The sequence below is a fragment of the Saliphagus sp. GCM10025317 genome (assembly GCF_042663665.1).
GTDB lineage: Archaea > Halobacteriota > Halobacteria > Halobacteriales > Natrialbaceae > Natronosalvus.
Genome location: NZ_JBHTAQ010000006.1, coordinates 1 through 56,073 on the forward strand (window position 1 = coordinate 1; position 56,073 = coordinate 56,073).

Sequence of the window (56,073 nt, forward strand, 5' to 3'; positions counted from 1 at the left end):
CTCGGGTCGCGACGGGTTCGACGCCCGCGACGACGTCGCCGTTCTCCGGACGTTCTCGAAGGCGTACGGCCTGGCGGGCTTGCGACTCGGATACGCAATCGTTCCGTACGCGTGGGCTGACGCCTACGCCCGCGTCAACACCCCGTTCGCCGCGAGCGAACTCGCCTGCCGGGCCGGCCTGGCCGCCATCGAGGATGACGAACACGTCGAGCGGACGGTCGAGACCGTCGCCGAGGCTCGAGCGACCATGCGCGAGGAAATCGACGCCCACGTCTGGCCGAGCGACGGGAATTTCGTGCTCGTCGACGTCGGGCAGGCGACGCCGGTCGCCGAGGCGATGCAGGAGCGGGGCGTGATCGTCCGCGACTGTACGAGTTTCGGGTTGCCGGAGTGCGTTCGCATCACCTGCGGTACGCCGTCCGAAACCGAACGGGCCGTCGAGACGCTCAACGAGGTGCTCGAGGACCGAGGGCACCAGCGCGAACTCGGCGCTGACGGCGGAATCCCAACCGAGGTGAACGGCGCGTGAGAGTCGCAGTTACCGGCACCCCGGGAACGGGGAAGACGACGGCAACGACGATCCTCGAGGATCGATTCGGTGATCGCCACGAGCACCAACTCGGCGATCGCCACGAGGACCGACTCGAGGACTACGACGTGATCCACCTCAACGACCTGCTCGAACGCGAGGGGCTGTACACGGCCGTCGACGAAGAGCGCGACAGCAAGGTCGCCGACCTGGATGCCCTCGAGGAGCGACTCGCGGAGCGAGACGACGTCCTGATCGAGTCGCACCTCGCCCATCACCTGCCGGCCGATCGCGTCGCCGTCTTGCGGTGTGAGCCGACAGTGCTCGAGGACAGATTGAGAGAGCGCGGTGAGAGTGCGGCTAAGGCTCGCGAGAACGCAGAGAGCGAGGCGCTCGACGTCATCCTCTCGGAGGCCGTCGACCGCCACGGACTCGAGTCCGTGTACGAAATCGACACCACGGACCGCGAGCCCGCCGCGGTGGCCGACGAACTCGAGGCCGTCGTCCGGGGCACACGAGCGCCGAGTGTCGGCGAGGTCGACTTCGTGGGGTACCTGACATGACCCTCGATAAGTTCCGACCGTACATCTCGAGGTTCCTGGATCCATTCGTCCGTGGGTTCGACCGGGTCGGAATGAGTCCCGACGGCGTGAGCGTTATCGCCGGGTTCGTGGCGATTGCCGCGGGCCTCGTGTTTTACCTCGGTGGCGTCGCCCACCCCGTCTGGTACGCCGTCGGCGCGGCCCTCGTTTTCCTGAACGGCTGGTTCGACATCATCGACGGCGCACTCGCTCGAGCCCAGGGCGTCTCCTCCCCCGCGGGGGACCTGCTCGATCACGTCCTGGACCGGTACGCCGACATCGTGATCATCGGTGGACTCGCCGCCGGCGTCGGCGACTACTGGCTGGGCTTCCTGGCGGTTACGGGCGTCGTCATGACCTCCTACCTCGGCACCCAGGCCCAGGCGGTGGGCCTCGACCGGGTCTACGGCGGGCTCGTCGGCCGTGCCGACCGGCTGGCGATCATCGGAATCGTCGGCTTCCTCGCCTATCCTCTCGAGTCGTTCGACGCCGGTGGCCTCTCGCTCGTCGGCTGGCTGCTCGTCTTCCTCGCCGTCGTCGGCCACCTGACGGCCTTCCAGCGGTTCTTCTACTCCTGGAGCGCGCTCGAGTAGCGTCTGACAAGGTCCGACCCCTCGTCCGGGGCGGGTATCGAGTTCGATACGACCCGTCCGGATCGCTGGCGCCGTACCCTTTATCACGCGTGGTGCGTTAGACCCGACCATGGTTCAGTGCGAGATGTGTGGCGCCGAGACGTCGTCCCCGAAGACCATCAAAGTCGAAGGCGCGAAGCTGGACGTGTGTTCGAACTGTACCGACTTCGGCACCGAGGTGAAGACCGCCTCATCCTCGAGCACGTCGACGAAGTACTCGACGGGCTCTGGATCGGGATCCGGGTCGGGGTCCAGCGACACGTCCTCGAGCGGCGGTCGCTCCTCGGGGTCCGGTGGCTCGCGTCGCCGAGACATGTTCGACGAGATGGACGAGATTGTCACCGACTACGACGACCGCATCCGGCGGGCGAGAGAGAAGAAGGACCTCAGCCAGTCCGACCTCGCGAACGAACTCAACGAGAAAGCGAGTCTGATCCGCAAACTCGAGCGCGGGGATACCCTGCCCAGCGACCGGGTCCAGAGCAAACTCGAGCGATTCCTGAGATCAGCCTCACCGGCGGATCCGGGTCGAGCGAGGACAGCGACTGGGAGGGTGGCTCCTCGAGCGGGAGTTACACGCTTGGTGACGTCGTCAAGCGAAAGGATTGATCGAGCGCCGACCAACATTTTCCCGATCGCCGGTGTTGTTCACTGCGACCCGGTGTCCACTCGAGGGTCGAGCAGCGAGTACGCGAGGTCCTGAACGACGTTGCCGACGACGCCGAAGGCGACGATGACGACCGTCACGCCCATCATGACGGGAAGGTCGCGCGTCCAGACGGCGTTGTAGAAGAGCGAGCCGATCCCGCCGATGCCGAACACGGCCTCGATGATGATCACCGAAATCGCGAGCAATGCGAGCGTCTCCGCGAACACGAGCGAGAGCAACGGGATCGCCGCGTTTCGCAACACGTGTCTGGCGACGTCGAGCCGCCCACCGCCTTTCGCGCGAACGAGTTTGGTGAGGTCCGCGGTGTAGTACTGGCGAGCGTACGCTCGAGCGTAACTGACGATGGCAGCGAGCAGGGTCGTCGTAACCAGGACGACCGGGAGGACCCGCCCGTAGAGAAACGGCAACTCGGTCACCGTGATGTAGTTGAATTCGCTGCCCCAACTGAAGGCGGCAGCGGCAGTCGCGGACGCGCTCAGGATGAGGAAGCCGGCCCAGAAGTTCGGGATCGCGAACAGCAGATACACGATACCCATGGTTCCGTCGCCGCGAATCGAGCGCACGTTCATCGCGGCGTAGGCGCCGACGGTCAGCCCGAGCGTCGTCGCCAGCACGATCGCCGGGACGACGTACAGCGCCGTCTCGAGGGTGGCCTCGCGGACCAGCGGAAACACTGCCTCGCCGCTCTGGAAGGAATCGCCCCACTCCAGGGTGATCATGTTCCTCATCCAGTCGACGTACTGCTCGGTGAGCGGTCGGTCGAGCCCTCGGTCCGCGAGGTACGATTGGCGAATGGACTCGAGTTTGTCGGGATCGGCACCGCCGTAGGCCGCGAGCGCGAGTTGCCTGTCGAGCACCCAGTCTTCGGTCGCGGCGAACAGCGCGAACATCACCGTGAGCACGGCCCAGGCGGCGATCGCTCCCAGTGCCAGACGCCGAGCCAGAATTCGCACCACTCTCACTGGCGGTCACCTGCGAGTGGACCAGACGTGATGACGGAGTCGCGAATCACGAGTACTGCACACATGCCAGCCAGGGAAATATGAGTGTTGCGGTCGTGATGGAACAGAAACACTTATTCGCGGAGGCGACAGGTTCCTGCACGACTCGCAATGACGGAACCGGGATCGAACGCATCCGCCAGAGACGAACCGTCGGGGCAGACGGACGTCGCGGCGCTCGAGCGAATCGACTGGAATCGGGTCGACTCGTCGAAGCGCCGGTTTTCGCCCGAACGAATCGCGCTTGTAATCGGCGTCCTTACCGTCGGGCTGGCGTACCTCTACTACCGCTGGAGAGACAGCATCTATCTCGTCGCTCGATGGTACGTCGGCCCCGAAGATTGGCTGCTACTGCTCGCCCTGGCCGTGATCGTCGCCTACGGCGCCGTTCCGATGGTCCTCGATCCGTCCCGCGGCGGCGACTCCTCGCTCGACTTCGACGACGGTGGGCAACCGTCGCGACCCTCACAGTTCTCGTGATCGTCACTCTTACCGCGCTCTACACGATGATAACGGGGTTCCAGCCCCGGCTGACGTTATACTCGGGGACGGCCGGAACCGACAAACTCCAGCCGCCGGTCGGCTTCAGCGGTTCCTACCTGGAAACGGGAAAAGACTGCGTGGGCATGGTTACCGGGGACACGATATACGAACAGCAGTGTCACGGGAGCTGGGAGTACGTGCTCGGAACCGACCGCTGGGGGTACGAAATGGTCGACCTCCTCGTGGTCGGCGCTCGACCTGTGGCCTACGCCGTGCTCGTCACGGCCGGCATTATCGTGCCGCTGGCGACGATCGTCGGTCTCCTCGCGGGGTACTACGGCGGTTCCGTCGACGACCTCCTGATGAGCTACGTCGACGTCCAGCTCAGCATCCCAGCGATCGTCATCTACATGATCGCGTACCTGTTCATCGGGGACTCGTTTTTCGTCCTCCTCGCCGCGTTCGGCCTGCTATCCTGGGGCGGGATCGCCCGTATCGTCCGGAGCGAGACGCTACAACGACGCGAGGAAGGGTACGTCCTCGCCGCTCGAGTGCTCGGGGCCTCGAGGCCGTACGTCCTGCGACGACACGTCCTGCCGAACATTACCAATAGCGTGATCCCGGCGGCGTTCCACCTGATGGCCGTGCTCGTCCTGACAGAGGCGGCGCTCGCGTTCCTCGGGTTCCACGCCACGTTCCAGTCGTGGGGCATGACGATGGGCGAGGGGCTGTTCAGGGCGTCCCCGCTCGACGCGTGGTGGGTCTCGACGTTCCCCGCCATCGCCCTGGGACTGACGGTCGCGGCGTTCAAGGTGGCCGGCGACGGACTGCGAGACGCGCTCGATCCACGGGGGACTCATGACTGACACAGATCCACTGCTCTCCGTCGACGACCTGCACGCTCACATCGCGACCGCCGACGGTCCCATTCGGGCCGTCGACGGGGTGAGCTTCGACGTCCAGCCCGGCGAAACCGTCTGCCTCGTCGGCGAGAGCGGGAGCGGGAAGACGCTGACCTGTGATTCGATCACTGGTCTGGTCTCGAGTTCGCAGGTCGACGTCTCCGGATCCGTGACGTTCGAGGGCGAGGAGTTGCTCTCGGCCGACGAAAGCCGACTTCGATCGATTCGCGGCAACCGTATCGCCTATCTCTTTCAGAACGCCCAGAACGCGCTGGATCCGGTGTACACCGTTGGCGATCAGCTCGTCGAGGCGATCACGTTCCACCGAGACGTCAGCGACGAGATCGCGCGAGAGCGAGCGATCGACCTGCTGCAGACCGTCGGCCTCTCGCGACCGGCGGAGCGACTCGACGCGTATCCCCACGAATTCTCCGACGGCATGCGCCAGCGCGTCCTGATCGCCATCGCCCTGGCCACCGAGCCCGACCTGCTCATCGCCGACGAACCGACGTCCGCACTGGACGTCACGATTCAGTCCCGAATCATCGACCTGATCGACGACCTCCGACGAGAGCGAGCGCTGACGATGTTGCTCGTCACCCACGATCTCAGGGTCGTGGCCTCGCTGGCCGACCGCGTCGTCGTCATGTACGCCGGGAACGCCGTCGAGCGCGGGCCGGTCGAGGCCGTCCTCGAGCGACCGGGACACCCCTACACGCAGTCGTTGTTCCGGAATTTCGTGGGGCAGGGTAGGGCGGACGGGCCGGACCGCCGTACTGATACTGTCGGAGGTGACGAACCGGCTCCGCCGGACGGCTGTCGCTTCCGTCGGGAGTGCCCACACGCCGTCGAGGCGTGTCGCGCCGACGAACCGCCGTTCGAACCGGTCGCCGGCGTCGAAGACCACCGTGCGGCGTGCATCTACCACGGCAACCGACAAGATGCGAGAACGGTCCTCGACACTGTTCCCGATTTCGGCGCTAGCGGGGAAGGGGTGACCGAGGATGACTGAGGCGGATCCGTTGCTTTCGGTCAGGAACCTCGAGAAGCACTACCCGATCACCAAGGGGCTCCTTCGGCGCGAGGTCGGGACCGTTCGGGCCGTCGACGGCGTGAGCTTCGACGTCCAGCCCGGCGAGGCGTTCGGGCTCGTCGGCGAATCCGGCTGCGGGAAATCCACGACCGCGCTGTCGGTACTCCGTCTCGAGGAGCCGACCGGTGGCGAGGTCCGGTTCGACGGCGACGACGTTCGCGCGTACGACGACGACGAACTGCGTCGCTTTCGCCGACGCGCACAGCTCGTGCTCCAGGACCCGGACTCGGCGCTCAACCCGCGTCGGACAGTCGGCGAGTCAGTCGAAGAGCCCCTCCGCATCCACGGCTTGCACGGTTCCCAGCGGCGCCGACACGTCGTCGAGGACACGCTCGAGCGCGTCGGGCTCTCCGCCGCCGCGGCCGACCAGTACCCACACGAGTTCTCCGGCGGGGAAAAACAGCGCATCGCCATCGCCCGCGCGCTGGTGTTGAACCCGGATCTGCTCGTCGCCGACGAGCCGGTGAGCGCGCTCGACGGCCGAACCAAGGCCGACGTCCTCGAGTTGCTGGGACGTCTCCAGCGGGAGTTCGACGTCGCGATCGTCTTCATCAGTCACGACGTCGAGCTCGTGCGTCGGTTCTGCGACCGGGCGGCGGTAATGTACCTCGGCGAAATCGTCGAGTCCGGGGCGGTCGACGACGTCTTCGAGGACCCTCGCCACCCGTACACGCAACTGCTCGTGTCGTCGATTCCCAGCCTCAACCCGAACGCGTCGCGCTCCAGCGTCGAGTCCCTGACCGACGACCTCCCCGACGCGTCCGACCCGCCGTCCGGCTGTCGGTTCCATCCCCGGTGTCCGGCGATCATCCCGCCTGCCGACGCAACGATCCCTCGTGACCAGTGGCGAGGACTCGTGCGGTTCCGCTTTCGGCTCGAGAACGACTGGACGACCGCGGACGACGTGCGGGCCGCCGTCGCCGGGCCCGAGTCGGACGGTACAAACGGTCCTGCGACCATCGAGTCTGTCCCCGCCACCGACGACGCCGTTCGATCGAGGTTCGATCTGCCCGCGGAACTCGCGGATCCGGACCTCGAGGCGGCGCTCACGGCGACCGTCGAATCCATCGACGACGGCGACCTCGTAATGGCTCGAGACCACCTCGCGGCACCGACCGAAACCGTCTGTGAGCGCGAGTCGCCGACGCTCGAGACCCGCACAGAGGGCCGACCGGTCGCCTGCCACCGGTACGATCCGTCGGTACCCGGCGAGCCCGAGACGGACCTCGAGACGACGACCACTCGGTAACTATTTTGGTCGCGAGGGCCTCCTCTCGAGCATGTTCGTTCTGATCAACCTCAAGACGTATCCGTGTGACTCCGTCGCCGTCGCCGAAGCCGCGCGTGACGTCGACGAGACGACCGACGCTCGCATCGCCGTCGCCCCGCAGGCGACCCACCTCGAGCGAGTCGCCGAGACGGGCGTCGAAACCTGGGCCCAGCACGTCGATCCGATCGACTACGGGAGCAACACTGGGCACACGCTCGCGGAGGCGGTCGCGGATGCGGGCGCAGTGGGCACGTTGATCAACCACTCCGAGCGCCGCCTGAAACTCGCCGACGTCGACGGCGCGATCCGGGCGGCCGAACGTGCCGGCCTCGAGACGGTCGTCTGTGCGAACAACCCGGCCCAGATCGGGGCGGCCGCGGCGCTCGGCCCCGACGCCGTCGCCGTCGAACCGCCGGAACTGATCGGCACCGGGACGCCGGTCAGCCAGGCCGATCCGGACGTCGTGGAGGACGCCGTCGACGCCGCCGCTCGGGTCGACGAGGACGTCACCGTGCTCTGTGGCGCGGGGATCAGTACCGGCGAGGACGTCGTCGCCGCAGCCGACCTCGGCTCGAATGGCGTCTTGCTCGCCAGCGGCGTCGCCAAAGCCGACGACCCCGCGGCGGCGCTCGCGGATCTGGTCGAGCCGCTGTGAGCGGGGATGGAAGCGAAATGGGGACGAGGATGAAGACGACAACGAGACCAGGGACGAGAACGAGAACGGAAATACGGACGAGAGCCAAAGTGACAGCACCGCCAGAGCCCGATACCTTTTCCCCACCGAACGTGAACTCGAGGCATCACCGATGAGCGACGATGACCGGAACTCACACTCTCACTCGCCCGCGAACGCAAACGCGAACTCGAATCCCGACGACACGTCCGACGCGCACCCACTCGAGGTTACCCTCGAGAACCGCCTAATGGGCCAGGGCGTCTACGTCAATTCGCTCGAGCGAACCGACGACCGAACGCGACTCGAGTACGAAATGGTGCACGACGTACCGGGCGTGACCACCCACGAGGTCAGTACCGTCGTTCGAATCGTCCTGACGGTCGCGGAGGAGCGCGAGTGGGAGCCAGGAACGCTCGAGGCAATCTCTCGATCCACCGACGGGGACCGGCGCGGGACGTGGCGAGTCGAACGCGAGTGGTTCGATCAGCTGGGGACGAACTCTTCGAACTCGAATTTTCGGACCTCGTTCTCGATACAATTACTCACGCCGGGGATAAGAAGTAGTTACATTCATTACGGATTGCTGTCTTCGGTTCCGTAGAGCTACTGATGACCGGAGAGCAGGTGTTCGTCTCCCACGCACCCGTCGACCTCGACCTCGTGCAGGAACTGTTCTCGACGGTCAAGAACTTCCCGTTCGGCGTCCACATCGCCCTCGAGGAGATCGAATCCGGTCGAACGCGCAAGCGACTCGAGGGCCGACTCGCCAACAGCGACGTCGTCGTCGCCGTACTCACTGAGGCGTCGGCGACCAGCAACTGGGTCAACCAGGAGATCGGCTACGCGCTCGCGAAGGGCATTCCGGTTCTCCCGCTGTACGACGAGGAGGCGTTCCGCGGCGGGTTCATCGCCGACGTCGAAGGAGTCGCCATCGATCGTGAGAACCTCTCGTTCACGATCTTCAACCTGCTCTGCCGGCTTCGGAGCGAACTCTCTCCGCTCGGAGCACTGTCAGTCCCCAACTGGTACGTCCGATTCCCGTGTACTGTTCCGGACTGTGGCCACCCGGTCACGCTAGACATCACGCAGGGCCAGACGAAACTCTGGAAACTCTCGGAACACGGTCAGTTACTCGAGGCCACCTGCGAGGTCTGCGACGCCGCCTACGCCTTCGATCCGGCGACGATCGGGTTCGTCAGGCGTATGGACGGCCTCGAACGCACAGCGTGACAGTCACTTCAGCCGGTCGTAAGCCTCTTTGACGAGTTTGAACGCCGACTCGCTGCCGCTCTTCTTGTCCGGGTGGGCGTGTTTGATCTGGGTCAAGAATGCCTCGCGAAGCTCCTGACTCGTCGCGTCGTCGTCGACACGAAGGATCTCCCGCGCCTCAGACTCGCGCATCTCGACGCTGCTGACGACCCTTTTCTCCTCGGCCAGCGCCTTGCAGTCCGGACACATCTCCTCGGTCCGGCCGTCGATCGTCGTCACGTGATAGAGCTCTTCGTCGACGTACTCGTGACACTGGCTACAGAGCGTTCGACGGGTCGCGAGGTGGGTCGTCTCCGTCGCTTCGTCGGCGGGTGCGGCCCCATTGCCGTCCTCCGCCTCGGAACTTTCCGCCGTAAAGCTTCCCGACCTGGAGCTTCCCGCATCCCCGTGACCGGGAACCTCCTCGAGACAGTCGGGACAGCACGTGATCACCGTTCCGTCGGGTAAAACGACGTCCTCGAGATCGTTTCGCGAAACGCTCGAGTGGCAGCCATCGCACGTCCCGCGCGGTCGGTCGATCGACTCGAGTTTCCGGGCGGCCTCGCGGGCGTGGGGCGCACACGTCGGGCAGCACGCCAGCCGTTCTCCGTCCGGCATCGTCACGGTGGTCAGGTTCTCGAGCGCGACGGCCCGTCCACACCCATCACACCGTTCACGGCGTTGGTCGACCACAGCCATCTGTCACATCGTTTGTATTCGAACTATATTATTGTAGTCATCTCCTGAATCGCACGACGGACGGTTCGAGAGCGACGGGCGTTACCGAGCGAACCCAGCGATAGCGACGCCAGGTCCAGAAACCGTGACACCAATACGGGCTCCGCTCGGACCGATGAACATGGGAGCGCTACCTACCGTCTTCGATACCGATCGTCCTGGACAGCGAGCTATCGCGCTAGTCGGGGCGGTCGACCTCGCCCTCATCACGGCGATCATGATGACCGGCCGACGCCAGCACGGCCTGCCGATCGCAAGCGAACCGGGAGCCGCCCTCGAGACCGCCTTGCCGTTTCTCGTCGGCTGGACGGTCGTCGCCCTCCTGGCTGGCGCGTACGCTCGACGTGCGATCGCGTCGACGAAGACCGCCGCCGTGGTCACCACCGTCGCGTGGCTCGGCGGGGCGAACGTCGGCCTCATTCTTCGCTCGTCGCCGTTCTTCGACGGCAATGCGCTGTGGGCGTTCAACGTCGTCATCACCGCCATTGGGCTGCTCGTGCTCGGAATCTGGCGCATCGGGCTCTCGGTGGGGCTCCGTAATGCGGGCTGGCTCGAGTGACCCCCGGTCAGAAACGAGGGCCTCGAGTGCAGGTCGACCCGGATCAAATCGTTTGTCGAAGCGATCGACGATTTAAAACCGGCCGTTCACGGCTCGAGTGTGCACTGAGCTCGATAATATCGGTTTTGAGAGGGGATTTCGACCCAGGCCACTTTTGCCGATTGGAACCACTCGATAAGTTACGAGGATAATCCCCCCTCTATCTGAATCAGGGACAAATTCAATATCGGCTAATTATGGGAAACGCTTATATGCCTATTCCTCATAGAATGTAATAGATTATGGCTGGCTATTATGACATTGTTCTCGGACTTATCCCGGTCGCACTGCTCGGTATCACCGCTGCCCTGACCGTCGTCGGCGTCTCGTTGACGGCTGCGGTCCCGATTAGCGCTACCGTCGCAATCGGCGTCATCGGTCACGCGATGTTCGTCAACGGTCCCGTCGATTCCGTCGAGGACGCCCCAGCCACGCGCCCCAGAGTCAACTCCGAGTAACCCCAGCCACGCGGTTTTTATCTCTCAGTCTCCTCGTGGGAGTATGACCGACGTCCTGTTTCTCACCAGCGAAGAGACGGTCGGCCTCGCCTCGCCCGCAGACTACGTTACTGCCGTTCGAGACGGCTACCGCCAGCGCGGCGCCGGCGCATCCGCCAAACCCCGAACCAAACTCTTTCGCGCCGACCCAGGTGGGCTCCTGACGACCTACTCCGCCGTCCTTCCGGAAACCGGCGCGATGGGAGGCTACATGTACAGCGCCGGGTTCGGATCGGGCGACGCCTGGTTCGTCACGCCGCTGTTCGACGCCGACAGCGGTGAACCGATCGCCCTGCTCGACGGCGCCCACATGAACCCCTTCAAGACCGGCGCCGCCGGCGCGGTCGCCGTCGACGAACTCGCTCGCCAGGACGCCACCACGCTCGCCGTGATCGGCACTGGCCCGCAGGCACGCGGACAGGTCCACACGACGGCGACCGTTCGCGATTTCGAGACTGTTCGCGTCTTCTCGCCGACGGCGTCCAATCGGGAGGCGTTCGCTGCCGAGTTCGACGACAAGCTCGCCGCCAGCGTCACGGCCGTCGACTCGAGCGCCGCCGCCGTCGAGGGTGCCGACGTCGTGATCACCGCGACGACGGCGAGCGAACCCGTCTTCGACGGCTCGCTGCTCGAGCCCGGAACCCACGTTACGGCGATGGGGCAGTATCACCCGAAGAAGCGCGAACTCGACGTGGAGACGATCGAACGGGCCACCTACGTTCCCGACCTTCGGGACCGGGCGACCTACGACGCAGGCTCGTTTCTCGCGGCGCTCGAGGCGGCGCGATAGCCGAAGATCACGTTCACGCCGAACTGGGCGACATCGTGGTTGGCGAGGCGTCTGGGCGAACGAGTGACGACGAGATCACGGTGTTCGACAGTGGAGGGACCGGGATCGAAACCGTCGCGGCCGCGGCGATGCTGTACGAACGGGCGACGGAGGAGGGACTTGGGTCGACCATTTCGTTCGCACCCGCGAGCGAAGCGCTGACTGGGCGACGTTCCTGAAACAAACGGCGAGAGAGCGGTCGAGCGAACGACCGGTTACTCGTCACTCGCTCTCGACGGCTACCTCGTGGACGACGACCGTCAGATGATTGAGTTTCGGTGGCAGGTGCTCCGGTGGGATCGCGATCGTCGGTTCGACGGTCGAAAGCGACCGATCGTACGTCAACTCCGCGTTCTGGGCGATCGACATTGGCCCCGAAATGATCGATCCCGTGAAGTCGACGCTCCCCGTTCCGATGCAGACGTCGGCCCAGTCGGCCTCGGGCGAGCAGTCGGCGTTGTTCAGGTACTCGTCAACGAGTTCGTTCGTCCCCTCGGCCGGTTCGTCCCGTGGCGCGTAGATGGTTCCCGTGAACGTCCCCTGGCCGATCGCGAACTTCATCTCCGAGGTTCCGTAGAGCTGGAAGCGCTGGGGATCGTCGGATTCGACGGTGACGCCGCCACTACCGCCTCCCATGGCTACGTCGCCGGTCGTGTAGACCCTCGCAACGTGATCCGTTCCCGCACCGTCGACGACCTCGATTTTCGCGTTGTCGAGTCCGATGTTCCCGTCGACGAGGACCGTCACGTCCCCCTCGCTCAGATCGACCTCGAGGTCGTCGTCTCGAAGCAACTCGTCCGCGTAGTAGGTCCCGTTCTCGAGGGTCGATCCGTCGATCGATCGGGCGTCCTCCGCCGACGTCTCGAACAGGTACGCGATGTCGTCGTCGAGCGGCCGAAGGTCCACTTCTTCGCCGCCCGTACAGTTGGCAGGCGCCTCGCAAGAGATACTCACGTTTCCGGTCGCCGAGATAGAGCCGTTCACGGAGGGGTTCCCGCCGTTATCGAGCACGTCCCCGACGGCGGTGACCGCTCCGTCGTAGGACCCGTCGGGATCGGGTTGTCCGAGGAGGACGGCGACGGTCTGGTTCGCGTGGTCGACCGTCACGTACTGGTCGCCAACCTGTCGCTCGTAGTGGGCCGCCCAGCCAGCGTAGTACGGGCTCTCGATCGTGATCGTGACGAACCGGCCCGCGACGCTCGGGATATCGTGGCTCGGCCGATCGCTCCGCACTTTCGAGAGACGAACCCGGTCGTTCGACACCGATTCGACGCCTTCGAGTCGCGTGATCGGCAGCCGGAAGGCGTCCTGGCGATACTCGGCCTGTGGCGCGGAGACGATTCTCGCCTGGGCGCCCGTGCCGCGGAAGACGCCACCGCCCTCGTAGGCGACGACCGTCTCGCCGTCGCGATACTCGATCGCCCGAATGGGTTCGTCGATAATGGGGTCCTCGAGTCCGGACGCGGTCACCGTAATGTGGCCCGATTCCACGAGCGAGACGCCGCCATTGGCGTCTGCCAGGCCGAGCGCGACCGACCGCGTGTCGTCGCTCGAGGCGGCGACCGTGTTCAGTTCCGAGCCGAGGTTGACGAACGACTGTTCGACGCGTTCGTCCTCGAGCTGGTCCGACGACGTCGTGAGGGCCCCGGTTCCCACGAGGACGATGCCGATGCTGGCGACGGCGACCATGCCGATGATGATCGTCAGGGCGAGTACCGGCGTTAGCCCTCGGTCGGCGCGGTCGATCATCGCGTGCCTCGCGATAGAACGCTACGTTGATCGCGGTTTCGCCGTCCCCACGGACCGCCCGGCGTGCTCCCTCCCTCCCCCGGGCTGATGGAGCAATTGAGTCATACACGCATTCATGACCGTCACCGATAATGATGTTTCCCATACGTTCCAGTTCCTGGACATAAATGTTGTGGGTGTCCTCGAGCATAGTGTATCCGCGTTCTCGAAATCAATTATCGTCTCATCGCTCTATCCGAGCCTCGAGGTCAGTGTCCGACCAGGTTCGTCGGGCCACGAATCGAAACGGTTAGGAACGCATTCGACGACCGACGGGACGTGGCTCGAGGTGAGACGGGAAGCGGCGACCGTTCACGTCGACTGGCGGGAGCGATGGTACTCGTCGTCGCCGGCGGACTCGCCTTGTTCGCCCCGACCGTCCGCCTCCTGCTGGCCGGCCTCGTCCTGCTGGCCGGCCCGGTGTCGATTTACGGGGGCCTCCTCGCGTTCCTCAGAGGGAATCTCGGAATGCGCAGTGCGTTTCGACTCGTCCTTGGGCTAGCGGTCGGGACGCTCGCTCCGATGTTACTCGTCCTGGCGCTGATCGCGTCGGGGACCTTCGCGTTAGTCGTGGGTGTTCTCGGTGGCTCGTGTAGCGTGCTGGCGCTCGTGTTCGCGTCGACCGCGTTCAGTCGCGAACGAACGCCGGCCGAGCGGTACGTCCCGCCGACCGACGGCTGACGGCTGACGTCGACCAGGGCGGATACGATCGACTCAACCAACCACGCAGAACAGTCGAGCGCTCGAGTGCTCGAACGGTCGAGAATATCGAACGCCGTCTACTCGAGTTGGATCGCAGAGAGTGACCGTACCGGGCCAGCTGTGCGAGAGCGGTCGTCTTCGGTCGTAACGACGAAGTCGACGTCCGTATCGACGTCGTCGACCGGAGGCTCTGAATCCGAATCCGAATCCGAATCGGAGAGCACGGTGACCGCATCCACGAGCAGCGGCGCGACGACGCCCCCGACGACCGCTCGCGGATCCGAAAGAGGCGCCCGCAGCGCCACCCGATCGCCAGTCTCGAGCCCCCACTCGTCGACGACATCGGTAGCCGTCTCGAGTACCGTCAGATGACTGTACCTGCGCCGGCCGTCGACGAGCAACGGCGTCCCGGGATCGATCTCGAGCGGCGGAAACGATGGGTTCTCGCTCCAGAGACCACTCTCGAGGTGACGGACTCCTGGATCGTCGGGGCGCTCGCCGTAACCGACTCGCTGAGCACCTTCGGGGAGGGCGTATTCCCCGAGGTCGCTAACCGGCGCGACGAGCGTTCGCAGATCCTCGCTCCCTCCCAGGTCGTGGGGCGGATCGAACCTGGTCCGGGACTCGAGCAGCGCTGTCCCGAAAAACGAGAGTAGCGCGAGCGGACCCGATCCGACGACGCCGACGGTGACGCCCCGGCGAACGCCCGTGTGGCGCAGAAAGTTCCCGGCCTTCCACGCCGAGGTACGAAGCCAGTGGGCGTCGTACGTTCGACCGGTTGCGTCCTCGAGTGCCGGCCGCTCGCTCCGTCGTTCGCGTTCGAAACACGCAGCCAGCGTTTCCATACCCGACCTACTCACCGCGATTACAAAAGCGCCGTCACTTTCGCGTGGGTTCGGGGGAAGGGATGTAGGAATTAGAGACGAGAAGTGAGAGACTCGAGAAACGAGAACTTAGAAACTCCGCTTGATCTTCTCGAAGAAGCCCTCGCTCACCTCGATTTCCTCACCGCCAGCCTCGGCGAACGCCTCGAGCGCCTCTCGCTGCTCGTCGTTGAGCGACTCCGGCGTGACGATCTGCACGCGGACGTAGAGGTCCCCCTGGCCGTACCGCCGCAGGCGCGGCATCCCCTTGCCCTCGAGGCGGAACGTCTCCCCGCTCTGGGTTCCCTTCGGCACCTCGAATTCAACTGATCCCTCGAGCGTCGGCACCTGCACGCTGTTGCCGAAGGTGGCCTGCGGGAACGAGATCGGCAACTGGTAGTGGAGGTCGTCGCCCTCGCGTTCGAACTCGGGGTGGTCGGCGATCGAGATGTCGATCAACAAGTCGCCGTGGGGCCCCCCGTTCGGACTCGGGGCGCCCTCGCCCTCCATCCGGAGGGTCTGGCCGTCGTCGATGCCCGCTGGAATTTCGACGGACAGCGAGGCCTCGTTGCGAACGTACCCCTCGCCGCGACAGTCGTCGCAGGTTTCGGAGTACAGCGTCCCCTCGCCCTCACACCGGGGACAGGTCGTCGTCTGCTGGACCCGGCCGAGCGGCGTCTGTTGGACCTGGGTTACCTGCCCGCGACCCTGACACTCCGGACAGGTCGACGCCTCGGCCTCGGGCGGATGGCCCTCGCCGTCGCAGGTCTCACACGCCTCGGGGCGCTCGACCGTGAACTGCTTTTGGACGCCCTCGAACGCCTGCTCGAGGTCGATCTCGAGGCCCGTTCGGAGGTCTCGGCCCTTGCGGGGCCGGTTGCGACCGCGGCCGCGGCCACCGCCGCCGAAAACCTGCTCGAAGATGTCGCCGAGGCCGCCGCCCATGCCACCCATACCGCCCATGCCGCCGAACGGATCGCCGCCCATGCCGCCTGGGCCACCACCGCCGGCATCGAACCCGTGTTTCTCAGCCTGTTCGTACCGATCGTGGCCCATCCGGTCGTAGGCCTGGCGCTTCTCCTCGTCGGTGAGCACCTTCTTCGCCTTCTGGATCTTTTTGAACTTCTCTTCGGCGTCCGGATCGTCGCTGACGTCCGGATGGTACTCCGTGGCCTTCTTCCGGTACGCCTTTTTGATTTCCTCGGCGGAGGCGTCCTGGCTCACGCCGAGCACGTCGTAGAAGTCCTCGCTCATTCGTTATCCACTGGTATACCGTTGAGACACTTGAAACGACCGTTCTGCGTTCACTGCTCGAGCGAGGATAGAGTCGTGAAAGCGAGACAGCGAAAATCAGCTGATCGCTGACGGTCGGTTCAGATTAGCTTTCTGCGTTCCTCCTCGCTTTCGTCGGTTTTGTCGACATCGTCAGAGGCAATCTGACGAAACGACGAAACCGCCTCAGTCTTCGTCCTCTTCGTCGACGTCTTCGAAGTCGGCATCGACGAACTCTTCGCCCTCGTCGTCGCCAGCCGCACCGCCGGGGCCGGGGTTCGGGCCGCCACCCATGCCCGCGCCGGCTCCAGCGGCGCCCGCACCGCCTGCGCCACCAGCGCCGCCGGCACCCGCCGCAGCCGCCTCCTGGTAGATCTGCTTGCCGATCTCCTGAAGCTCCGTGCTCAGGTCCTCGGTCGCCGATTCGATCGCCTCGGCGTCGGCGTCCGAATCGTCGATCGTCTCCTCGAGATCGTCGACCGCGGCCTCGATGCTCTCGCGGAGGTCGTCGTCGACGTCGTCGTTCTCCTCGAGGAGCGTTTCGGCTCGCTGGATCGTCGCCTCGGCCGTGTTTCGAGCCTCGATACGGTCGCGACGCTGCTTGTCCTCCTCGGCGTGTTCCTCGGCCTCGCGCTGCATGCGCTCGATCTCGGCGTCCGACAGTCCGGCACCGCCCTCGATGGTGATCTCCTCGCTGGTGCCGGTTCCCTTGTCCTCTGCGCTCACGTTGACGATGCCGTTCTCGTCGATGGAGAACGTGACCTCGATCTGGGGCGTTCCCGCGGGCGCGGGCGGAATACCGGTCAGGTGGAACTCGCCGAGCATCTCGTTCTTGTTCGCGAGTTCGCGCTCACCCTGGAAGACCGGACCTGGACGGACGTCTGGTTGTCCGCCGCGGTCGTGAAGATCTTCGACTCCTCGGTCGGAATCGTCGTGTTCTTCTCGATGAGGCGCTCGAAGAGGCCGCCCTTGACCTCGATTCCCAGGCTCAGGGGGGTGACGTCGAGCAGGACGATGTCGTCGACCTCGCCGCCCAGCACGCCACCCTGGATCGCTGCGCCCAGCGCGACGGCCTCGTCGGGGTTGACGTTCTTCTGGGGCGCCTCGCCGATCAACTCCTCGACCTGTTCGCTGACCTGAGGCATCCGAGTCGAACCGCCGACGAGAATGACCTCGTCGATGTCCTCTTTCTCGTATCCCGCGTCCTCGAGGGCCTGTTCGGTCGGTTCGACCGTGCGCTCGATCAGATCCGAGGTGAGCGATTCGAACTTCGCGCGTGTGAGGGACTTCTCGAGGTGGATGGGGCCGTCGTCGGTGGCCGTGATGAACGGCAGGTTGATCTCGGTCTCCTTGCGCGAGGAGAGTTCGATTTTGGCCTCCTCAGCGGCGTCCTTGAGCCGTTGGAGGGCCTGTCGGTCCTCGCGGAGGTCCATACCGTGTTCGTCCTCGAACTCCTCGGCCAGCCAGTCGATGATCGCGTGGTCCCAGTCGTCGCCACCGAGGTCGTTGTCCCCGTTGGTCGCGACGACCTCGTAGACGCCGCCACCCAGGTCGAGGATGGAGACGTCGAAGGTACCGCCACCGAGGTCGTAGACGAGAACCGTCTGGTCGGAGTCGTCGTCGAGACCGTAGGCCATCGACGCGGCCGTTGGCTCGTTGATGATGCGCTCGACGTCGAAACCGGCAATTTCGCCGGCGTCTTTGGTCGCCTGGCGCTGGGTGTCAGAGAAGTACGCCGGGACCGTAATGACGGCCTTCTCGACGTCGTCACCGAGGTACTCCTCGGCGTCGCGCTTGATCTTCTGGAGGATCATCGCCGAGATCTGCTGGGGCGTGTACTCCTCGCCCTCGATCTCCACGGTGTAGTCCTCCTCGCCCATGTGGCGCTTGATCGACGCGATGGTCTTCTCCGGGTTCTGGATCGCCTGGTTCTTCGCCGGTTTGCCGACGAGGCGCTCGTCGTCATCGGTGAACGCAACGACGGAGGGCGTCGTTCGGTCGCCCTCCGCGTTGACGATAATCTCCGGATCGCCGCCTTCCATCACCGCGAAGGCGCTGTTCGTCGTCCCGAGGTCGATTCCGAGAATCTTGTTACTCGCCATCTGGTCCCCATTTGTGCGCACTTTGGTTTAAAGGTTACTACACGACTCGAGGTGGCGAATATAATCCACGTTTAGCGGCGTGCTCGCCGGATTGCGGTGGCCTACGAGTGATAGACGGTCGGTGGGACGATGTCGACTCGTTCTCGAGAAGACGGTATTCCTATCGAAGTGATGGTACTCGTCGAACGACCGTTATCAAGGTCTGTAATGCGGATTAAACAGGTTCGTTCGCCTCGAGAGAACAACGTCGAGAACAGTCCGATCTTCGTAGAATTCCATTCAGGGGCATCGAGTATTTCGATGCTAATCGGACGCAGAGACGACTTACATTAGCTCAAGAGTTCTTTCATGTACGGCTTAATTAATAGCTATTCATTCACACACCGTTGAATATCACAACAAATGCCCAATTATTGGACGAGAAAGTTTATGTATCATTGGTAAAGTCCCCTGACTGTATGGCACGCGACACTCCGGTCGACTCGAGTAGCGATCAGCTACCTAAACGTAATCAACGCCAAACGACTGATGGAATCCTCCATCGGCGTTCGTATCTCAAACTCGCTGGCTCGGCCGTTGGCCTAGTCGCCGGGGCAGGAACGGCGGCGGCCGCCACTGACGCCGAAGCCGACGTCAACATCGTCGATGCTGGTGCGGATAATTCCGGGAACACGTCGATCAACGACGTTCTCGAGTCCGTTCATGAGAATGGTACGACGATTTACTTTCCACCAGGAGAGTATCGTCTCGATTCCTTCCGGAACGGGGCGGACAACTGGACGTGGGTTGGCGAGGACGCAACGTTCGTCGTTCCATCCCACGTCACCGAGGGGTACCTCCACCTGACGGGCAACGGCTGGACCATCGACGGCATCGACATCGACTTGTCCGCCGATGGCGCGGCCCCAGTCAACTTCCTTCACGGCGGCGACTGGACGTTCAGGAACGTCGAGTTCGTCGGGCGGATGAGCGACCCCTCGAGTCGCGCCAACTCGGCTCCTCTACATGGACGCCGAACGCAGCACCCAGGGGCTCGTTGAAAACGTCCGCGCGATGGACGGCTCTGCGGCCGTCGACGACTCGTCGAATCGCGGCGGACTACAAATCGTCGGCTCCGAGGGTGACCTGACGCTGCGAAACGTAGCGGTCTCGGGCTTCGCGAACAACTCGATGTACTTCCACAACATGCCCGGTCACCTGTTGATCGACAACTGCTACCTCGAGGACACGAACACGGGTATCAGAATCGGTGGGAACACGACGGTTCGAGATACCGTGTTCAACCAGTCGCAAGCCCCACCGGCACGATGGTCTGGTGCGAGCGCGGCGCGCGGTATCTGGATCAACTCGAATAGCTCGACTTCGGGTGACATCACCATCGAAGGCTGTGAGTTCGTGATGAGCGATCCGAGTGGTGCCCACGCGATTTATACGTCGAATTCCCACGAGGGAATCGAGATCCGCGATTGCGTGATTCGCCAGGATAGCAACTTTTACGCTGTTCAGCTCGCCGAGGGCGGCTCAGGACAGACAGTCATCGAGAACGTCTCAATCACCGGCGACTCCTCGAAGGCGGGCATCTACCTCAGCGGTCGGAGCGGTGCTCGACTGCGCAATCTTTGTCTTCAGAAAGCCGGAGACGGCATCCGCGTTCGGAACTCGAGCGACGTTCAGATCGAGAACTCGACGATCAACGTCACCGGAACGTCCATCAGTGGAAGCCCGGCCACGAGCGGCATCTCGAATAACGGGACGTGTCCGGTCCCGGACGGCGACGGGGCACCGGAGGAGACGAACGACGAAAATCCTGGGAACGACGACGAACAAGAAGAGACGACGGAACCCGACGGAACGCCGATCCGTCTCGAGGGCGAAGCTGAGTACCGAATCGCCGTCAGCGGTGACATCCAACCGGCACCCGAGATCGCCCAGTGGGTAACCGAGGGCGAACAGTACGGGGACAGCGAGGTCGACTGGTACCTCACCGGCTCGTGGACGGAGTGGTACTTCACCGGCGAGATCGAGGCGTTCGAACTCGAGAACGTCGAGGAGCTCACCGTCTACCTCGACGGAGAGGAGGTGAACCCGGACGATCTCGGGGCGTCCAACGACACCGGATCGGCGGAGAAGACTATTCGACTCGAGGGCGAGTGCGACTACCGGATCACTGTCAGCGGTGACATCCGTCCGGACGAGTCGATCGCCCATTACGTGACTGAAGGCGAGCAGTATGGCGACGGCGAGGTCGACTGGTACCTTACCGGCTCGTGGACGGAATGGCACTACACGGGCGAGATCGAGACCTTCGAAGTCGACTCGACGGACGACCTCTGCGTGTACGTCAACGGCATCAGAGTCAACACGAACCGGTTGTAGTCATCGATAATCGCGGTCATTTCTCGTTTTCTCCAGTTAAACTCTCCCGAGGTCGAATTCTCCCGGTTCCTCGAGAGAACCAGAAACGGTGTACCGACGGTAGGATCCGGATACCGGCTAGTAAAACCGCTTTAGCCCTCGAACGTCACTGACGGCCTCAGTGGGTTCACCTAGTACTGACACTACGGCAGGCTGTAAGTTCAGATATCGGGATAGTCTTTCGGTATTCTGGTGCCTGCAGTGACGGTTTCGCCGTCGTAGCCAGGAATCGAGAGGTGGTTGCCGTTTCGTTCGATCGTGAAGTGCAGGTGAGGACCGGTCGAATTACCGGTGTCGCCCATGCCACCAATCTTCTGACCACGCGCGACGCTCTCTCCTTGCACCACGTCGAAGCTGTTCAAGTGGCAGTACATCGTCTGGTAGCCATTTCCGTGCCCCAGTTTGAGGTAATAGCCACAGCCATCCGCCTGGTAACTTCGGACGTCCACGACGCCGCTGTGGGCCGCGTAAATCGGTTCGCCGATGTTGCCGTTAGCGCCGAAATCCACTGCGTAGTGACCAGGACGAGCGCCGTACGGAGACGTAATGTATCCGGTAATCGGCCAGTCGAAGTCCGATTCCGAACCACCGCCGGAGGTGGACTGGAGGTACCGTTCGACCGACCAGCCCCACACGTTCCGGTCGAGCCAGTGGACTCCCCACCACCGGTAGCCGTCCTTGTCGATCGGTCCGTTCATAATCTCGCCGACCTCGCCGTTGTTCAGTGTGGCGACGATTGGTGAGTCGGTGCCGGGTTGTTCCCGAGTGTTCAGTGCGCTCGCGGTAACTTCGACGCGCTCGCCGTCGCTAAACGCGCTCGCCGAACCGCTCAGGGCCGCGGTTCCGGTGATTCCGGTCGCGGCAATTCCGATCGATTTGACGACTGAACGCCTGCTGAATTTTCGCGACATAGCCAGACACAAAATATAGTCGTGCATGTTTAATAGTTACTGTTTTTGACACCTCTATTATATAAATTTCTAATTAATAGACATTCAACTATTGATAGATTCGCGCTGTGTCTTCAGTGATACTGTGAAAACACGTCGCACCTCGAGGATTTCATCAGGCCCGAATTTCCTCTGTGGCTCAGAACGTCTCTCTTCCGCAGGGTAGCGCTTGAATCGGAGTCCGATACGCTAGCGCAGAAAGCGGTCCGGGCACGATTTGAACACACGGTCGTTCCGCTTCGCTTCACTCCCTGCGTTCAAATCCCGCCGGATCCAGTACCTGTCGCTCACGGGTTTGTTCGCGACAGGATAGCGGGCCGGGCGCGATTTGAACACGCGACCGTCTGATTAAGAGTCAGACGCTCTGCCTAACTGAGCTACCGGCCCTGTACATTCGAGTTTTTGCCCGCCGCTCAAATAGGTTTCCTTTAGGAAGCAATGTGGCACGCACGGACACGCCATCGGCCGGACAGTGCAACGACAACCGTAACCGTCTTCGGGAACGTTAAGTACAGTCGGTTCAACCGGACTGTCACATGAGTACGGGGGTTACAATTTCGTCGATTTCGGACTACGCGATCCTCGGGTGCGGGAGCGTCGGCTACGCCGTCGCCGAGGAACTCGCCGAGCAGGGAAAAGACGTCCTGATCATCGACCGCGACGAAAACCGCGTCGAGTCCCTCCGTGACCAGGACCTCGACGCCAGAACCGCCGACATTCGCGAGGTCGAGGCTGCCAACCTCGTCGCCGACCGCTCGGTCGTCCTCATCCTCGCCTCCGACGTCGAGGCCAACAAACAGGCCGTCGAGCACATTCGCAACGTCAACGGCGACCAGTTCATCGTCGCGCGCGCGAGTGATCCCGTCTCCGGCGACGAACTCGCCGACCTCGGGGCCGACATCGTCATCAACCCCTCGACAGTTATCGCCGACTCCGCGCTGCGGGCCCTCGAGTCCGGCGAACTCGAGCACAACGCCGCGACCCTCGCGGGCCTGCTCGAGGAGACGACGGGACGGCTGGCGATCCTCACCCAGCCCAGTCCCGACCCCGATTCGATCGCCAGCGGAGCGGCGTTGCAGGCGATCGCGGCCCACCTCGGCATCGAATCCGACATCATCTATCTCGGAGATATCGGCCACCAGGAGAACCGGGCGTTCGTCAACTTACTCGGCATCGACCTTCTGCAGTGGGACGACGTCGAGGACCAGTCGGTCTACGACACCGTCGCGCTCGTCGACCACACGAGCACCGAGGACCTCACGCTCGAGGTCGACGTGCTAATCGACCACGCCGAGCCCGAGGAGGGTCTCGAGCCCTTCTTTACCGACATTCGACCCAACATGTCCTCGACCTCGACGATCATGACGAAGTACATCCAGGAGTTCGACATGAACGTCTCCGAGGAAGTGGCGACGGCGCTGCTCTACGGCATCCGCGCCGAAACCCTCGACTTCAAGCGCGACACGACGCCGGCCGATCTGACTGCTGCCGCATACCTCTATCCCTTCGCGAACCACGACACGCTCGAGCAAGTCGAGTCGCCCTCGATGTCGCCCGAGACGCTCGACGTGCTGGCCGAGGCCATCGCGAATCGGGACGTCCAGGGGAGCCACCTCGTCTCGAACGCTGGCTTCGTCCGCGACCGGGAGGCGCTGATGCAGGCCGCGAGCCACCTCCTGAACCTGGAAGGCGTGACGACGACGGCCGTCTTCGGGGTGGCGGAGGAGACCATCTTCCTCGCCGCTCGCTCGAAGGACATCCGAATGAACATCGGGAGCGTGCTGGCCGACGCCTACGGCGAGATTGGCGAGACGGCGGGCCACTCGACGCAAGCCAGCGCGGAGATTCCCCTCGGGATCTTCACGGGAATCGAAATCTCCGACGACACGCGCGAGACGCTCCTGACGCTGACCGAGGAGGCCGTGAAGCGAACACTGTTCGACGCGATGGGCGTCGAGGGCGAAGGTAACGGGAGCTGGACGGCCCGTTCTCGTCGGGAGAGATAGAAGCGAGTTTGTGAACCGCGTCCGTGTCCGTATCCGTATCCGCGTACCGCCAGCCTACGCGACCAGTTCGTCTTCTTCCTCGTCCGGTTCCTTGACGCGTTCGACGACGTCGGTCACGAGGATGATGTCGCCGACGGATCGTACCCACCGGTACGGCAGAATGACGCCGCGAGCGGTGGTGACTTCGTCGCCGAAGAGTTCGTAGTTGAGTCCCCCCAGTGCCAGTCCGGTGACGGCTTCGCCGCCGACGTTCAGTCGCAGGTCCTCGACTTCGCCGACGAAGACGCCGTTGTTCGAGTAGACCTCGCGTCCGACGAGCGAGGTAATCTCCTGTGGAGTGTCGTCCATGTATCCACCCATGCACGGCGGACTCTTAATTCTTAGTCAGACAGTCCGGCGTTCGAGTGGGTGTTCGTCGGTCACTCGATCACTCGAGCTCCCGAGTTCGCGCGGCCGGTCGAGGATGACCCGGCAGCCGTTCCCGAACGATTTTGTCGGCGGCCACGAACGAGTGCCCATGAACGACGTTTTCGAGCGGGTTCGTCCCGTCGCCAGAACCTACTTCGACGACGCGGTGACGCCGGCCCACGACTGGCACCACGTCAGGCGCGTCGAAACGAATGCGCGCCGCCTCGCTGCCGAACGGACGGACGTCGACCAGGACGTACTGCTGTTGGCTGCGGTTCTCCACGACATCGGCCGACCGAAGGAAGATGCGGGCGCCATCGACGACCACGCCGAGTGGGGCGCCCGCGAGGCCCGGACGATTCTCGAGTCGGTCGACCACCCTCCAGAGTCGATCGACGCCGTCGCTCACTGCATCCGCGCGCACCGCTTCTCGAACGACGTCGACCCCCGGACGGCCGAGGCACGCCTCCTCTCGGACGCCGACAACCTGGACGCGCTCGGAGCCATCGGCCTCGCGCGCACGTTCTCCTACGGGGGCGAACTCGGAACGACGATTTACGATCCCGGCCTCCCGCCGGCCAAGGACGACACGCGCGCCGGCGCGACCAGCGTCAATCACGTTCACAAGAAGTTGCTTCGATTACCCGAGCGAATGTACACGCCAGAGGGGCGGGCCGTCGCCGAGGAGCGCGCTCAGGTCGTCGAATCGTTCCTCGAAACGCTCGAGCGCGAGGTGAGCGGCGAGGACGAGGTGAGTGGTGAGCCGAGCAACCACGACTCGAGCAGCGAGCCACTGGCGCAAGACTCGAGCGAGGAGCAAGGGGACGGAGCGTGAGTCGATGACCGTCCACGACCTCTCGTACCCACTCGAGACCGGCATGCCCGTCTACCCCGGTTCGCCGCCGGTCGCGGTCGAACCCGCGACGACCGTCGCGGACGACGGCTACGCGACCACGGACCTCTCGTTCGATTCTCACACGGGGACGCACGTTGACGCGCCCGCACACATGCGGGCGGACGGCACGACGCTCGATCACTTCGACGTGGAACGGTTCCGATTTCGGGCCGTTCTCGCGGATTGCCGCCCGCTCGAGCCTCGAGAACCGATCGGGGCGGGCGACCTCGAGCGGACGGTGGCTGAAAGTATGAACGTAGACGGAGACCCCGACCTCCTCATCTGCCGAACTGGCTGGGAAACCCACTGGGGAATCGATCGAGCGTTCGACCATCCCTACCTGACCGCGTCGGCCGCCGACTGGCTAGCCGAGCGCAAACTCGACCTCGGCATCGACGCGATGAACGTCGACCCGACGCCAGGAAGCGACCCCGCCCCGGACGAACCGGACGGCTACCCATTCCACCGTACAATGTTCGCCGACGACCGGGTTCTCCTCGAGAACCTTCGGGGCTCGAGGCGCTCCCCACCGGCGAGGCGTTCACCGTCCACGCGTACCCGCTCGCGGTCGCGAACGCCGACGGCGCCCCCGTTCGGGCGGTCGCCGTGCTCGAGTAAGACGGGAGAAAGCGAGATGGGCGAGGGTGAGATAATTGAGAGCGAGACGACCGAGAGCGAGCCGTCGTCTCAGAACGCTTTTCCCCGATCGGTCCTTGCTCGAGGTGATGGCAGATCCCGCCCAGTTCCTGGTCGCCCTCGTCGGCGCCGTTCTCGTCGCCGTCGCCACCATCGTCGTCTACCGGGACGCCGACCGCCTCGAGTTCGAGCGCCCGTGGCTGTGGGCCGCCGTCGTCGCCGCCCCGATGCTCCTCGCGCTGTCGCTCCACATCGTGATCGGGACCGTCCCGATCCCAGGCCTGCTCGTGCTCGTGGTCGCGGGGCTCGCCTTCTACGCGTTCGAACGCGACGACGCGGTCCACGGCGACGATACTGCCGATCCACACGTCCTCCCTGGCGGGTCCGATGCAGGTGATGGGACTCCACCAGGCGAATCCGATGCGGAGACCGGCGAAGGCGAAGGCGATCGGTGACCGACGATTCAGATACCGGCGAACGCGACGACGATCGGTAACCTGATGTCAGAACGACCGAAATCCCGCCACACCTTTTGCCGGCCAGCACGTACGGCGTCCATGGAACGAGCGACCCTCGGCGGCGGCTGTTTCTGGTGTATCGAGGCGGCGTACAAGGAACTCGAAGGCATCGCGTCGGTCACGTCGGGCTATGCGGGCGGCCACGTCGAGGACCCGAGCTACGAGGCCGTCTGCAGGGGCGAGACCGGCCACGCGGAAGTCGTCCAGCTCGAGTACGACCCCGACGTGATCGGGTACGACGAGATACTCGAGGTCTTCTTCACCGTCCACGATCCGACACAGGTGAACCGACAGGGACCGGACGTCGGCACCCAGTACCGATCGGCAATCTTCACCCACGACGACGAGCAACGCGAACTCGCGACGGCGTTTATCGAGGAACTCGAGGCGGAGGGCGTCTACGACGACGAAATCGCGACCGAGATCGAACAGCTCGAGGCGTTCTACGAGGCCGAGGCGTACCACCAGGATTACTTCGAGAAGAATCCCACGGATGCCTACTGTCGGATGCACGCCGCGCCCAAAATCGACAAGGTTCGCGAGAAATTCACCGAGCGTGTAGCCGAATCGACGCAGTAGGAGTGGCAGACGGAACCGTTTCGAACCTGGCAACTCCCGAGAGTTATTACTCCCTCGCCACGAACCACGAGACGAACTGATGCATGGACGAGTTACTTGCAGCACGAAACGCCCTCCTCGAAGCCCTCCTCGAAACGCCACGGACGAAACCCGAACTCGTCGACGAGCTGTCCACGTCCCGGTCGACGATCGACCGCGGGATCGCGTCGTTGCTCGAGACCGGGTGTATCGAACGACGCGACTCGGCGTACCTCGCGACCGAGACTGGCCGACTCGCCTGTCGCGCTCGACGAGACTATCTCGCCGACCTGGAGCAGATCGAACGGGCCGAACCGATCCTGACGGAACTCCCCCTCGAGTCGATCGACCTATTGTTCCTTCGCGAGGCATCGATCGACGTGCCGAGTCCGCAGGCGCCGTGGACGGCCCTCGAGACGAGCATGCGTCACATCCGTGATGCGTCGGCGGTGTACGGTACGGCCCCAGTGGTCTTCGACCTCTACTTCGACGAGTTCCTGGAATCGATTGAGAACGGCGGGTTACGCGCGGAATTGATCCTCGACCGGAACCTGTTTTCCTCGCTCGAGGACGACCAGCACGACCGGCTTCGGGAGATTATCGAAGCGGACTGCGGTCGGCTGTACACGACTGCGCTCGAGACGTCGTACGCTATCTGGATCGCCGAAGGGGAGACCGTCGTCGCCGGACTAACGGTGTACTCCGAAAACGGGCTCGCGGGCGTCCTCCGAACCGACGACCCCGAGAGCGTCGACTGGGTTCGCGAACAGTACCGCGAACGCCGAGCCGAGTCCGAACTCGTCTGGAACCCCGACTGAGGTCGGTCGACGCGGGGAGACAGCGTTCGATGGCACAAACGGTTAGGTCGTGACGGCCCGAGATGACCCATGGACGGACCAGAGGTAAACGGCGGCGAGCGTGAGGGCGACAGCAATGGTGAGAGTCAGGGCGACAGCGATGGCGGGCCGGAAGCCGGGACCGACGTCGACAACGCACTGGAGGCAAGGGCTGACATCGAGAACGAGTCCGACGTCTTCGAGAACACCCCTGGTGGCGGAACCACGCCCACCGCTCGACCGATCACGCCCGATGCCCCCTCGGAGTTCGGCCTGGTGCAGGTGTGGTGGGGCGACGGCAAGGGAAAGACCACGGCCGCGATGGGACTGGGGCTGCGGGCCGCGGGAAACGGCTTTCGGGTCCACATGCTCCAGTTCATGAAAGGCGGCGCCTCGAGCGTCGAGGCCGTTCGCGGCGAGTACAACGCCATCGAGTCGCTTCCCGGGTTCAGCTACGAGAACCTCGGCCACTACGGCTGGCACGGGATGGCCGACGGCAGCGACGACGTCGACCACGAGCGCGAGGCCAGATCCGGACTCGAGCGTGCTCGCGACCTGGTGGCGGCGGCGAACGAAGCCGACCTGACGACGCCGTTTCCGCTCGACTCCGATCCCGACGACGGCGTCCACATGCTCGTTCTCGACGAGATTCTCTACGCGGTCGAGAGCGAGCTCATCGAGCCCGAATCCGTGGTCGAACTTCTCGAAACTAAACCGGACTCGCTCGAGGTCGTGCTTACGGGCGGACACACCGAACCGGCGTACCTCCTCGAGCACGCCGACCTCGTGACGGAGGTCGCCAAGCGTCGTCATCCCTTCGACGACGGCCAGCGGGCGCGGCGCGGGACGGAGTACTGACGCTGGACTGTGTGCTGACTGTCCGAAAACGACCCGTCGTGCTGTCACTCCTCGACAAAACGGACAGTACAGTTATGGGGAACGCCCGATGAATCCTCCACAGCAATGGTCGCGCTCCGCGTCACCGGACTCGAGAAGTCGTTCGGGTCGGTGACCGCACTCTCGGAAATGAGTTTCGCCGTCGAGTCGGGCGAACTCTTCGGCTTTCTCGGCCCTAACGGCGCCGGCAAGACGACGACGATCGGCATCCTCACGGGCCGACTCGCGCCCGACGCGGGCGAGGTGTCCGTCCTGGGGACCGATCCCACGAGCGAGCCGGTCGAGACGCGCCGACGCGTCGGAATCCTCCCCGAGCAACAGTCGCCGCCGAGCTTCCTGACGCCGCGCGAGTACTTCGAGTTCGTGGGCTCGATCCGCGGACTCGAGCCCGACACCGTTTCCGCCCGCGTCGACACCTGGGCCGACCGCCTCGGCTTCGCGAGCAAACTCGAGACGCTGCACACCGACCTCTCGCGAGGCCAGCAACAGAAGGTCATGATCACGCAGGCGTTCCTCCACGAACCCGACCTCGTCTTCATCGACGAACCGCTCGTCAACCTCGACCCACTCGTCCAGGAGCGGGTGAAAGCGTTCCTGCTCGAGTACGTCGACCGCGGACACACGATTTTCGTGTCGACGCACAACGTCGACGTCGCAGAGGCCATCTGCACCCGCGTCGGGTTCGTTGCCGACGGGACCTGCCGGATCGTCGAGACGACCCCCGACGGTGGCGGACTTCGCGAGCAATTCCTCGCGTACGTCGAGACGACCGATTCCGAGGACGTACCGACGCTCGAGGGTGAGGACTCGACCCCGGCGCCGCGACAGTAGCCCCGCTGACCCACGAACCCACGTACTACCGTACTCACGAACTACCGATCCCATGTCCACGTCCCACGATTGGCTCGTCTTCCGCGCGCTCGCCCTCGAGGAGTGGCGACTCCACGCCCGACTGTTCGGCGGCCGACGGTTCTACGCCTTTCCGCTCGTCGTCGCGACTCTCGTCGTCGCTGGCGGGTTCGCCCTGCGCGAGACGGGCTACGCGACCGATTCGATTCTGGCCGGCGTCCACGTCGCCGCCCTCGCGTTCGGCCTCTACAGCGGCACCGCCGCCTTCGCCGGCTCGGACATGCTCGAGAACGTCTTCGGCGACCTCTCCTTGCTCCTCTCGAGTGCGGACACCCTGCCGCTGTCCCGACGACGGTTGCTCGCACACTTCCTGCTGAAGGACGCCCTCTTCTACGGGGTGACGATGATTCTGCCGCTCTCGCTGGTGGTCGTACCGCTCGAGGGGCTCTCGGTTTCGACGCCAGGGAACGTCATCGGGCTCTGGCTCTCGCTGTGGCTCGTCTTCGCTGCCGGAATGACGGCGACGCTCGCCCTCATCGCTCTCCGAACCCGAGGACTCTCGACCCGGGGCGGACTGCTCGGCGTCCTCGCAGTCGGCGGCGCGTGGTTGGTCGCGGGCCGCCCGCGCCCCTCCGTCTCCGTGACCGACCTCGTCCTGACCGGGGTGCCGCTCTGGCTGACTGCCTCCCTCGTCGCCGTGCTCGTCGTGACCGCCGCACTCTCCGTGCGAGTCTACGATCCCGCGTACGCGCGCCCGACGCGGACGTACCGCCAGCGCTTTCGGAGCCTCGAGTCGTTGCCCGGAAGCGACCCCCTCGTCGCGAAGACGCTGCTGGACCTGGCGCGCTCGAGCGGCGGCATCTGGAAGCCGCTCGTGTCGGTGGGAATCCTCCTCGGCCTCGTCGTCGTGCTCGTCGGGGTCGTTCGAGACGGTGTCGGGATCGAACCCGCGCTCGGCCCGTTCTTCGGGAGCGTGCTCGGCCTGTCGGCCTTCACGACCTACAACTGGCTGACCCAGTTCGACGCGGTCGAGTCCTACGCGGCCTACCCCGTCTCGGTTACGGCTGTCTTTCGGGCGAAGCGAGTCGCCTTCTACCTCGTCGGCCTCCCGACCATGACGCTCGCCTACCTCGTTGCACTCGCCTGGGCTCGACCGCCGCTTCTCGACGCTGCCGTCGGGTTCGTGCTCCTCGTCGGCCTTGCGCTGTACTACTACGGATTGACCGCCTTCGTCGCCGGCTTCGACCCCAACGAGTTCCTCTTCGACGCGGTCCGGTTCGGCGCGTTCACCCTCGGCGTCGCCATCGCCCTGGTGCCGACGCTCGTCGTCGGCTTCGTCGCCGTGCCACTTACTACCGCCGTCGCGGCCGTACTGACTGCGATCGGCTGTATCGCCGGGGCGCTCGGGTGGTGGCTCGCCGTCCGTTCGGAACCGCGGTGGACGCGTCGGTACCGCCGCGGGTGACGATGACCCAAACCGACGGAGCAAAGACCGTCGAATCGAAAGGACCGTCGAATGCCCGCTCGCGTCCTCCAGTACTCCGACGTCGAAAACGCCTGCGACGAGCCCGCACGGATCGGACGGCTCGCAGCCGCCCTCCAGCGGTACCGGGACGAGGACACGGTGGTCGTTGGCACCGGTGACAACACGGCACCCGGCGTGTTGCCGCTCGTGATGGAGGGGAGACAGGCCCTGGAATTTTACGACGCCGTTGACCCCGACCTCGAGACCTTCGGCAACCACGACTTCGATTTCGGCGTCGATGCGACTCGCGAAATAGTCCGCCACTCCCCGCAGACTTGGCTGACCGCGAACGTGCGGCGCAACGGCGGCCCGTTCGGGTCGGACGTTGGCGTCCGGCCGTGGACCGTGCTCGAGCGAGACGGGACGCGGATCGGTTTCACGGGAGTCACGACGCCGCGGACGGTGTCGCTGAACCCGATGGCGACGGACATCGACGTTCGCGACCCCGTCGAGACGGCGCGGGCGGCGATCGACGACCTTCGCGACGAGGGTCGACTACGTCGTCGTCTGCTCACACCTCGGGCGAGGCGACGACGCCCTCGCTCGGCAGGTCGACGCCGACGTCGTCCTCGGGGGCACGTTCCGAGCGCCCGGAACGAGGTCGTCGAGGGGACGCTACTCACGCGACCCGGCGACGGCGGGACGGCGATCGTGGACCTTACGTTCGAGCGCGACGGGCCGACTGCAACGATTCGGCAGACGACCGAACTCGAGCCCCACGAGGACGTGGTCCGGTCGTTCGAAGCCCTCCAGGCCGAGACGGGACTCGACGAAGTAATCGCCCGCGTCGACGAACCGCTCGATCGGTCCGAGACGACGCTCTTTGGCGGCGAGGCCAGGCTCGGGAACTTCGTCACCGACGCCTACCGCTGGAAGACCGGGGCCGACGTCGCTATCCAGAACAGCGGCGGGCTCAGGACCGGGACGACGCTCTCGGGTGACGTCACGGTCGCCGACGTGATCAGCCTCGTCCCGTTCGAGGAACCCGTCGCCGTCGCCGAGGTCAGCGGTTCGACGCTCGAGGCCATTTTCGAGGGTGGCGCCGGACTCGACCTGGGCTTCGCCGAACCGGACTGGTGGCACGCCCAGGTGAGCGGCGCCGTCCTCGAGTGGAACCCGACGGATCACCGCGTCGTCGTCGACAGCGTCGGCGGAGAACCGCTCGATCCCGACCAGTGTTACCGCGTAGCAACCTCCGATTACCTCTTTCACACCGACGACGAGTTTCCCGCGCTCGACCCGGCGGATCGCGTCAAGCGAACCGAGGTTTGCCAGTACGACGTGCTGGTCGAATACGCCAGACGGCACGGCATCGACCCCGCTATCGAGGGGCGCGTGCGTCGACTCGAATCACGACTCGAGTCGAGCGAACGCACCGAGTGAAACGTTTACCACTACGGACCGCGTTTCCTCTCGTGATGACTCTGGTCGTGGTCCCCGTTCGGTACCCATTAACGAACAATTCTCGCCGCACGCTCGAGGAGGCCATCGAGGTCGCCCGCGAGCGGAACGCGGCTCTCTCGGTGTTGCACGTCAATCTCTATCAGAACGGCAAGACGGTGACGCGGTCGGATCTGAAATCGGCTGTCGAACGCCAGTTCGGTCGTCTGGAGAACACTCGATACGTCGTTCGATCGGGATTTCTCGTCGAAGAGACGATTCTCGACGAAGTCGCCGGCGAAGAGGCGGACGTCGTCGTCGTGGGCACCAAACAGGTGAGCCGCTGGCGACGCATCATCGGACGGGTGATGGACAACCCTAACATCGAGCGGTACCTCAAGAACCACCTCGAGTGCGAAGTGATCACGGTCGGCCAGGCCATCGCGTAGGCTGAGTCAGGGACCCTTTTGTGGCGAGACTGCCCCGCTCGTTGTAACCCGGGCTGGACGGCTACTGGTCGAGATCGGAGTCCGTGTCTCGAACGGGTCGATCGTGGGCTATTCGTTCCCGTCTCCATCCCCGTCGGCAACCTGTTCGTGTTTTCGGCTCGTCGGCCGGGGCTCGAGTTCGCGGTCGACCTGCGCGACCCGGGCAGTACCACTGGTTTCGTCGAAGACGTGGTGGGTGTGCGGGTAGGCGAACTCGACTCCTCCGCGCTGAACCGGTCGCGGATTGCTCGATTGACCGCCGAGCGGACGACCGTGATCTTGTACGGGTGGTTCACCCAGAACCGGACCTGTAGGGTGACGCCGCTGTCGCCATACTGGAGGACGTCACACGTCGGCGAGGCGGCGTACCGGGCGCTCCCGATGCGAATGTCCGGGCCGCCGGCGATCACGTTGTCGACGCCTCGCGTTGCTCGTTCGGAGACGCGTATAGCCGTCTCGAGGTCGCTCTCGTAGGTAATCTCGAACGAGACGGACAACCGTGTCCGTTCATCCTCCGCGGAGAAGTTGACGACGTCCCGGGCGTTGATCTCCGAGTTCGGGATGACGATGAACGTGTTCTCGAGCGTGAATATCTTCGTGTAGCGGATCGTGATGTCTTCGACGAACCCCCGGTGGCCGCTGTCGGTGACTTCGATCATGTCGCCGATTTCGTAGGGCTGGTCTGAGAGGACGAACAGGCCGTTGATCAGGCTGCCGACCAGGGGCGCGAGCACGATACCCACCATGGCCGAGATGACCGTCACCGGAAGCAGGATTTCGACGCCGGTCAGACCGAGGATGTTGGCCGCAATCAGGACCGTGAATGCGATGACCGTGATTCGAACGGCCCGAAGGACCGTTCGCGTCACCGACGGCCGTTCGATTTTTGGGCGATCGTCCGGCCAGTGAGACGAACGACGACCTTCGAGAGGTACCAGCCGACGAGCAGCACGAAAACGGCGAACGCCAGGTCGACGACCCCGGGTGGAATCCAGTCGGGAGCGAGTGACCGGAGCCCCTCCTCGACGGCCGTCTCGTTGCCACCCGTGGCGTTCTGCAGCATACCCTCACTGTCAGGGGCGTCGTGGTTAAGCGTTCTGAAGGGTTCGACACTGGGTACTCTGTTCTGGAATCAGGTGCTACTCGAAACATAAAAAATGTTTTAGCGGTCGCGTTCGATGACCGCGTATGGCCACTGACGAACTGCGTTCGACGGTCGAACGCGTGGGCGATCGATTCAATCTCGGCGAGTACGAGATCGACGCCTACCTGACCGTCCTCGCACACGGACAGCTCACGGCGAGCGAAATCGCCGATCGAACCGACATCCCACAGCCGCGCGTCTACGACACCGTCCGCAGTCTGAGCGACCGCGGCCTGGTCGAACTCCGCGAATCCCGCCCGATGAAGATCGTCGCGATCGACCCCGGCGACGCCTTCGACGACGTCCAGGACGCCCTCGAGGAGATGGTCGACGAACTCGAGGCCCGGTACACCGCTCCGGCGCGAGAGACCGAGGCCGTCTCCCTCGTGAAATCGCGATCGACGATCCTGCGCTACCTCGAGGAGATCATCGAGCAGGCCGAGTACGAACTGGCGCTCTCGTTGACCCCCGACCTGCTGATCCGCTTCGAGGACCAGCCCGGACGGCGACGAGCGCCGACGTCAGCGTCGACCTGATCGTGACGCCCGCCGTGGAGGCGCCCCTTCCCGCGGAGTTCGACTACGAGGCCGTGGCGACGACGGCCCGTGCCCGCCGCGGGATCACGACTCCGGTCATCGCCGTCGCCGACGGCAACTACTCGATGTACGCGACCCAGGACGCCCTCCGGGACGACCAGGACCGCTACGGTGTCATCTTCAACCGCTCCGCGCTCGGCTTCCTGGTGTCGGGCTTCTTCGGCACCGTGCTCTGGACGACCGCCGAGCAAATCCTGGGTGAGAACAGCGAAGGTCGTCCCTATCCCCGGAAGTACGCCTCCATCCGCCGCTGCGTCAAGGACCTCATCGAGGACGGCGGCGAGTTCTACGCTACTATCGAGGGGCGTGACGTCGAGCGCGGGGGTTCGCGAGTCGTTCGTGGCCAGGTCGTCGACGTCTCCTTCGAGGTGAGCGAGGAGGTCGCCAGCCTGACCCTCGAGACCGACGACGGCTCCGTGAGCGTCGGCGGTCGGGTCGCCGCGATCGAGGACATCGAGGCTCACGAGATTCACATCGGTCGCCAGGAACCGCCGACGCTCGAGTAGTGTGAGTCGGTGGGTGCGTGACGCGGTGGGCGTGTCCAATCGAGCGTCGAGTCGGACTCGAGGAGCGAGTCGGTACCCGAACCGCGAACGCCGCCCTCGACGACCGAATGATAAAGGTTCTTGATGGGATTCCCCGACTAACGGGTATGGACCCACGCGTCCGCGAACACGCCGAAATCATCGTCGACCACTCCGTCGACGTACAGAAAGGCGACAACGTCAGAATCAGCGCACCGCCGATCGCCCAGGACCTCGTCGTCGCGATCCACGAACTGCTCGGCGAACGCGGTGCCCACCCATTGCTCAGCGCGTCGAACAGCGCCGCCAGCCGCGCCTACCGGCGAGCCGTCGATCCGGAGGACCTCGAGTGTCCCAGCCACGTCCTCGCGGCCGCCGAGGAGACGGACGTCTTCATCTCGATCCGGGCCTCGGAGAACACCTACGAGACGAGCGACGTTGACCCCGAAGTCACCGCAGCGTTCGGCCAGGCTTACAAACCCATCCAGGACGAGGTCATGGGCAAGCGCTGGGTTGGGACCCAGTACCCCGCGCCGGGGAACGCCCAGGACGCGGAGATGAGCACCGAGGCCTACGAGGAGTTCGTCTGGGGCGCGATCACCAGAGACTGGGACGCCCAGCGGGAGTTCCAGCAACAGCTGGTCGAGATCCTCGATCCCGCCGACGAGGTTCACATCGTGAGCGGCGACACGACGGACGTGACGATGTCGATTGCGGGGAACCCGACGCTCAACGACTACGCGGAGAAGAACCTCCCCGGCGGCGAGGTGTTTACCGCACCCGTCCCCGACAGCGTCGAGGGCGAGGTCCTCTTCGACAAGCCGCTGATGGCCCAGGGCCGGGAGATCACGGACGTGTACCTCGAGTTCGAGAACGGCGAGGTCGTCTCCCATGCGGCCGAGAAGAACGAGGAGGTGCTCTCGACGGTGCTCGAGACGGACGACGGCGCCCGTCGACTTGGCGAACTCGGCATCGGGATGAACCGCGACATCACCGAGTTCACCTACAACATGCTGTTCGACGAGAAGATGGGCGACACGGTTCACATGGCGGTCGGTCGCGCCTACGACGAGACGGTCGGTGAAGGCAACGAGCGAAACGACAGTTCCGTCCATATGGACATGATCGTCGACATGAGCGAGGATTCGTTCATCGAAGTGGACGGCGAGGTCGTGCAGCGGGACGGAGCGTTCGTGTTCGAGGACGGCTTCGAGGGCTGAACAGCCGCTTTTTGGTCCAGCTTTTGCGAGCAAGTCGCGGAGCGACGAGCGAGGCAAAAGGTGGGCGCAGGTCGTGCAGCGGGACGGAGCGTTCGTGTTCGAGGACGGCTTCGAGGGCTGAGCGCGTACATCTCGTCATCCATTCTCAATGTCGTACGTCGACTATCTCTTCGCTCGAGACACGGGCTACTTCGTGTGTGAACCGAACGGCTTGGCCCGTATCGGACAAATCAACCGGACAGACGCTCGTCTCACTGATCTACAGTTACGAGGTCGTGTAACGAGGAGTTGCACTGTTGCTCGCGGTCGTCGAGATCGACCGTTTCCCAGTGGGGAATGCCATTGCCATCGGGCCCGATCCAGTACGCGATCTGGTAGGCGGATTCCCCGGACTCTTCTTCAGAATCGATCGTCACCCACTCCGTGTGATGGTCCATGCGCATATGAACGCGGAAGTGGCCTGGATCGTCTGGCCAACTCCGTGGGATCCATTGGTATTGAAGCGACTCGCCCATTCGACTGCCATCGATGCTGTACGAGTCAGCATACACCTCGTCGCCCTCGTAGTCGACACGGAGATGAACGGTGTGTGGCGTATTACTTGCACTCACGACCTCGATGCAGTTGAGAACCGAGTTCTCGCTCCGTAAAACTGCCGAGGCACATCCAGCTAGAGAGATTGTCACCGACGAGGAGACGCCCGCGAGAAGTGCACGCCGTGAAACCATATTTTCCAGAAAGGTCGCCATACTATGTATTTTACGAATAATGATGTGGCGAACGATACGAACGATCTGTATCGATCGTTACTCGCCGTAAAATGCCACGTTCTACGGTAGTCAATGCACCCCGTCCAGTGTGCGTGGATGACGCCACAATGGCCGAAACAGATAGTTACAGTCGACGCATGAACTCGGGCAAGACCCCGCGCTCGTCGGAGTCACCGCCCGTGGGCGCGGGTCCGGCACCCAGATGACCACTGCTCGAGTCCTCGCTCGAGACGTCTGGTCCGGACTCCGTTCCGTCCTCCGTGCCCTTCTCACCTTCGTCAGTCGCGGCCACGGCCTCCTCGAACTCGTCGGGCGAGCCCGGCCCGAAGTAGTAGGGTTCGGTGGGCTCGAGGGTCGCCATCAACTGGAGGTTCACGTAGCCAGCGAGGACGAGCGCCAGTGGAAAGACGACATCGGGGAGCAATATGACCAGGAAGACCGACAGCGGCGAGTAGACGAAGAAGGCGGCGACCCGAAACCAGTTCGCGACGTAGGCGTCGACCACGTAGGCGTAGAGGCCGTACGCGCCGATTACGACGCCGATGTCGAGGTAGAGTCCGACCGGCATCCAGACCCCGCCTGCGATGACCGAGTGGGTGTAGAGAGCGATCGCTCCCGTCAGTACCGTCGCCCGATTGACGTAGGTCTCGTCGAGAGCCATCCCGAAGACGAGGATACCGAGCTGTAACAGTGGCGCGGCGATCCACCACGGCAGCGATTCGAAGATGAGTCCAGAATACACGTGGGTCTCCCTGTCGTCGTCCGAAGAGAACCTCGGAGACCCCTAAAACGTTCGCGCCGTTTCGAGCGTCGATACGAGTCTCGAGTCTCAATCTTCAGGCTCAAATCTCGAGTTTCGAGTTCGAGGAGCTTATATCAGAAGTTCGACTTTTCCCGCAACAATAATGCTGTCGTAGCAGTGAGATGGAAGGTATGGCAAAAGATACCGTCCGATATCCCGACGACGTCGTCGAAGCCATCGACAACCTCGTCGACGACGGTATGTTCGAGAGCAAATCGGAGTTCTACCGGTTCTCCGCGGAGTACGTGCTGACCATGATCAACCCGGACCACAAGGTCGAGACGTTCAACTTCGACGAGATCAAGAGCGAGTTAAACATCGACCGACCGGCTCGAGCCGAGGAGGTGGGCGCAGACGGCGGGACGTTCTTCCTCGACGCGCTTATCACCGTCCGAAAGTACGGACTTCGCGGGAACTACGAGGACGCCGAGGACTTCATCGACATGCACTACGAACCGACCGACCAGGAGTGTCTGGTTCTCGAGGAGGTGCTCGGCACCTACCGCGAACGGTCGGGCTGAGACCCGGAAGGACAGCCATTTACCCGCCGATTCCGTAGCGGGCGGTATGCAAGCGGTGGCTACCGACGATGGGGACACGGTCTACGTCGAAACGACCGACGGCGACCGCGGATCCAAGGACCGTTCCTGGTCGCCTACGAGAGCCGCGAGCGGAGGCGTCGCTACGGCTGGTTCTGTTCGAATTGCGAATCGATCGACAACGCGATGGACCCGATGGGACGCATCCTGTGTAACCGGTGTGGCAACCTCCGGAAACCGACCGAGTGGGACGCCGCCCACGAGTAATTACCAGAAGCAGCTGAAGGTAGCGACGTCCTTCGAGATGTCCATTGCCTGTCGCCGTGCAAACGTTTATCATGGTGTCCGATGTAGTTCTACTCGAATGGGTCCTGTTAACATGCGACTCGTCGAGCAGGCCAGGTCGATCTTTGCTGAACTCGGCTACACGGTCGAGGGCAACGGACCGGATTTCCGAGCAGAACGGGCGTGGAAAGTCGTTCACGTCAACGCCGTCTCCGACGTTGAACAGCTTCCCCGATGCTCGGGACAATTTCACTGTTTCGTCACCGAACCCGGTGACGTAGACGACCTCGAGGACCGACTCGAGAGCCTGGATCCGGGCTACGAGTGGGCCATCATCGCCGCCGACGGCGAGGATTATCAGGTCGAACGCGCACCGCCAGGACCGACAGTCACTGTCTAACGACAGTCCCCGCACCCACTTATCGATTATCGGAGGGCCTCACGACACGCAGCGACGCCGCCGTCCGGCTCGACGTCCGCACCGAAATCGTCGAGCACGTCGGCCAGCGCCGCGACGAGGAGCGTAACGTTCTCCGGACTCGCGGAGTGGCCCATACAGCCGATGCGGAAGATTTCGCCAGCGAGGTCGCCCAGGCCGCCCGCAATCTCGAGGTCGTAGCGCTCGAGGAGTTCGTCGCAGACTTCGCCGTCGTCGACGCCGTCAGGAACCCGGACGGCGTTGAGGCTCGGGAGCCAGTACTCGTCGTCCGGATTCATCTCGAGGCCCATCCCCTCGGCGCCGGCCTTGAGCGCGCCCGCGAGTCGTCGGTGGCGTGCCCAGCGATTCTCGATGCCCTCCTCTGCGACCAAGCGGAGGGCCTCCCGGATCGAGTAGACGTTCGTGATCGGCGCCGTGTGGTGGTACGCTCGTTCGTCGCCCCAGTAGCCCTCGAGTAAGGAGAGGTCGAGGTACCACGACCGGGATGGCTCCTCGCGCGAGAGGACCTTTTCCATCGCCTCGTCGGAGAGGGTAAGCGGACTGGCCCCTGGCGGACAGGAGAGACACTTCTGCGGGCCGGAGTAGGCCACGTCGATGTCCCACTCGTCGACCCGGAGTTCGACGCCGCCCAGCGAGGTGACGGTGTCGGCGATCACGAGCGCGTCGTGGTCGTGGGCCGCGGCGGTGAGTTCGGGGACGTTCGGCTGGCGGACGCCCGTGCTCGTCTCGGCGTGGACGAATCCGAACACGTCGGGATCGTGTTCCGCGAGCGCGTCCGAGACCGCCGCTGGATCGAGCGGTTCGCCCCACGGCGCGTCGACCTCGACGACCTCGCCGCCCGCACGGCGAGCCATCGACGCCATGCGCCCGCCGAAGTAGCCGTTGGTCGGGACGAGCATCGTGTCTCCCGGCTCGACGACGTTGCCGATCGCGGCCTCCATCGAGGCCGAGCCGGTCCCCGAGACGGGGATCGTCCACTGGTTGTCCGTCTGGAAGGCGTATCGGAGTAGTTCCTGCACCTCGTTCATGATCTCGATGAACGACGGATCGAGGTGCCCGACGAGGGCGTACTCATCGCCCGGAGTACGCGCGGGTGCACGTCGCTCGGCCCTGGTCCCATCAGGGTTCGCGTCGGCGGCGTCAGTTCGCCGACGTCCGGTGCGCTCGAGTCGTCGCTAGCTGGTGGCATGGCATAGTGTGGTGTGGGAACCACCAAAAGCGTTCACTCCCCGGCGAATCTGTGTCTGGAGGGCGAGGGCGTCTCAGCGTTCCCGGAGTACGTCTTGGCTCGAGTAAAACCCCGTGCCAGTGGTGGCCATGTGGGGGCATCACCAGGCGACGTCGAATCCGTGCCCTTAAGTACGTGACCGAAAGAGAATACAATCCGTAAGCAAAACTGATGCACCTCCCGGCGCAAGCGAGGGAGGGAAGGGTCGATGCCACCAGCCGTCTACTGGTGGCAGATGAAGACCGTATGTACGTGTAGTCCAGGCGTCCACTGGACCCGTTCCCGGGTCACAACCGCTGCATTCTGTGCAGCACCGATCCGAAAGAACGTGGCTACTGTGCCAACTGGTGGATCGCTCGGCTCGAGAGCCGATGACGGACGTGCCAAGCTGCGATAAGCCCAAGGGACCCGCACGGAGGGGAAGAACTTGGGATCTCCGAATAGGAATCCTCTTGCAATTGCTTAGCGCAATGGGGAACGTCGAGAATTGAAACATCTTAGTATCGACAGGAAAAGAAAGCAAACCGCGATGTCGTTAGTAACGGCGAGTGAACCCGACACAGTCCAAACCGAAGCCCTCACGGGCAATGTGGTGTTCGGACTGACCTGCAACATCCGACCATCGACGAGAAATCCCTTGGAATAGGGTACGAAACAGGGTGACAGTCCCGTACCGTCGATCAGTACGATGGGAGTCAGCCCAGAGTAGCGGGGGTTGGAAATCCCTCGTGAATCCCGCGGGCATTGACCGCGAAGACTAAACACTCCTCGAGACCGATAGCGAACAAGTAGCGTGAGCGAACGCTGAAAAGCACCCCAAAAAGGGAGGTGCAATAGGGCGTGAACTCAGTTGGCGATAGAGCGACGGGGCATACAAGGTCCCTCTCACAATGAACCAGGTGCGAACCTGTAGTAAGCCGAGAGGGAAGCCGGTGTTCCGTCGTACGTTTTGAAAAACGAACCAGAGAGTGTGCCTGTCTGACGAGTCTAACCCGAGTATCGGGGAAGGCAGAGGAAACCGATATGACCGCAGTCTTACGACCAGGGTCACCGTGTTCAAGCGCGGGGAGTCAGGCGGGCACGACCCGAAACCGGATGATCTAGGCATGGGCAGGGTGAAGCGTGGCGAAAGCCACGTGGAGGCCCGCTAGCGTTGGTGTCCTACAATACCCTCGCGTGACCTATGTCTAGGGGTGAAAGGCCCATCGAATCCGGAAACAGCTGGTTCCAACCGAAACATGTCGAAGCATGACCTCCGCCGAGGTAGTTCGTGGGGTAGAGCGACGGATTGGGGGACCGGACTCCGAGAGGAGTTCGCCCCCCTGTCCAACTCCGAACCTACGAACGCCGTCGACGCGGGGAGTCCGGTGCGCGGGGTAAGCCTGTGTACCGTGAGGGAGACAACCCAGAGCGGGTTAAGGTCCCCAAGTATGGACTAAGTGCGATCGAAGGTGGTCGCAAGCCCTAGACAGCCGGGAGGTGAGCTTAGAAGCAGCTACCCTCTAAGAAAAGCGTAACAGCTTACCGGCCGAGGTTTGCGGCGCCGAAAATGATCGGGGCTCAAGTCCATCACCGAGACCCAGCGACGTGCGTCACAGCACGATTCCGTAGGTTGGCGTACTGTTCGGGTGGAAGCACGGAAGAGATTTCGTGTGGACCGTGCAGTAACGAAAATTCTGGTCATAGTAGCAGCGTTAGTCGGGTGAGAACCCCGACGGCCGAACGAGTAAGGGTTCCTCAGCAATGCTAATCAGCTGAGGGTTAGCCGGTCCTAAGTCAGCCCGCAATTCGAAGCTGACAAAAGGGAAATAGGTTAATATTCCTATGCCAGTGTGCACTCAAAGCCGACGCTTTGGGGCCGCCTCTCCCGGGCTTTCGCCCGGGTGAACAGTCCAAGACCGTGGAAGCCGTAATGGCACGAAGCGGTCGAATGGCTGGATAACGCAAGAGAGGTCAACCCAGAGCCCGTGAAAAGGCAAGCACACTGTCCGTACCGAGATCCGACACAGGTACTCGTGGCGGCGAAAGCCAAGGTCTGTCGGGAGCAACCGACGTTAGGGAATTCGGCAAGTTAGTCCCGTACGTTCGCAATAAGGGATGCCTGCCACGGAAAGTGGCAGGTCGCAGTGACTCGGGCGCTCCAACTGTCTAGTAACAACACAGGTGACCGCAAATCCGTAAGGACTCGTACGGTCACTGAATCCTGCCCAGTGCAGGTATCTGAACACCCCGTACAAGGGGACGAAGGACCTGTTAACGGCGGGGGTAACTATGACCCTCTTAAGGTAGCGTAGTACCTTGCCGCTTTAGTAGCGGCTTGCATGAATGGATCAATGAGAGCGCCACTGTCCCAACGTTGGGCCCGGTGAACTGTACATTCCAGTGCGGAGTCTGGAGACCCCCAAGGGGAAGCGAAGACCCTATAGAGCTTTACTGCAGGCTGTCACTGAGACGTGGTCGCCATTGTGCAGCATAGGTAGGAGCCGTTACACAGGTACCCGCGCTGCGGGCCACCGAGGCATCACTGAAATACTACCCGATGGTGACTGCGACTCTCACTCCTGGCGGAGGACACTGGTAGCCGGGCAGTTTGACTGGGGCGGTACGCGCTTGAAAAGATATCGAGCGCGCCCCAAGGTTTCCTCACTCGGGTCGGAGACCCGAGAAAGAGCGCAAGAGCATACGGAAGCCTGACAGTGTCCGGCACAACAACGGACGCTGACGCGAAAGCGTGGTCAGCGAACCAATTAGCCCGCCCAATGCGGGCAATTGCTGACAGAAAAGCTACCTTAGGGATAACAGAGTCGTCACCCGCAAGAGCACATATCGACCGGGTGGCTTGCTACCTCGATGTCGGTTCCCTCCATCCTGCCTGTGCAGAAGCAGGCAAGGGTGAGGTTGTTCGCCTATTAAAGGAGGTCGTGAGCTGGGTTTAGACCGTCGTGAGACAGGTCGGCTGCTATCTATTGGGGGTGCTACGGTATCTGACGGGAACGTTCGTATAGTACGAGAGGAACTCCGAATGGGTGCCACTCGTGTACCGGCTGTCCGAGAGGGCACGTGCCGGGCAGCGACGCACCACGGGGTAAGAGCTGAACGCATCTAAGCTCGAAACCCACCCGAAAAAGAGATGCCACCGAGATCACTCGTAGAAGACGAGTTCGATAGACTCGGGGTGTACGCACCGAGGCAACGAGGTGTTGAGCCCGCGAGCACTAACAGATCAAGCCACCATTCATTTCGCATGGATCAACCCGTAAGAACGGGTCCAGGCGCTAATTGGACTACACGTACAACACGGTCACAACCGACCAGAGAACCTTAGACACCGTAACCGACCCTGGTACTGTCGCGGTTCGACTCCGCGAGTCGGCATTACGGCGGCCAGAGCGGCGGGGCACCACCCGTACCCATCCCGAACACGGCAGTTAAGCCCGCCCGCGTTTCGGCCAGTACTGGCGTGGGAGACCCGCTGGGAACCCCGGCTCGCCGCCGACCCACTCATACACTATTCAACCCTCACGAGCGACTGCGCTCGTGGGGGTTTTCGTCTTTACAGCGGGCAAATCGTACCGCTACGCTTAAACGAACGCGGTGGCTACATCCGAGCGCGCCAAGGTGGCAGAGTTCGGCCGAACGCAGTTGCCTGCAGAGCAACCCATCGCCGGTTCAAATCCGGCCCTTGGCTCTTTCACGTTTTGTACCCTGATCCGGTCCCTTTAGACCGCTTCATCTCCTCCCTTCGAGCGCGTCGGTTTCAATTCCTGGAGCCACCTTCAAATCGTCGAGTACCAGTCAATCGCGGTCGATCTCGACCAGGCTCGGCTCGAGCGAATGCGATCCCTGGCTCCACTCTTTCGAGAACTTAGTAACCGTTATACGACGCGCGGACAACGCCTCATACATGCAATTACGCGCAGGGATCGTCTACGCCGTCCTGTTTATGGTGGTCGCTGCGGGCGCGTACGCCGTTATCGCGACCGCGGAATCACCGCAGGTGACGATCGACGAAGCCGATGCGGACTACCAACTCGAGCAGGGTGACGAGATAACGATCGAGGATCGGACGTACAACGTGTCCGAGCTGGACGGGGCTGCTGGAACGGGGACGTTGGAATACGTCAACGATTCCGTTCCAACTGACGTGGCGTGGTCCGGTGCGAGCGCTGCAAATGGTGACGCCTGGGACGATGGCGATACGGTTCAGTTCGAGGAAGAGGGGACGGAGTATTCCGTCTACATTTACGCGCCGCCAGGAGAGGGTGACGGAAACGAGAGTGCCGACGGTGGTGACGGAAACGAAAGCGAGGCCCAACCGGAGACGTTCTTGCTGATCGAATCGGTCGATTCCGAGGAGTACACGTTCCTCGAGCGACCCGACGGCGTCTACGTGATCGTCGAAGAGGACGGCCAAGAGGTCGTTCGCCACGTTACGGAGGTTGACGATATCGACACCCAGGAGTACGCGGTTGGAGATGAGGTGACCTTCTACGAATCCGAGATGGAAGAACAGGTTGACGCTGAGGTGACGACAATCGAGACGGACGAGGTGACCGTCGAGTACACCGGTGAGGATGTCACGGAGGTATCGCTCTCCCACAACGAGGAAGTGATGATCGAGCAGACGCCCTACGGCGTTCACTTCCCAAGCGAGGACGTCGTTTACCTGACCGAGGACGTCGAGAGTTTCCAGGCTCAACACCAGGCAGTCGATGAGCACAACGAGCGAATCCACGGGTTCTGGTGGGCGATCGGACTGTCGGTGATCGCGATCGTGTTGCTGGCCGGGTTGGCGTTCATGCCGCTGCGAGGCTGAGGGCTCGAACTTATAGACGACCACGGTTCGCGTGCCGTTTCGTCAGTGTGGTTGGTATCGGTGTGTTTTCGGTTATCGGTTTTCGGTTTGCGGTGTCTGTAGTCTTTGGCCGTTCTCGAGTGGCAACTGCGGCTCGTTCGGTGCGGTTCGATGCGGTCCGATGCGGTTCAGTGTGGTTCGGTGCGGTTCGACACTCGAGGAACGCTCGTGTCGCTGACGTGGATTGATCTGAACTCGCTGCTCACGAACGTGTTCGCGGCAGGAAAGCGAGACGGGTGCGATTGTGAACCACGCCCAGAAATGCTCGCTTCGCTGTGCCTTTCTGGTCTCTTTCAGATCGCTGTATGATCGCGTTGCTCCTCGCGGTTCTGCTCGGAGCAAGGGGCCAGGCGCGATTTGAACACACGGTCGATCGCTTCCTCGTTCACTTCGTTCGCGAGACTGCGCTCTCCTGCGTTCAAATCGCAGGGCCGTTTTGCCACTCACGAATGTGCTCGTGGCAAAAGCGGGCCGGGCGCGATTTGAACACGCGACCGTCTGGTTAAAAGCCAGACGCTCTGCCGAACTGAGCTACCGGCCCCGTACTCTCCTCTTTCGGGGACGCGTGGTTAAACGTTTCTTTCTCCCACGGTATTATATCGGGGTCCGACGTGGTCTCGCACATGAATTTCCGCATCTGGGACGACGACCTTCGGGAGTTCGTCGACACGTGCTGTTCGTTCGAGACGACTGCAGGAAACGAGAAGCCGGCCCAGGTGTGGCTGCGCGAGGAACTCGAGGCGGCGGGCTTTCGGACCTACACCTGGGAGGCTGACCCGGCCGTTCTAGCCGAGCATCCGTCGTTCCCGGACGACCCTGACGACATCGAGACGGCGGATCGGCCGAGCGTTGCCGGAGTTTTCGAGTTCGGAGATCCTGACGCGGGGCCGACGCTGGTGTTGAACGGGCATGTCGACGTCGTCCCTACGGGGTCGGGGTGGGAGGGTGATCCGTTCGAGCCCCGGTGGCGCGACGGTCGCCTGACGGCCAGGGGTGCGGCGGACATGAAGTCGGGGCTGGGGGTGTGCGTGTTTGCGGCGCGTCACCTGGCAGAGGTCGCTACGAATACTGACCACGACCCCAACCTGAACGGTCGGATCGTCGTCGAGAGCGTCGCCGGCGAGGAGGAGGGCGGGATCGGTGCAGCCACGGCAGCACTCGAAAATCCCTATCCGTTCGAGCGAGACGCGGCGATTGTCGCGGAACCGACGGAGTTGCGTCCGGTGGCGGCGGTCGAGGGAAGCCTGATGATCCGGATCGGCCTCGAGGGCCGGTCGGCACACGCGGCGACGCGGTGGCGGGGAGCGTCGGTGTTGCCGGCGTTCGAGCGCGTTCGCGAGGAGTGCGAGGCGTTCGAACGGGAACGAAGCGAGGCCATCTCCCATCCGTTGTACGACGAGTTCCCGATTCCGTGGCCGATCTGTATCGGGCGAGTCGAGGCGGGGCGGTGGGCGTCCTCGGTCCCGGACGAACTGACGGCGGAGGTTCGGGTCGGCGTCGCCCCCGGGGAGACGGTGACGGACGTCGAACACGCGCTCCGAAGCCGCCTCGAGTCGCTGTCGGACAATCCGTCCTGGCCGGCGGGGGTCAGCGGGCCAACGATCGAACGGTTCTCGGTACAGTTCGAACCGGCTGAAATCGCGGCGGACGAACCGGTGGTTTCGGCGCTCCAGAACGCGATGGCGGCGCGCGGATTCGACGCCGAGGCAATCGAACCGCGCGGGGCGACCTACGGGGCCGACAATCGACACTACGTCGAGGCGGGGATTCCGACAGTCCTGTTCGGGCCGGGGAGCATCAACCAGGCACACTTCCCGGAGGAGACGATTGAGTGGGACGAGGTGCTCGAGGCAGGGGCGGTGCTGGCAGAGACGGCGCGGGCGTACCTGTCGCAGTGATGGGATTGTGACGCTTTCCCGATGCTACTCGAGTGCGTTCTCGAGTGCGTCCGCAACGATCGTTCCTGGATCGACGCCCTCGAGTGAGGCTCGTCGCCGGAGGTCGCGGTAGGCCGACGCCGGGAGGGTGAGTTCGAGGCGGCCGAGGGTGACGTCGCAGTCGTCGAGTGCGCGCTCGATCGAGGCCCCGTCGTTGACCTGACTGGCGACCTGGCGGACGTCGCGGACGGTGAGGTCGCCGTCGAGGACGGCCCAGGCGAGCAAGAGTCGATCCTCGCCGCCGACGCGGGCGATGTGTTTGGCGGCGGAGGGGGCGATTTCGCCGAGGGCGACCTGTCGACGAACCGATCGGGGGAGGTCGTGGACGCGGGCCCACTTGCGGATGAACGAAACCGTGACCGTCTCGTCGCCCTTGAGGTGGGCGCTCGCTCGCTCGGCGGCGGTTTTGTACGATCCCTCGCCGCGAACGAGCGCGGCACAGGCTGCGGCGCCGCGGAGCATGTAGAGGTGGTCCTCGTCGACGGACCCGGTGGCGAACTGGGCGACGGTTTCGGCCGCGAGTGCGAGACTGTCCGGGTCGTCGGGGTCGAACTGGACGGCCCGGCGAGCGTGGGTTCCCGTGATCGATTCGTCGCCCCGGATGACCGGTGCGCCGACTGGCGATTTTCGATCCGTCGGGATCGGAGGCTCGTTCCCGGGGTCGCCGTCTCGAGTTCGGCGGTCTCCGGTGTGGTCGTCGGTCATGTACCGCTGATAGGGGCGACGTGCCTAAAAAGCGTTTCAGACGGTCCGCTGTGGTTCGTCGAGGGGTGCATCTGGGGCCTCCTCGCTACTCTTCGCGTCGCTCGGCGAGGTGCTCCCAGATTTCCGTACAGCCAGCGCCGACGTCGACGTCCTCGAGGTGGGCCGTGTCGTCCTCACCGGGAGTAGCCTCCGGGGTGGCTCGGTCGCTGACGTCTCCTTCGTTGCCGTTGCTGTCGTCGGATTCGTCCAGCTGGCGTCCGTCGGGTGACGCATTCGTCATCGTGTGTCCTCCGTTGGATCGTCGTTCGGTACCGATCGCGACGCGCCGGATCCGATAGGAGGGAGGTGCAATTCCGGAGCCACGTCGGCGGAGACGTGCTGGCGACTCCGTACCCTGCGTTCGGAGGGCTGGCGGCGTGATGAGCGGTCGTGTGACCGTGACGGATCGTCGGGCATACTCCTCCGTATGGTCGGCCATCGCTTAAGTACGGCTTCGGGTGCAAGCGATACCCCGGCTCCCGTTCTCGGGTAACGATTGCTGGTATCTCTGACGGGCTGAAACGAAAGACGGCGACGCATGCTGGCGATTCCCGTCGAATTCGCCGTCACGACAACGGCGAAGCATTGCACGGGCCGATGGACGAAGGTGGCTGCCACCCGAAGCGAGGGCATGGTCATCTCGTTGCGTACCCTCGACGACGGGGCGTGGATCAGCGTCAACGACTCCCGAACGGTCGGCGCGAGCGACGTCTGGACCCTCGCTCGCGGTCGATTCTGTCGGTGCGAACCGGCGTACGTTCTCCTCGAGGGGTTCACGGACGTCGGCGTGGACGGCACCAGCGTAGTTGCGGGGGCGGTCGGCCGGTGTCTCGAGTGCGGCCGTCACTCATCGCTCGAGGGCCTGCCGGTCGGCCGGGTCGTCGACGGCGAGTTCGAACGGTACGAGGCGTCGGCCGTCCAGGCGACGCTCGAGCAGTCGTCTGGCGGAGCGGTCGAATCGGGCGGCAAATACCGCCGGAAGGGGCGAGAGGCGGGGAGAACTGACGCCACGGCCGGGGCCTTGTAGGTGGTCCGCGTAGCCCGGTGCAGATGCCAAGCGACGTCGAGAACTGGAAAGACGAACTGTACGGAACCGATATCAGGGAGGCGATCAAGGAGTTCGCTGCGTCGGGGTGGGAGTCGATTCCCGAGGACGAACACGACGCCTGGTTCGAGCGCTTCAAGTGGTACGGGCTATACCACCAGCGCGCCGCCAGGAGTCCTATTTCATGCTCCGGGTCGGTCCGCCGAGCGGAGTCCTCGAGCCGGGACAGTTTCGCGTTCTGGCCGAACTCGCCAAAGAGTACTCGAACGGGCCCGCCGCCAATCCTGAATTCGGCAACGGCTGGCTCGACGTGACGACCCGTCAGGCCGTCCAGCTCCACTGGATCAACCTCGAGGACGTCCCCGCGATCTTCGACCGACTCGAGGACGTCGGCCTATCGGCGGTGCAGGCGTGTGGGGACTCCTGGCGGAACATCGTCGGCTGTCCGGTCGCCGGGAAGGACGAGCACGAACACGTCGACGCCGGTGCGCTGGCCGACGACCTCCACGACACGTTCAAGCGAAACGAGGCGCACTCGAACCTTCCGCGGAAGTGGAAGGTGGCGGTCACCGGCTGCGACGAGGGCTGTGGGCAGGGCGACATCAACGACCTCGCGTTCGAACCGGCCGAGAAGGAAATCGACGGCGAGACGGTGACCGGCTACAACGTCCGCGTCGGCGGTGGCCTCGCTCGCAACGAGCCCCGCTTCGCCCGCGACATCGACGTCTTCGTCACGCCCGAACAGGCGGTCGAGGTCGCCGGCGGCATCTCGGGCCTGTTCCGGGACTACGGCAACCGCGAGAACCGCTACGCCGCCCGGATGAAGTTCCTCGTCGACGAGTGGGGGCCCGAGAAGGTTCGCGACGTCCTCCAGGAGGAGTACGTCGACTTCGACCTCGAGAGCGCAGGCGAGGACCTGCGCTCGTCGTACTCCTACAACGCCGGCGAGGCCGCCGGGAAACACGACCACGTCGGCGTTCACGACCAACCGGACGGCAATTCGTACGTCGGGTTGAACGTCCTCGTCGGCCGGATCGGCGCCGACGACGCCCTCGGCTGGCCGACATCGCCGACGAGTACGGTTCCGGCGAGGTTCGTCTCACCCAGCGCCAGAACGTCGTTTTCACGGACGTCCCCGACGAGAATCTGGACGACCTGCTCGCGGAGCCCTTGCTCGAGACCTACAGCCCGGATCCGCATCCGTTTCAGCGCGGCTCGATCGCTTGTACCGGGACCGAGTTCTGCTCGCTCTCGATCGTCGAGACGAAGAACCGCCAGGTCCGATTCTCGCGCTGGCTGGTCGAGAACGCCGACCTGCCCGAGGGCGTCGACGACTTCCACATTCACCTCTCGGGGTGTACCGCGTCGTGCGCCCAGCCCCAGATCGCCGACGTCTCCCTGCGGGGGATGAAGACCCGTAAGGACGGCGAGCCGGTCGAGGCGCTCGACATCGGCCTTGGTGGCGGCCTCGGCGAGAATCCGCAGTTCGCCTCCTGGGTCGGCGAGCGAATCCCCGTCGACGAGGTGCCGGGTGCGATCGCGAACCTGCTTGAGAACTTCGAGGCCCGTCGGGAGGGCCAGGAGAGCTTCCGCGAGTTCGTCGCCGCGCGTGACGACGACGAACTGGCCGACCTTATCGAACCCGAGGAGACCGACTACGAGGATCCGTACATGCACAACACCAAGCGGACCTGGTACCCATACGCCGACCAGGACGCCCTGGACGAGAGTCCCGCGCCGGCGACGCCCGACGGATCGCCGATTCCATCGGACGACTGAGCCCATGGCCGACCGACTCATGCGCGTCACCGCGCACACGACGTTGGACCTCACGGACGCGGTCGTGACAGGGCACGACTTCGAGGACGAGCGAGACGCGGTGGTGGACGCGACCGCTGCCCGGAGACAGCCCGATCACGTCAAACTGCAACTCGAGGTGGACAACATGTCCGAGACGCACCTGCCGGCGCACATGGAGGAAGTGCGCCTGACGTCCGAGCAGGCGCGGGCGCTGGCGGCCGACCTGGAGAATCATGCTGGGCGCGTCGAGGCGGCTGCGGATACGGATTCGGGCTCGAGTTCGAGTTCGAGTACGGAATCACCGTCCGAGTAACCCGCCTGCCATCGCAGGCTGACGACGTTTGTCCCTGCCCGGCGGAGTCCGACCTGGTGGTTCCATGACCGAAACGATCCAGGACCTGTTCGAGCACGGCCTCGAGGACATCTACCACGCCGAGCACCAGCTACTCGACGCGTTGGAAGACCTCGAGGAGCACACGGAACGCGAGGAGATCGCGAACGCCTTCGCCGAACACCGCGAAGAGACCCAGACGCACATCGACCGCCTCGAGGAGGTGTTCGACGCTTTCGGCGAGCCGCCCGAGAAGGAAGAGTGTAAGGGCATCGAAGGGCTGATCGAGGAGTACGAGGAGTTCCTCGAGACCGACCCCAGCCAGGAAGTCCTCGACTACCACAACATGGCGGCCGCCGAGAAGACCGAACACTACGAAATCGCGGCCTACGGCAACCTGATCCCGCTGGCAGCCCAGATGGACATGGGCGACGCGGCCGACCTGCTCGAGGAGAACCTCCGGGAGGAACAGGACGCCCTCGAGGAGCTGAAGACGCTCACCGAGGAGTTCGATATGGGAGCGATCCCGGCCTGATACGTATGGTCGACGACGAGAACGAATCCGGATCCCGAGACGAGAGCGAGTCCGAATCCGACGACGAAGGAAGCGAACTCTCGAAGGAGGAACAGACGCAGTACGGCGGCACGGAAGATGCGAACGACGAGGACGAGAGCGAAAGCGAGAACGAAAACGAGAACGACGGTCAATCCGAAGCCAGCGAAACCGGCTGAACGGTCGCGTACTTATTTTACCCTCACGTCGATACTCCCTCCTGTGACGACCCCGACCGAGTCGACGCGGACTCGAGACGGCGTGACGATCCGCCAGGCCGAGCGGGCCGACCTGCTCGCGGTCGTGCAGATCGAGAACACGTCGTTTCCCCAGCCGTGGCCCTACGATGCGTTCACCCAGTTTCTGGGCGAGCCCGGGTTTCTGGTCGCCGAAACCGACGACGGGCGGGTCGCCGGGTACGTCGTTTCGGACGTGACGCCGAACTACGGCCGCGACATCGGCCACGTCAAGGACGTCGCCGTCCATCCCGACTGGCGCGGCTCGGGTATCGGCTCGGCGCTGCTGGGTCGGTCGCTCGCCGTCCTCGCGAGCCAGGGCGCTCACTCGGTCAAACTCGAGGTCCGAGAATCGAACGACGGGGCGAAACGCCTCTACGATCGGTTCGGCTTCGACCCGCTGCGGCGGGTGCCGCGGTACTACGACGATGGTGAGGACGCAATCGTGATGGTTCGCGAGCTGTCGTAACGCGTTTGCGATACTTGCGACACACCGCCCACTCGTAGCGCTCGCGAACCACCTTGCATACCCACCCACAGCGCTATTCTCACGCTCCACGGAGCCTCGAGTATGGACTTTACACCGGAGTCGAGTACCTGTCTGCGCTGCGGTCGCCCGGTCTCGATCGATTACCGTCGAACCCACGGTGACGAGAACGGATTCGTGGAGACGTGTCCCCGGTGTCGGCGCTCTGGGTGACGCGAAACCTAGCATTTGCTAAAATAGTAGGTGATCCATCGATCACCTGGTCTAATTGGGGACCAGAGTTAAGAATCTCCGCGAATAACCTGATTTAGTGAGTAACCAGGTCGAGCGCGGTACGCGACAGCGAGAACCGGACCGCGAGGGTGGGCCGGGGGCGCTGCATCAGCACTCGGAGTTTCGTGGGCCGGTCGAGCCCGAGAACAACCACGACCACTCGAACGACCATTTTGCACTCATCTACGAGCGCCCTGCAGACCAATTTGCATCTGCGATTCCGTTCATCTCCGAGGGACTCGAACGTGGCGAACAGTGTCTGTACGTCGCCGACGACAACTCCAGGGAAGAAGTCGTGGAGGCGATGCGGGACGACGGCATCGACGTGAACGCCGCCCTCGAATCGGGTGCGCTCTCCGTCCTCACACCAGCGGACACCTACTACCGGACCGGCGAGTTCGATCAGACCACCATGCTGGAATTCTGGGAGGAGTCGCTCGAACAGGCGAAAGACGAAGATGGCTATACGGGACTCAGAGCGGCCGCCGAGATGACGTGGGCACTGGAGGGAGACACGAGTGCAGACGAACTGGTCGAGTACGAGGCCGTGCTCAATTCCCTCTACCAGGACGAAGACTACGCCGTCATGTGCCAGTACAACCGAGAGAGGTTCCCGGCGGCAGTCATCCACGACGTTATCAAGACACATCCGCACATCGTCTCCGACAGCACCGTCTCACAGAACTTCTACTACACACCACCCGAGAAGTTCTTCGGCTCCGAGAAGATGGAGGCGAAGGTCGATCGCATGATGCAGACGCTGCAAGAGCGGACGGAGGTGAAGACGGCGTTAACGGAACGACAAGAATACCTGGAGCGAGTTTTCGAGAGTAGTCACGACGGCATCCTCATCGTTGACCCCGAAGCGGACGAGATCGTCGACGCGAACCGGGCCGCAACCGAGATGCTCGGCTATACGTACGACGAATTGGTGGCCCTCGCTCCCTCCGACGTACACCCCAACGAACTCGACGCGTTCCGGGAATTTGTCGAAGGGGTGTTCGAAGACGGCACTGGGTGGACTGATGAACTTACCTGTCGCACCAAGAACCGGGGCCAGATTCCGGCGGAGATCTCTGCGTCTCGGATGGAACACAACGGCCGTCCGGTCCTGCTCGCGGTGGTCCGCGACAATAGCGAGCGCAGGAAGTGGGAACGGGCCCAGCGGCAATTGTACGAGATAACCTCCGATCCCGATCGGGCGTTCGAGGAGAAACTCCAGGACTTGCTCGATCTTGGCTGTGAACGCTTCGATATGGAACTCGGCGGGATCGCCGTCGCTGAACCGGACACTGATCACTTCGAGGTGGAGATCACGAACGGGGAGCACGAACACCTCGTTCCGGGCGACTCGTATCCTCTCTCCGAAACGTACTGCCGTGTGCCTGCGGACGAGGGGGGGAACCTGTGCGATTACCGCTCCTGTGAGCGATGGGTTCGAAGGCAAACTGTGCTACGACCAGTTCGGTGTGCGGACGTACCTCGGAACGTACCTCGAATTCGAGGACGACAGTAACCGGACGTTCTGGTTTGTTTCGACCGAACCGAGAGCGGACGCGTTTTCTGAGGCCGAACGGACGTTTCAGCACCTGATGGGGCAGTGGGTGAAATACGAACTCGAGCGCCGCCAGCGCGAGCAGGAACTGCGCGAGCGCACAGAGTATCTGAGTGCACTCATCGAGACCGCGCCCGAGTGCATAAAGACCGTTGCCGCCGACGGCACCCTGCTCCAGATGAACCCCGCCGGGCTCGACATGGTGGAGGCCGACTCGGAATCGGCGGTGATCGGCGAATCTGTCTACGGGCTGATCGCCCCCGAACACCGCGAGACGTTCCGCGAGTTCAACGAGCGGATCTGTCGGGGCGAACGAGGCGTCCTAGAGTTCGACATCATCGGGCTTAGACGGCACGCGCCGGCACATGGAAACGCACGCGGCGCCGCTGCATCGCCCCGACGGGACGACGTCCCAACTTGCGTTGACGCGCGACATTACCGAACAGATCGAGCGTGAACGTGAACTCGAACGGACGCTCGATTTACTCGAGAAAACCGAACGCATCGCGGACGTCGGCGGCTGGGAGATCAACCCGGAAACGAAGGACGTGTTCTGGACCGACCACATCTTCGAGCTTCTGGAAGTGGACGCGGACGAGGAACCGCCGCTGGAGGACGCCCTCGACATGTATCACGAGGACGACCAGGGGATCGTCGAGGATGCCGTCGAGAACGCGCTCGTCTCGGGCGACCCCTTCGACGTGGAGGCACGGATTCGTACGAACAGCGGGGACATACGGTGGCTGCGGCTGCAGGGCGTCCCGGAGGTCGTCGATAATAAGGCGGCCTCCCTCCGCGGAGCCGTCCAGGATATTACTGAACGCAAACAGCGCGAGAAACGGTTAGAAGAGGTGATCGAGCGACTCGAAGCGTCGAACGAACGGCTCGAGCAGTTCGCCTACGCCGCCTCCCACGACCTCCAGGAACCGCTCCGGATGGTCTCGACTTACCTTCAGCTGCTCGAACGACGGTACGAGAACGCGCTCGACGAGGACGGCGAAGAGTTCCTCGAGTTTGCGGTGGACGGAGCCAACCGCATGCGCGAGATGATCGACGGGTTGCTCGCCTATTCGCGGGTCGAGACGCAAGGTGATCCGCTGGAACGCATCGACCTCGATGCCGTGTTCGACGACGTACTGGCGGATCTTCGGATCCAGATCGCGGGGAGCGACGCCGAGATTACCGCCGACGACCTCCCTCGCGTCGAGGGTGATGCCACCCAGCTCCGCCAGGTGTTTCAGAACCTGCTGGAGAACGCGATCACCTACAGTGGCGACGAGAAGCCCCGGATCCACGCCTCGGCCGAACGCGATGGGGCCGAGTGGATCGTGTCGGTCCGCGACGAGGGCATCGGCATCGATACTGATAATCAGGACTGCATCTTCGAGGTGTTCCAGCGCCTTCACACCCACGGCGAGTACGACGGGACCGGTATCGGACTCGCACTGTGTGAGCGGATCGTTGAGCGCCACGGCGGGGACATCTGGGTCGAGTCAGAGCCAGGCGAGGGAGCGACGTTCTCGTTTACGCTGCCAGTAGCGGCTGGCGAGCGACGGGAAGCTACAGGAAAGTGAGCGAGTGACATCCTCCTCGCCGCAAACGGCGTCACCTCTCTTCGCGTATGCAGCGCGGATCCAGCCAAAGTTAGCCTTCTCCACCAGAACCGACCAGGACATTCGATATCGATTCAGGACTCGAGACGATTAGCGGGCGAAACGCGAAACCGACGAGCTACTTGTCGGTCAGCAACCGGCGCAGGATGTCCCCGTAGGCCGGTCGCGTGATCAGAACTCCGACGAGCACGCCCAGGATCGTGATGATAGCGAACCCGCGGAG

51 protein-coding genes, 3 tRNA genes, 2 rRNA genes and 9 pseudogenes (1 of these 65 only partly in view) are annotated in these 56,073 nt (G+C 63.6%); 48 read left to right on the top strand and 17 right to left on the bottom strand.

The genetic code is table 11. The features are described from left to right. From ACFQS4_RS14095 to ACFQS4_RS14110, 4 genes are all read left to right on the top strand, one after another. Positions 1 to 529: aminotransferase class I/II-fold pyridoxal phosphate-dependent enzyme (locus ACFQS4_RS14095; RefSeq protein WP_500193790.1), on the top strand; the 529-nt coding region annotated here is incomplete at its 5' end. Then, positions 526 to 1,092, top strand: coding sequence for an adenylate kinase family protein (locus ACFQS4_RS14100; RefSeq protein WP_497902050.1), 567 nt, complete (start codon positions 526 to 528; stop codon positions 1,090 to 1,092). The genes ACFQS4_RS14095 and ACFQS4_RS14100, both read left to right, overlap by 4 nt. Further along, the gene (locus ACFQS4_RS14105) at positions 1,089 to 1,703 is read left to right on the top strand and encodes a CDP-alcohol phosphatidyltransferase family protein (protein WP_497902051.1); all 615 of its coding nucleotides are present in this window, start codon (positions 1,089 to 1,091) and stop codon (positions 1,701 to 1,703) included. Before ACFQS4_RS14100 ends, ACFQS4_RS14105 begins: the two co-directional genes overlap by 4 nt. A gap of 124 nt (positions 1,704 to 1,827) precedes the next feature. After that, on the top strand, positions 1,828 to 2,445 hold the full coding sequence (locus tag ACFQS4_RS14110; RefSeq protein WP_500193826.1) for a multiprotein bridging factor aMBF1: 618 nt from the start codon (positions 1,828 to 1,830) through the stop codon (positions 2,443 to 2,445). Here the strand turns inward: ACFQS4_RS14110 and ACFQS4_RS14115 are convergent. Continuing rightward, a complete protein-coding gene (locus ACFQS4_RS14115) occupies positions 2,391 to 3,365 on the bottom strand; it encodes an ABC transporter permease (RefSeq protein WP_500191502.1) in 975 nt (324 codons plus the stop codon). The genes ACFQS4_RS14110 and ACFQS4_RS14115 overlap by 55 nt on opposite strands. A gap of 159 nt (positions 3,366 to 3,524) precedes the next feature. On the opposite strand from ACFQS4_RS14115, the gene ACFQS4_RS14120 reads away from it, so the two are divergent. The 7 genes from ACFQS4_RS14120 (at position 3,525) to ACFQS4_RS14150 (ending at position 9,067) form a co-directional block, all read left to right on the top strand. Then, on the top strand, positions 3,525 to 3,893 hold the full coding sequence (locus tag ACFQS4_RS14120; RefSeq protein WP_500191504.1) for a hypothetical protein: 369 nt from the start codon (positions 3,525 to 3,527) through the stop codon (positions 3,891 to 3,893). Then, positions 3,890 to 4,762 (top strand): ABC transporter permease, encoded by an 873-nt coding sequence (locus ACFQS4_RS14125; RefSeq protein ID WP_500193792.1) that lies wholly within the window; start codon positions 3,890 to 3,892, stop codon positions 4,760 to 4,762. The genes ACFQS4_RS14120 and ACFQS4_RS14125 overlap by 4 nt, the downstream gene beginning before the upstream one ends. Continuing rightward, complete coding sequence (locus tag ACFQS4_RS14130) at positions 4,755 to 5,810, top strand: ABC transporter ATP-binding protein (RefSeq protein ID WP_500193794.1); 1,056 nt, start codon at positions 4,755 to 4,757, stop codon at positions 5,808 to 5,810. The genes ACFQS4_RS14125 and ACFQS4_RS14130 overlap by 8 nt, the downstream gene beginning before the upstream one ends. Beyond that, on the top strand, positions 5,803 to 7,140 hold the full coding sequence (locus ACFQS4_RS14135; protein WP_500193795.1) for an ABC transporter ATP-binding protein: 1,338 nt from the start codon (positions 5,803 to 5,805) through the stop codon (positions 7,138 to 7,140). Before ACFQS4_RS14130 ends, ACFQS4_RS14135 begins: the two co-directional genes overlap by 8 nt. Before the next feature lie 31 nt (positions 7,141 to 7,171). After that, positions 7,172 to 7,816, top strand: coding sequence for a triose-phosphate isomerase (tpiA, locus tag ACFQS4_RS14140; protein WP_497902057.1), 645 nt, complete (start codon positions 7,172 to 7,174; stop codon positions 7,814 to 7,816). A 151-nt stretch (positions 7,817 to 7,967) separates the two neighbouring features. Further along, positions 7,968 to 8,438, top strand: coding sequence for a DUF8159 domain-containing protein (locus ACFQS4_RS14145; RefSeq protein ID WP_500191510.1), 471 nt, complete (start codon positions 7,968 to 7,970; stop codon positions 8,436 to 8,438). Between the two features lie 8 nt (positions 8,439 to 8,446). Beyond that, positions 8,447 to 9,067 (top strand): toll/interleukin-1 receptor domain-containing protein, encoded by a 621-nt coding sequence (locus ACFQS4_RS14150; RefSeq protein WP_500193797.1) that lies wholly within the window; start codon positions 8,447 to 8,449, stop codon positions 9,065 to 9,067. 3 nt (positions 9,068 to 9,070) lie between these two features. Here ACFQS4_RS14150 and ACFQS4_RS14155 read toward each other — a convergent pair whose 3' ends face one another. Continuing rightward, a complete protein-coding gene (locus tag ACFQS4_RS14155; protein ID WP_497902059.1) occupies positions 9,071 to 9,784 on the bottom strand; it encodes a J domain-containing protein in 714 nt (237 codons plus the stop codon). A 160-nt stretch (positions 9,785 to 9,944) separates the two neighbouring features. On the opposite strand from ACFQS4_RS14155, the gene ACFQS4_RS14160 reads away from it, so the two are divergent. From ACFQS4_RS14160 to ACFQS4_RS14170, 3 genes and pseudogenes are all read left to right on the top strand, one after another. Further along, positions 9,945 to 10,382 carry a DUF3054 domain-containing protein gene (locus tag ACFQS4_RS14160; RefSeq protein WP_497902060.1) on the top strand — a complete coding sequence of 146 codons (438 nt, stop codon included), beginning with the start codon at positions 9,945 to 9,947 and terminating at the stop codon, positions 10,380 to 10,382. 281 nt (positions 10,383 to 10,663) lie between these two features. Next, positions 10,664 to 10,879, top strand: coding sequence for a DUF8015 family protein (locus ACFQS4_RS14165; protein ID WP_254157053.1), 216 nt, complete (start codon positions 10,664 to 10,666; stop codon positions 10,877 to 10,879). A gap of 43 nt (positions 10,880 to 10,922) precedes the next feature. Beyond that, positions 10,923 to 11,926: pseudogene (locus ACFQS4_RS14170) on the top strand (ornithine cyclodeaminase family protein). A 43-nt stretch (positions 11,927 to 11,969) separates the two neighbouring features. On the opposite strand, the gene ACFQS4_RS14175 reads toward ACFQS4_RS14170, so the two are convergent. Continuing rightward, positions 11,970 to 13,496, bottom strand: a complete 1,527-nt coding sequence (locus ACFQS4_RS14175) for a DUF7289 family protein (RefSeq protein ID WP_497902062.1) — start codon at positions 13,494 to 13,496, stop codon at positions 11,970 to 11,972. A 318-nt stretch (positions 13,497 to 13,814) separates the two neighbouring features. Here ACFQS4_RS14175 and ACFQS4_RS14180 point away from each other — a divergent pair, with 318 nt between their 5' ends. After that, positions 13,815 to 14,216, top strand: a complete 402-nt coding sequence (locus ACFQS4_RS14180) for a hypothetical protein (protein WP_497902063.1) — start codon at positions 13,815 to 13,817, stop codon at positions 14,214 to 14,216. Positions 14,217 to 14,314: 98 nt separating this feature from the next. Here ACFQS4_RS14180 and ACFQS4_RS14185 read toward each other — a convergent pair whose 3' ends face one another. The 3 genes and pseudogenes from ACFQS4_RS14185 to dnaK form a co-directional block, all read right to left on the bottom strand. Then, positions 14,315 to 15,082: a hypothetical protein gene (locus tag ACFQS4_RS14185; RefSeq protein ID WP_500193799.1), complete on the bottom strand. Its 768-nt coding sequence runs from the start codon at positions 15,080 to 15,082 to the stop codon at positions 14,315 to 14,317. A gap of 108 nt (positions 15,083 to 15,190) precedes the next feature. Next, entirely contained in the window at positions 15,191 to 16,354 is a 1,164-nt protein-coding gene (dnaJ, locus tag ACFQS4_RS14190) for a molecular chaperone DnaJ (RefSeq protein WP_497902065.1), read from the bottom strand. A 204-nt stretch (positions 16,355 to 16,558) separates the two neighbouring features. Further along, positions 16,559 to 18,474, bottom strand: a pseudogene (gene dnaK, locus ACFQS4_RS14195) (molecular chaperone DnaK). A 458-nt stretch (positions 18,475 to 18,932) separates the two neighbouring features. Here dnaK and ACFQS4_RS14200 point away from each other — a divergent pair. Both ACFQS4_RS14200 and ACFQS4_RS14205 read left to right on the top strand, forming a co-directional pair. Next, a complete protein-coding gene (locus tag ACFQS4_RS14200) occupies positions 18,933 to 19,514 on the top strand; it encodes a hypothetical protein (protein WP_500191518.1) in 582 nt (193 codons plus the stop codon). Continuing rightward, the gene (locus ACFQS4_RS14205; RefSeq protein WP_500191520.1) at positions 19,480 to 20,850 is read left to right on the top strand and encodes a right-handed parallel beta-helix repeat-containing protein; all 1,371 of its coding nucleotides are present in this window, start codon (positions 19,480 to 19,482) and stop codon (positions 20,848 to 20,850) included. Before ACFQS4_RS14200 ends, ACFQS4_RS14205 begins: the two co-directional genes overlap by 35 nt. A 200-nt stretch (positions 20,851 to 21,050) precedes the next feature. Here the strand turns inward: ACFQS4_RS14205 and ACFQS4_RS14210 are convergent, their stop codons facing one another. Both ACFQS4_RS14210 and ACFQS4_RS14215 read right to left on the bottom strand, forming a co-directional pair. Further along, positions 21,051 to 21,800 (bottom strand): peptidoglycan DD-metalloendopeptidase family protein, encoded by a 750-nt coding sequence (locus ACFQS4_RS14210; protein ID WP_497902068.1) that lies wholly within the window; start codon positions 21,798 to 21,800, stop codon positions 21,051 to 21,053. A 352-nt stretch (positions 21,801 to 22,152) separates the two neighbouring features. Continuing rightward, positions 22,153 to 22,226: transfer RNA gene (locus ACFQS4_RS14215), tRNA-Lys, on the bottom strand. Between the two features lie 149 nt (positions 22,227 to 22,375). On the opposite strand from ACFQS4_RS14215, the gene ACFQS4_RS14220 reads away from it, so the two are divergent. After that, complete coding sequence (locus ACFQS4_RS14220) at positions 22,376 to 23,845, top strand: DHH family phosphoesterase (protein WP_500193801.1); 1,470 nt, start codon at positions 22,376 to 22,378, stop codon at positions 23,843 to 23,845. A 54-nt stretch (positions 23,846 to 23,899) separates the two neighbouring features. Here the strand turns inward: ACFQS4_RS14220 and ACFQS4_RS14225 are convergent, their stop codons facing one another. After that, on the bottom strand, positions 23,900 to 24,193 hold the full coding sequence (locus ACFQS4_RS14225; RefSeq protein ID WP_254157076.1) for a PRC-barrel domain-containing protein: 294 nt from the start codon (positions 24,191 to 24,193) through the stop codon (positions 23,900 to 23,902). A gap of 169 nt (positions 24,194 to 24,362) precedes the next feature. Between ACFQS4_RS14225 and ACFQS4_RS14230 the strand changes: the two genes are divergently transcribed. The 10 genes and pseudogenes from ACFQS4_RS14230 to ACFQS4_RS14275 all read left to right on the top strand — a co-directional run bounded on the left by ACFQS4_RS14230 (position 24,363) and on the right by ACFQS4_RS14275 (position 32,835). Continuing rightward, positions 24,363 to 25,088, top strand: coding sequence for an HD domain-containing protein (locus ACFQS4_RS14230; RefSeq protein WP_497902070.1), 726 nt, complete (start codon positions 24,363 to 24,365; stop codon positions 25,086 to 25,088). A 43-nt stretch (positions 25,089 to 25,131) separates the two neighbouring features. Then, positions 25,132 to 25,503 (top strand): annotated as a pseudogene (locus ACFQS4_RS14235) (cyclase family protein); the annotation flags it as partial. Between the two features lie 370 nt (positions 25,504 to 25,873). Beyond that, entirely contained in the window at positions 25,874 to 26,239 is a 366-nt protein-coding gene (locus ACFQS4_RS14240) for a hypothetical protein (protein ID WP_497902072.1), read from the top strand. Positions 26,240 to 26,341: 102 nt separating this feature from the next. Further along, entirely contained in the window at positions 26,342 to 26,881 is a 540-nt protein-coding gene (msrA, locus tag ACFQS4_RS14245; protein ID WP_497902073.1) for a peptide-methionine (S)-S-oxide reductase MsrA, read from the top strand. Positions 26,882 to 26,964: 83 nt separating this feature from the next. After that, positions 26,965 to 27,717 (top strand): helix-turn-helix transcriptional regulator, encoded by a 753-nt coding sequence (locus ACFQS4_RS14250; RefSeq protein ID WP_497902074.1) that lies wholly within the window; start codon positions 26,965 to 26,967, stop codon positions 27,715 to 27,717. Between the two features lie 69 nt (positions 27,718 to 27,786). After that, entirely contained in the window at positions 27,787 to 28,593 is an 807-nt protein-coding gene (locus tag ACFQS4_RS14255; protein ID WP_500191532.1) for a cob(I)yrinic acid a,c-diamide adenosyltransferase, read from the top strand. 105 nt (positions 28,594 to 28,698) lie between these two features. After that, a complete protein-coding gene (locus ACFQS4_RS14260) occupies positions 28,699 to 29,463 on the top strand; it encodes an ABC transporter ATP-binding protein (protein ID WP_497902075.1) in 765 nt (254 codons plus the stop codon). A 52-nt stretch (positions 29,464 to 29,515) separates the two neighbouring features. After that, a complete protein-coding gene (locus ACFQS4_RS14265) occupies positions 29,516 to 30,946 on the top strand; it encodes a hypothetical protein (protein WP_497902076.1) in 1,431 nt (476 codons plus the stop codon). A 51-nt stretch (positions 30,947 to 30,997) separates the two neighbouring features. Further along, positions 30,998 to 32,389, top strand: a pseudogene (locus ACFQS4_RS14270) (bifunctional metallophosphatase/5'-nucleotidase). A 35-nt stretch (positions 32,390 to 32,424) separates the two neighbouring features. Further along, positions 32,425 to 32,835: a universal stress protein gene (locus tag ACFQS4_RS14275; protein WP_497902078.1), complete on the top strand. Its 411-nt coding sequence runs from the start codon at positions 32,425 to 32,427 to the stop codon at positions 32,833 to 32,835. Positions 32,836 to 32,943: 108 nt separating this feature from the next. Here ACFQS4_RS14275 and ACFQS4_RS14280 read toward each other — a convergent pair. Then, positions 32,944 to 33,937 (bottom strand): annotated as a pseudogene (locus ACFQS4_RS14280) (mechanosensitive ion channel family protein). 125 nt (positions 33,938 to 34,062) lie between these two features. Here ACFQS4_RS14280 and trmB point away from each other — a divergent pair. Both trmB and ACFQS4_RS14290 read left to right on the top strand, forming a co-directional pair. Further along, a pseudogene (trmB, locus tag ACFQS4_RS14285) lies at positions 34,063 to 35,120 on the top strand (HTH-type sugar sensing transcriptional regulator TrmB). A 146-nt stretch (positions 35,121 to 35,266) separates the two neighbouring features. Further along, positions 35,267 to 36,358 carry an aminopeptidase gene (locus ACFQS4_RS14290; protein WP_497902079.1) on the top strand — a complete coding sequence of 364 codons (1,092 nt, stop codon included), beginning with the start codon at positions 35,267 to 35,269 and terminating at the stop codon, positions 36,356 to 36,358. A 251-nt stretch (positions 36,359 to 36,609) separates the two neighbouring features. On the opposite strand, the gene ACFQS4_RS14295 is transcribed toward ACFQS4_RS14290, so the two are convergent. Together ACFQS4_RS14295 and ACFQS4_RS14300 are read right to left on the bottom strand one after the other, a co-directional pair. Continuing rightward, entirely contained in the window at positions 36,610 to 37,086 is a 477-nt protein-coding gene (locus ACFQS4_RS14295) for a hypothetical protein (protein WP_500191543.1), read from the bottom strand. Between the two features lie 166 nt (positions 37,087 to 37,252). Further along, positions 37,253 to 37,870: a hypothetical protein gene (locus ACFQS4_RS14300; RefSeq protein ID WP_497902081.1), complete on the bottom strand. Its 618-nt coding sequence runs from the start codon at positions 37,868 to 37,870 to the stop codon at positions 37,253 to 37,255. Positions 37,871 to 38,061: 191 nt separating this feature from the next. Between ACFQS4_RS14300 and ACFQS4_RS14305 the strand changes: the two genes are divergently transcribed. The 3 genes and pseudogenes from ACFQS4_RS14305 to ACFQS4_RS14315 all read left to right on the top strand — a co-directional run bounded on the left by ACFQS4_RS14305 (position 38,062) and on the right by ACFQS4_RS14315 (position 39,154). Next, entirely contained in the window at positions 38,062 to 38,451 is a 390-nt protein-coding gene (locus ACFQS4_RS14305; RefSeq protein ID WP_497902082.1) for a ribbon-helix-helix domain-containing protein, read from the top strand. A 46-nt stretch (positions 38,452 to 38,497) separates the two neighbouring features. Further along, a pseudogene (locus ACFQS4_RS14310) lies at positions 38,498 to 38,736 on the top strand (DUF5816 domain-containing protein). A gap of 112 nt (positions 38,737 to 38,848) precedes the next feature. Next, a complete protein-coding gene (locus ACFQS4_RS14315) occupies positions 38,849 to 39,154 on the top strand; it encodes a DUF7116 family protein (RefSeq protein ID WP_497903206.1) in 306 nt (101 codons plus the stop codon). 26 nt (positions 39,155 to 39,180) lie between these two features. Here ACFQS4_RS14315 and ACFQS4_RS14320 read toward each other — a convergent pair. Further along, a pseudogene (locus tag ACFQS4_RS14320) lies at positions 39,181 to 40,382 on the bottom strand (pyridoxal-phosphate-dependent aminotransferase family protein). Positions 40,383 to 40,744: 362 nt separating this feature from the next. Between ACFQS4_RS14320 and ACFQS4_RS14325 the strand changes: the two are divergent. The 4 genes from ACFQS4_RS14325 (at position 40,745) to ACFQS4_RS14340 (ending at position 45,237) form a co-directional block, all read left to right on the top strand. After that, positions 40,745 to 43,658 (top strand): 23S ribosomal RNA (locus tag ACFQS4_RS14325). A 139-nt stretch (positions 43,659 to 43,797) separates the two neighbouring features. Then, positions 43,798 to 43,919: ribosomal RNA gene (gene rrf / locus ACFQS4_RS14330) — 5S ribosomal RNA — on the top strand. A gap of 114 nt (positions 43,920 to 44,033) precedes the next feature. Next, positions 44,034 to 44,109: transfer RNA gene (locus ACFQS4_RS14335), tRNA-Cys, on the top strand. A 216-nt stretch (positions 44,110 to 44,325) separates the two neighbouring features. Beyond that, on the top strand, positions 44,326 to 45,237 hold the full coding sequence (locus ACFQS4_RS14340; protein ID WP_497902113.1) for a DUF8231 family protein: 912 nt from the start codon (positions 44,326 to 44,328) through the stop codon (positions 45,235 to 45,237). Between the two features lie 506 nt (positions 45,238 to 45,743). Here ACFQS4_RS14340 and ACFQS4_RS14345 read toward each other — a convergent pair. Beyond that, a tRNA-Lys gene (locus ACFQS4_RS14345) sits at positions 45,744 to 45,817 on the bottom strand. A gap of 82 nt (positions 45,818 to 45,899) precedes the next feature. On the opposite strand from ACFQS4_RS14345, the gene ACFQS4_RS14350 reads away from it, so the two are divergent. Further along, the gene (locus ACFQS4_RS14350) at positions 45,900 to 47,174 is read left to right on the top strand and encodes a M20/M25/M40 family metallo-hydrolase (RefSeq protein WP_497902112.1); all 1,275 of its coding nucleotides are present in this window, start codon (positions 45,900 to 45,902) and stop codon (positions 47,172 to 47,174) included. 24 nt (positions 47,175 to 47,198) lie between these two features. Here ACFQS4_RS14350 and ACFQS4_RS14355 read toward each other — a convergent pair whose 3' ends face one another. Together ACFQS4_RS14355 and ACFQS4_RS14360 are read right to left on the bottom strand one after the other, a co-directional pair. Next, positions 47,199 to 47,918 carry a DUF7119 family protein gene (locus ACFQS4_RS14355; RefSeq protein WP_497902111.1) on the bottom strand — a complete coding sequence of 240 codons (720 nt, stop codon included), beginning with the start codon at positions 47,916 to 47,918 and terminating at the stop codon, positions 47,199 to 47,201. Between the two features lie 85 nt (positions 47,919 to 48,003). After that, on the bottom strand, positions 48,004 to 48,198 hold the full coding sequence (locus ACFQS4_RS14360) for a DUF8595 family protein (protein ID WP_497902110.1): 195 nt from the start codon (positions 48,196 to 48,198) through the stop codon (positions 48,004 to 48,006). Between the two features lie 390 nt (positions 48,199 to 48,588). On the opposite strand from ACFQS4_RS14360, the gene ACFQS4_RS14365 reads away from it, so the two are divergent. From ACFQS4_RS14365 to ACFQS4_RS14410, 10 genes and pseudogenes are all read left to right on the top strand, one after another. Further along, a complete protein-coding gene (locus ACFQS4_RS14365) occupies positions 48,589 to 48,984 on the top strand; it encodes a DUF8134 family protein (protein WP_500193829.1) in 396 nt (131 codons plus the stop codon). A 23-nt stretch (positions 48,985 to 49,007) separates the two neighbouring features. Next, positions 49,008 to 50,781 (top strand): annotated as a pseudogene (locus tag ACFQS4_RS14370) (nitrite/sulfite reductase). 4 nt (positions 50,782 to 50,785) lie between these two features. Then, entirely contained in the window at positions 50,786 to 51,115 is a 330-nt protein-coding gene (locus ACFQS4_RS14375) for a DUF6360 family protein (RefSeq protein ID WP_497902108.1), read from the top strand. 64 nt (positions 51,116 to 51,179) lie between these two features. Beyond that, positions 51,180 to 51,668, top strand: coding sequence for a DUF892 family protein (locus tag ACFQS4_RS14380; protein ID WP_497902107.1), 489 nt, complete (start codon positions 51,180 to 51,182; stop codon positions 51,666 to 51,668). A gap of 5 nt (positions 51,669 to 51,673) precedes the next feature. After that, positions 51,674 to 51,865 (top strand): hypothetical protein, encoded by a 192-nt coding sequence (locus ACFQS4_RS14385; RefSeq protein ID WP_497902106.1) that lies wholly within the window; start codon positions 51,674 to 51,676, stop codon positions 51,863 to 51,865. Between the two features lie 43 nt (positions 51,866 to 51,908). Beyond that, positions 51,909 to 52,391, top strand: coding sequence for a ribosomal protein S18-alanine N-acetyltransferase (gene rimI, locus ACFQS4_RS14390; protein ID WP_497902105.1), 483 nt, complete (start codon positions 51,909 to 51,911; stop codon positions 52,389 to 52,391). A gap of 102 nt (positions 52,392 to 52,493) precedes the next feature. Beyond that, positions 52,494 to 52,622 (top strand): DUF7563 family protein, encoded by a 129-nt coding sequence (locus ACFQS4_RS14395; protein ID WP_497902104.1) that lies wholly within the window; start codon positions 52,494 to 52,496, stop codon positions 52,620 to 52,622. Positions 52,623 to 52,719: 97 nt separating this feature from the next. Beyond that, a complete protein-coding gene (locus ACFQS4_RS14400; protein WP_500193803.1) occupies positions 52,720 to 54,198 on the top strand; it encodes an MEDS domain-containing protein in 1,479 nt (492 codons plus the stop codon). Further along, positions 54,152 to 54,694, top strand: coding sequence for a PAS domain-containing protein (locus tag ACFQS4_RS14405; RefSeq protein WP_500193805.1), 543 nt, complete (start codon positions 54,152 to 54,154; stop codon positions 54,692 to 54,694). Before ACFQS4_RS14400 ends, ACFQS4_RS14405 begins: the two co-directional genes overlap by 47 nt. Next, positions 54,603 to 55,811 (top strand): sensor histidine kinase, encoded by a 1,209-nt coding sequence (locus tag ACFQS4_RS14410; RefSeq protein WP_500193806.1) that lies wholly within the window; start codon positions 54,603 to 54,605, stop codon positions 55,809 to 55,811. Before ACFQS4_RS14405 ends, ACFQS4_RS14410 begins: the two co-directional genes overlap by 92 nt. A gap of 157 nt (positions 55,812 to 55,968) precedes the next feature. On the opposite strand, the gene ACFQS4_RS14415 is transcribed toward ACFQS4_RS14410, so the two are convergent. Then, positions 55,969 to 56,073, bottom strand: the 3' end of a protein-coding gene (locus tag ACFQS4_RS14415) for a preprotein translocase subunit SecD (protein ID WP_500193809.1). It continues 1,485 nt past the right edge of the window; 105 of the gene's 1,590 nt are visible here — the last part of the coding sequence; its start codon lies beyond the right edge, outside the window — the gene reads right to left on this strand; the stop codon is at positions 55,969 to 55,971.

Coding starts and splice junctions, on each gene's coding strand:
- ACFQS4_RS14105 (WP_497902051.1), top strand. CDS start 1,089: ATGACCCTCGATAAGTTCCGACCGTACATCTCGAGGTTCCTGGATCCA.
- ACFQS4_RS14110 (WP_500193826.1), top strand. CDS start 1,828: ATGTGTGGCGCCGAGACGTCGTCCCCGAAGACCATCAAAGTCGAAGGC.
- ACFQS4_RS14120 (WP_500191504.1), top strand. CDS start 3,525: ATGACGGAACCGGGATCGAACGCATCCGCCAGAGACGAACCGTCGGGG.
- ACFQS4_RS14130 (WP_500193794.1), top strand. CDS start 4,755: ATGACTGACACAGATCCACTGCTCTCCGTCGACGACCTGCACGCTCAC.
- ACFQS4_RS14135 (WP_500193795.1), top strand. CDS start 5,803: ATGACTGAGGCGGATCCGTTGCTTTCGGTCAGGAACCTCGAGAAGCAC.
- tpiA (WP_497902057.1), top strand. CDS start 7,172: ATGTTCGTTCTGATCAACCTCAAGACGTATCCGTGTGACTCCGTCGCC.
- ACFQS4_RS14145 (WP_500191510.1), top strand. CDS start 7,968: ATGAGCGACGATGACCGGAACTCACACTCTCACTCGCCCGCGAACGCA.
- ACFQS4_RS14150 (WP_500193797.1), top strand. CDS start 8,447: ATGACCGGAGAGCAGGTGTTCGTCTCCCACGCACCCGTCGACCTCGAC.
- ACFQS4_RS14155 (WP_497902059.1), bottom strand. CDS start 9,784: ATGGCTGTGGTCGACCAACGCCGTGAACGGTGTGATGGGTGTGGACGG.
- ACFQS4_RS14160 (WP_497902060.1), top strand. CDS start 9,945: ATGGGAGCGCTACCTACCGTCTTCGATACCGATCGTCCTGGACAGCGA.
- ACFQS4_RS14165 (WP_254157053.1), top strand. CDS start 10,664: ATGGCTGGCTATTATGACATTGTTCTCGGACTTATCCCGGTCGCACTG.
- ACFQS4_RS14175 (WP_497902062.1), bottom strand. CDS start 13,496: ATGATCGACCGCGCCGACCGAGGGCTAACGCCGGTACTCGCCCTGACG.
- ACFQS4_RS14185 (WP_500193799.1), bottom strand. CDS start 15,082: ATGGAAACGCTGGCTGCGTGTTTCGAACGCGAACGACGGAGCGAGCGG.
- dnaJ (WP_497902065.1), bottom strand. CDS start 16,354: ATGAGCGAGGACTTCTACGACGTGCTCGGCGTGAGCCAGGACGCCTCC.
- ACFQS4_RS14200 (WP_500191518.1), top strand. CDS start 18,933: ATGGCACGCGACACTCCGGTCGACTCGAGTAGCGATCAGCTACCTAAA.
- ACFQS4_RS14205 (WP_500191520.1), top strand. CDS start 19,480: ATGGACGCCGAACGCAGCACCCAGGGGCTCGTTGAAAACGTCCGCGCG.
- ACFQS4_RS14210 (WP_497902068.1), bottom strand. CDS start 21,800: ATGTCGCGAAAATTCAGCAGGCGTTCAGTCGTCAAATCGATCGGAATT.
- ACFQS4_RS14220 (WP_500193801.1), top strand. CDS start 22,376: ATGAGTACGGGGGTTACAATTTCGTCGATTTCGGACTACGCGATCCTC.
- ACFQS4_RS14225 (WP_254157076.1), bottom strand. CDS start 24,193: ATGGACGACACTCCACAGGAGATTACCTCGCTCGTCGGACGCGAGGTC.
- ACFQS4_RS14230 (WP_497902070.1), top strand. CDS start 24,363: ATGAACGACGTTTTCGAGCGGGTTCGTCCCGTCGCCAGAACCTACTTC.
- ACFQS4_RS14240 (WP_497902072.1), top strand. CDS start 25,874: ATGGCAGATCCCGCCCAGTTCCTGGTCGCCCTCGTCGGCGCCGTTCTC.
- msrA (WP_497902073.1), top strand. CDS start 26,342: ATGGAACGAGCGACCCTCGGCGGCGGCTGTTTCTGGTGTATCGAGGCG.
- ACFQS4_RS14250 (WP_497902074.1), top strand. CDS start 26,965: ATGGACGAGTTACTTGCAGCACGAAACGCCCTCCTCGAAGCCCTCCTC.
- ACFQS4_RS14255 (WP_500191532.1), top strand. CDS start 27,787: ATGGACGGACCAGAGGTAAACGGCGGCGAGCGTGAGGGCGACAGCAAT.
- ACFQS4_RS14260 (WP_497902075.1), top strand. CDS start 28,699: ATGGTCGCGCTCCGCGTCACCGGACTCGAGAAGTCGTTCGGGTCGGTG.
- ACFQS4_RS14265 (WP_497902076.1), top strand. CDS start 29,516: ATGTCCACGTCCCACGATTGGCTCGTCTTCCGCGCGCTCGCCCTCGAG.
- ACFQS4_RS14275 (WP_497902078.1), top strand. CDS start 32,425: ATGACTCTGGTCGTGGTCCCCGTTCGGTACCCATTAACGAACAATTCT.
- ACFQS4_RS14290 (WP_497902079.1), top strand. CDS start 35,267: ATGGACCCACGCGTCCGCGAACACGCCGAAATCATCGTCGACCACTCC.
- ACFQS4_RS14295 (WP_500191543.1), bottom strand. CDS start 37,086: ATGGTTTCACGGCGTGCACTTCTCGCGGGCGTCTCCTCGTCGGTGACA.
- ACFQS4_RS14305 (WP_497902082.1), top strand. CDS start 38,062: ATGGCAAAAGATACCGTCCGATATCCCGACGACGTCGTCGAAGCCATC.
- ACFQS4_RS14315 (WP_497903206.1), top strand. CDS start 38,849: ATGCGACTCGTCGAGCAGGCCAGGTCGATCTTTGCTGAACTCGGCTAC.
- ACFQS4_RS14340 (WP_497902113.1), top strand. CDS start 44,326: ATGCAATTACGCGCAGGGATCGTCTACGCCGTCCTGTTTATGGTGGTC.
- ACFQS4_RS14350 (WP_497902112.1), top strand. CDS start 45,900: ATGAATTTCCGCATCTGGGACGACGACCTTCGGGAGTTCGTCGACACG.
- ACFQS4_RS14355 (WP_497902111.1), bottom strand. CDS start 47,918: ATGACCGACGACCACACCGGAGACCGCCGAACTCGAGACGGCGACCCC.
- ACFQS4_RS14360 (WP_497902110.1), bottom strand. CDS start 48,198: ATGACGAATGCGTCACCCGACGGACGCCAGCTGGACGAATCCGACGAC.
- ACFQS4_RS14365 (WP_500193829.1), top strand. CDS start 48,589: ATGGTCATCTCGTTGCGTACCCTCGACGACGGGGCGTGGATCAGCGTC.
- ACFQS4_RS14375 (WP_497902108.1), top strand. CDS start 50,786: ATGGCCGACCGACTCATGCGCGTCACCGCGCACACGACGTTGGACCTC.
- ACFQS4_RS14380 (WP_497902107.1), top strand. CDS start 51,180: ATGACCGAAACGATCCAGGACCTGTTCGAGCACGGCCTCGAGGACATC.
- ACFQS4_RS14385 (WP_497902106.1), top strand. CDS start 51,674: ATGGTCGACGACGAGAACGAATCCGGATCCCGAGACGAGAGCGAGTCC.
- ACFQS4_RS14395 (WP_497902104.1), top strand. CDS start 52,494: ATGGACTTTACACCGGAGTCGAGTACCTGTCTGCGCTGCGGTCGCCCG.
- ACFQS4_RS14410 (WP_500193806.1), top strand. CDS start 54,603: ATGGAAACGCACGCGGCGCCGCTGCATCGCCCCGACGGGACGACGTCC.